Source organism: Serratia proteamaculans (genome assembly GCF_004684015.1).
GTDB classification, from domain to species: Bacteria; Pseudomonadota; Gammaproteobacteria; order Enterobacterales; family Enterobacteriaceae; genus Serratia; species Serratia proteamaculans_F.
Genome location: NZ_SRIA01000017.1, coordinates 1 through 57671, shown reverse-complemented (window position 1 = coordinate 57671; position 57671 = coordinate 1). Strand labels below are relative to the sequence as shown.

Sequence of the window (57671 nt, the reverse complement as noted above, 5' to 3'; positions counted from 1 at the left end):
CACTGCCAAATCGGCACAAAATGAACCTGGCGGCACTGGTGGTCTCCTTCCTGCTGCTGGTGGTGTTTGTTCGCGCCGACAGCGTGGGTTGGCAGGCAGTGGCGCTGGTGTTGATGACCGCTATCGCGCTGGCGTTTGGTTGGCATCTGGTGGCTTCCATCGGCGGTGCAGACATGCCGGTCGTGGTGTCGATGCTCAACTCTTACTCGGGGTGGGCAGCAGCGGCAGCGGGCTTTATGTTGAGCAACGATTTGCTGATCGTGACCGGTGCGTTGGTGGGGTCTTCGGGGGCGATTCTGTCTTACATTATGTGTAAGGCGATGAACCGTTCGTTTATCAGCGTGATCGCCGGCGGCTTCGGTACTGATGGCTCTTCGACCGGTAATGCGGAAGAAATGGGCGAGTATCGTGAAACCACCGCGGAAGAGGTTGCCGAGCAATTGAAGAACTCCACTTCGGTGATCATCACCCCAGGCTATGGCATGGCGGTAGCGCAGGCGCAGTATCCGGTGGCAGAAATCACCGAGAAATTGCGCGCGCGCGGCATCAAGGTGCGTTTTGGCATTCATCCGGTTGCCGGGCGTTTACCGGGCCACATGAACGTGTTGCTGGCCGAAGCCAAGGTGCCTTATGACGTGGTGCTGGAGATGGACGAAATCAATGACGATTTCGCGGATACCGACACCGTACTGGTGATCGGCGCCAACGATACGGTGAACCCGGCCGCACTGGAGGATCCGCGCAGCCCAATCGCCGGTATGCCAGTGCTGGAAGTGTGGAAAGCGCAGAACGTGATTGCCTTTAAACGCTCAATGAACACCGGCTATGCCGGCGTGCAGAACCCGCTGTTCTTTAAAGAGAACACCCAGATGCTGTTTGGCGATGCCAAAGAGAGTGTGGAAGCGATACTGCGTGCGCTGCAGGCGTAACGCCAACAAATAAAAACGGGCCTTTCGGCCCGTTTTTTTATGCGTCAAACATCAATCCTCGTCGTCATGCTCATCGTCTTCGTCGGTTTCGATCGGGCAATTGAAGTTTTCCGGCTTAATCACCAGCAGGTCACATTTCAGATGGTCGATCACATGTTCTGCCGTGTTGCCGATAAACGCCGCCGAAATGCCGGTACGACCGAGCGTGCCCAATACCACCACACCCGCCTGCAGGTGCTCGGCCAAATCGGGGATCACCTCTTCTGGCAGGCCTTTTTCAACGTGGGTAAATTCTTCTTTAATACAGAATTTTTGCCTTAGTGCCTTCATGGCGATCAGGTGCTGCCCGCGAATGGCGTCGTTGTAGACGCTGGGGTCAAAGTCCGGCAGTTCGATAGCAATATTGATGGGGGTAACGGGGTAAGCGCCGACCAGGTGAACTTCGGTTTGGTTGACGTTTTGCGCCAATTCAACGGTTTCCTGTACCAGCTTGATGTTCAATGGGTCATGGTAGGGTTCTTCACTGGCCAGATTGACCGCCACCACCGCTTTGCTGCCTTCCTGCCAGGGTTGGTCTTTGACCATCCACACCGGGCAAGGGCATTTTCGTAACAGATGCCAGTCGGTTGGGGTGAAAATAACGGATTCCAGCCGGTCGTGTTGATGTGCCATTTTAAGCAGCAGATCGTGCTTGCCGGCGATCACTTCCTGAATAATCGCTTCATAAGGGCGGTTATGCCAGACCACTTTGATTTCAATAGGAACGCCTTCGTCGAGGTAAAAACGGCATTGCTCGTTGATCCATGCGGCACGCTGGCTGATAACGCCTTGTCGCATCGCCGTCCTTTCGTCCGGGGAGAGCAAGGTCGTCATCTCGTAAGAGAAGTCGTAAATAGGCAGGAAGGCCTTAATGCGCCCGCCATTTCTTTTAATCAGGTACACCGCCCGGCGCAGCGCCGGCTGGTCATCCTGGTTGGGGTCAATAGCCACCAGAAGATTCTGATACTTCGCCATAGGGCCTCCTTACAGCTGAAAATCAACAGTCTGTCAATTTACAGAGTAACCCAACATTGAAAAACAGAACAGCAGCAGAGATGTGCTGGGTCAATAATTCTGTTGAATTACTAACCCAGCTTGGGATCAGGCGTTTACGGTCACGTTAATGCGTGGCGTACCGGCCAGCACCGACAGGGCGTCGACGTTTTCGATAGTGATGTATTTGCCTTTCACGCTGAGGATTTCGCTTTTCTGGAAGCGGCCCAGCAGGCGGCTGATGGTTTCTACCGTCAGGCCAAGGTAGTTACCGATGTCACCACGGGTCATGGTCAGGCGGAACTCACGTGGTGAGAAGCCTCGTTCCGCAAAGCGGCGCGACAGGTTATAGACGAAAGCGGCCAGGCGCTCCTCGGCATTTTTCTTCGACAACAGCAGGATCATGTCCTGATCGCCTTTAATCTCGCCACTCATCAGGCGCATGATTTGCTGGCGCAGGTTAGGCATTTTACCGGACAGGTCATCGAGTGTTTCGAACGGGATCTCGCATACCATGGAAGTTTCCAGCGCCTGGGCGAAGCTTGGGTGCTTCAGGCCGCCAATGGCGTCAAAACCGACCAGATCGCCCGCCAGGTGGAAACCGGTGATCTGCTCATCACCTTGCTCGGTAATGGTATAACTTTTGATGGTCCCGGAGCGGATAGCGTACAGCGATTTCAGTTCATCGCCGGCCTTGAACAGGGTCTGGCCCTTCTGAATAGGCTTTTTCCTTTCGATAATGTTGTCGAGCTGGTCCAGCTCATGAGCATTAAGAGTAAAAGGAATACACAGCTGGCTGATACTGCAATCCTGACAATGGATCGCACAACCACCAGACTGGATACGACGAATCACGCGTTTTTCCGGGATCATAGATTACGCTCATTCAATAATTGATATGCGTCAATTTTAACATCTTTTCCGGCAGCTGATAAGGGTAGCATTAATAACAACGGGGGCATTCTGTGCGAATTTCACGCAACCATACCGCCGATTGTTCTGTAGCTGATTGAAATATTTTGATTTCTTTACCACTTACGTCAATACGTAACGCTTACCGCAGCCGGGGTATCTTTGCGATGCCCCGGCTGGTAGGGGATTAAAGCAGTTCGTTCTGTAAATACCCTTCATGTTTCAATAGCCACTGTTTGCGCTGGACGCCACCGGCATAGCCGGTCAATGCGCCTTGCGAGCCAATCACCCGGTGGCAGGGCACCACGATGCTGATGGGGTTGGATCCGTTGGCCATACCCACTGCTCGTGATGCCGTTGGGCGACCGATGCGTTTCGCTAATTCGCCATAGGTAATGATCTCCCCACAGGGGATCTGGCGCAGTTGCTGCCACACGCTACGCTGGAATTCGGTACCGGCGGTCATCACCGGCAATTGATCAATAACATCCAGCTCACCTGAAAAATAGCGCTGCATGGCATCGGTCAGACCGCCAGGGTTGGATTTGTCTACCAGTTGGAATCGATCGGCACGGTAGTGGGTATTCAGCAGCTTCATCAGACGCGCTTCATGCTCAGTCCAGTCGATAGCGCGCAACCGGTCTTGTTCATCTGCAATCAGTACCAGTTCGCCTACCGGCGTTGCCATGCGATCAATAAAAAAAGTCTGCATGTGATTACTCCTCTCGTTTGATGAGCGGATTATTACATGAAATGAGGGATAGCGATGGCGGATTCCGGACATGAAGATGGGCAACCTCAGGTTGCCCATACTGTAAGCATGAATGTGGTGTGTCGCTTTATGCCTCAAATGTATAAAATAAATTTATAAATTTTCAATAAGTTTATTTAATTGAGCCAAAATTAATACTAAACAAATACCGCAGGTGATTAATAAAAGTAACCTTGGTTATTAATAAAAGTACCGCAGGTTATTTGTAGCTTATTGTGATGTTCTTTAGTTTTTCGTTATTATTAATCACTTCAGTTATCACGCTGGAAACTAATTCTGGTGGCATGTTGTTTAATGATGTCGTGACAAGGCCATTACTGTGTGCCGAATTTATGCCAAAACAATTGGAAATGATCCCTTCATTCTGGTGTTTGATACTGCAGGCCGGTGCTGTGATTTCGCCCGTAAAACGGATGGTGCCGGAAGCTACGTGGGTACTAGGGCCTTGTGCTGCCTGTAGCGTCGCGGGAAGGAGAGCCAGCAACACCAGTGCCATGATAGAGTTTTTCATTATTAATTCCTTTTTAAAATGAACTGATAAAATAAGTATTTCCAGTTAAATAAAGTTTAAACAGACATGTTTTACGTCATCCGTAAACAAAGACTTTCGGTTCTCCTTCTTGAATGTCTTATATACTATTCTTAATTTTTATTGCCGTTAGATTTGATAATAGGTGGGGGAGTGGGAAAAACTATGATTTAGATCATGCTGAAGACAGCTTAATGATTAGCAGGTGAATATGGCGGGTGTACTGTGAGATCTGTCACGATAAAAAATCGGTTCTGGCCGCAGTTGAATCTGAAACGGCGGCCAGGTCTGGTGTTTTATCCTGAATTACAGCATGCCACTGCTGCCACAGATACGGATTTTCTCGGCTACTACCTCTTTCATCGCCAGTTTTCCGGGCACGATATACTTGCGTGGGTCGTTAGCATCCGGGTGCTGGGAGAAATAGCTTTTTACCGCATCGGCAAAGGCTATTTTCAGCTCGGTAGCCACGTTGACCTTGCAGACGCCCAATGAGATGGCGCGTTTGACCATGGCTTCAGGAATGCCCGAGGCGCCGTGCAGTACCAGCGGGATATCGACCTGCTCGCGGATCAGCGCCAGGCGATCAAAATCCAGTTTGGGTTCGCCGTGGTACAGCCCGTGGGCGGAACCAATCGCCACCGCCAGTGAATCGATGCCGGTTGCGGTAACAAATTCACGTGCGGCGGCCGGGTCGGTAAAGAAGCTGTCGGTAGAATCGACAATCAGGTCGTCTTCCTGGCCGCCGAGACGGCCCAGCTCTGCCTCCACGCTGGCACCATAGCGGTGACACAGCGCTACGGCCTCGGCCACCTTGGCAATATTTTGCGTGAAGGGCAGGTGTGAGCCGTCGATCATTACCGAGCGAATACCGCTTTTGACTTTATATTCGATGTCATCCATTTCTTCGTGGTGATCCAGATGCAACGCCAATGGCAGATCGTAACGATGGGCGGCGGCCTGGCAGATACCGATCAAATAGTCGGTGCCGGCATAGCTAAAGGTGCCGGGCGTGCCGGCCATAATCACCGGTGAGCCCAGTTCGGCGGCGGTTTCTGCCACCACCTGAACGGTTTCCAGATTATGGACATTGAATGCCGGCACGGCATAACCCTGGCGCTGCGCTTTTAGCAGCATTTCGCGATTGGATATCAGGTACATAGAGATTCCTTACGCCACAGAAGACGGGTAACGGTAAATGGTGACGCCTTTCACCACCCGGTTGACTTCACCGGTCGGGCACGGATTATCCGGCGTCAGGCCAAGTGCCAGCGAACTTTCAAATGCCAGCATCTGGGTGAATAACAGGTAAGGGAACAGCAGCCAGATATCATCTTCGGCGTGGTGCAGATTCAGCATTTGTTCACATAGCGCCTGAGGATTGCCGGTCAGGCCGACCATCTGCATTGCCAGACCGTCGCGTTGCAACTCGTTCCACAGATCGCGATCGTATTGGCGGGCATAGTCGCCACTGGAGAACATCAGCAGGACCAGCGTCTGGTTGTCGACCATAAATTTTGGCCCATGACGCAGGCCCAGTGGCGAGTCGTAGCGGGTGACAATCTGCCCGGCCGTCAGTTCCAGCATTTTCAGCGAAGCCTCTTCCGCCAGCCCGGTAAAACAGCTGCCGCCCAGCGTGATATAACGCCGGAAACCGCTGGCCGCCAACGCCTTCACCTGAGCTTGTAGGCTGTCACGCAGCTCAAGGCAGCGAGCAACCATCGCCGTCAGTGGCTGTTGGGCCTCGGCAAGAGAATAGGGGCCGAGCAACAACGCGGCGGACAGCATCATGCAACTGAAGCTGGAGGTCATGGCGAAGCTTTGATCGTTAGACCCCTGCGGCATCACCAGCGAACAGACGTTATCGCGCTGATGGGCGTATTGCGCCAACTGGCTGTCCGGGTTGCAGACCAGCATCAGGTGATAGCTTTCCGGCAGCAATTGATCGGCCAGCTCCACCGTCGCCACGCTTTCCGGGCTGTTGCCGGAGCGCGCGAAAGACACCAACAGCGTAGGGCGTGTCAGGTCAAGATATTGGTGCGGGTTGGCGACAATATCGGTGGTGCCGTAGGCCACTAAGTCACGGCCGGTTTTCTCGCGCAGCCAGGGTGCCAATGCACGGCCGGCGAAGGCCGAGCTGCCTGCGCCGCACAGCACAATCTGCAGGCGAGGGTTAGCCAGCAGCGGGGCCAGAAAAGGCTGCCACAGCGTTTGTTGCTCCTGCAATTGCCGGTGCAGGGCGGCCCATAAGTCTGGCTGCTGCCAGATCTCACGTGCGGTATGCAGCGCATGTCGTTGTTCCAGCCAGCCCGCATCGTAAGCAAAATAACCGTTCATGTTGAAACTCCTTAAAAACCGCGGTTAACGGTCGGCGATAATCACGTCGACCCCTAAATGGTTCAGCGCATGCAGGTAGCTTTCCGGGATGCGGCTGTCGGTGACCAAACGCTGGATTTGGCCGATTTCACGGATCATGCAAAAGCTGGTGCGCCCGAACTTGCTGGCGTCCGCCACCGCGATCACTTCACGCGCGACGTCGCACATGGCACGGTTGAGTTGCGCTTCACCGGGATCCGGCGTGGTGATGCCGCTTTGCAGATCAAAACCGTCGACGCCAAGAAACAGCTTGTCGAAACGGAACTGACGCATGTGTTGCTCGGCGGCCGGGCCGTACAGTGACCAGGATTTACGTCGCACGCTGCCGCCGACCACCATCAGATCAACCTGTTCGTTATTGGCCAGTTCGAAAGCGATATTCAACGCATTGGTCATCACCACCAGATCTTTTTTACCGACCAGTTGTTGCGCCATTTGACTGGTGGTCGAACCGGAGTCGAGAATGATGGCATCGCCGTCGTTGACCAGTCCCGCCGCCGCGCAGGCAATGGCGTATTTCACGTCGCGATTGATGCGCCCCTTGTCCTGGAGCGGACGATCGAAGGCGAACTGCTTATTGAGCATCGCGCCGCCATAGGCACGGACCGCACAGCCGCTTTTCTCCAGTTGGCGCAGGTCGCTGCGGATAGTGACGCTGGAAACCGAAAACTGGGCGCTGAGTTGCTCGACGCGCACTGAGCCTTCGCGACAAAGCTGGTCGATAATTAATTCCCGTCGTTTTAGGGTATTGATCATTAACGCGTGACTCCTGATTTAGCTGTAGCCATACCCGGCCGCGGCGCAATGCGTCGCAGTTAATCTGGCAGGAGTGCTTTCAGTTGTTCGTGGCGAATTACAGCAAACGAAACAGTGAAATGCAATCGGTTATTTTATAAAAATCTATATGTATCAGTTGTTTATATTTAAAAAGCCTTTCGATTGGCTCTCAATCGAAAGCTGTCGGGAAATAAAGTGAAAAGCCGTAATCCGTTATTTATCAGGCGGCAACTTGCCACCTGGGTTAATTTGCCAAAAGCAGGATGAAAGCTGTGCCACTGATTTTTTCCCGGCGGTCTTTTCACTATTTTTTATTGCCAACTTTGGCGTAATAATGCAGCTCCTCGTACACCGCTGCTGTCGCCGTGCACCGGTGGGTAAATTGCCGCCGGTTCGGTACCGGGCAACAGCCAATGGCTCATGGCCGGGGGCAGCAGTGAATACAATTCGCCAACGTTGGACAGTCCGCCCCCCAGCACAAAGGCATCTACATCCAACAACAGTTGCAGGCTGGCCAGTGCGCTGGCCAGAATATCGACGTACATGGCTATCAGTCGCCGCGCCAACGGATCTCCCTGCCGGTAACTGGCGATTAACGCCGGTACGTGGTCGGCGGGGTGGCCGAAATGGCGGCTTAATGCCAGCAGACCGTTGCCGGAAACGTAGCGTTCAAAGCAGCCCGTCAGCCCGCAATTACAGGTGAATAGCGGCAAGTCGTAACGCTGTGCCAACTGGGCGGAGATCGGCGTGTGGCCCCATTCTCCGGCCAGGCCATTACGGCCCTTATGCAACTGCTTGTTCATCACCAGACCACCGCCGGCGCCGGTACCGATAATGGCGCCGAACACCAGCGCCAGATGCTCGGTTTGCGGCGTGCTGGCCTCGGAAAGGGCAAAACAGCGGCAGTCGTTTTCAATTTCAACCGGTCGCGCCAAGGTTTGCGCCAGATCGTCTGCCAGGCAATGTCCGGTCAGACAGGGGACGTTAACCGCCAGTTGCTTTCGGCTGCGTGGGTCGGTCACGCCCGGTAAGCCGATGCCGATACTGCCCTGGGTGTGCAGTTGGCTGTCGGCACTGTTGACCAATTGATGGATGCAGGACAAGAACTCGCGATAATCACCGGTGGGGGTCGTGACCCGCTGGCACAATACCTGCCTGAGCTGTCCGTCGTAGGCCGCCATCTCGATCTTGGTGCCCCCGATATCGAAACCGTAGCGCATCTGTGATATTTCCACGTTTTCAGGCTCCGCTCAGGGTGATCACCGCAGATTCGCGGCGTGCACGTTCCGCCGCAAACACCATCAGGTGGCTTTCCAGCGTTTCTGCCGGGCCGGACAGCACCTGTGAAGGATCGTTGGTGCGAATGGCGTCGATAAAATGCTGCATCAGGTAGTAATCGCCACCGCCGTGGCCGGACATGGCGTGCAGATCTTCAGCCTCATCGACGTCGTAGACCTTTTCACTGTCGTCGACGAATGAAGTAATGCGGATGTAACGTCCATCACCTTCAAGACAGCCATGGCTGCCGAAAATGCGGGTCTGGCGATCTTCCAGCCGGGTAAAGGCGGTCATGGTAAAAGAGGCGGTGCGGCCGCCGGTAAATTGCATGTTGACCACCTGATGATCGACCACGTTGTTGTCGCAACGGTAGACGCAGCGGCCATACTGACCGTCGCGCAGCGCCGCCTGCAAATGCGACTGACTGACTTCTGGGGTCAACACCCGCAGGAAGCCCGGCGTCGCCTTGTGGTTGTCGCCCAGATAGATACGTTTGGCGGAGTAAGGGCAACTGGCTTCCACCGCGCAGTCCAGGCAGTTGTCCGCCGCCCCGGCCGGTTGGTTTTCCTGGCGAAAATGGCGCAGGCCGCCGAATGAACTGATCTGCTCGCAGGGCAGTTCCATGATGTAGCGGATCCAGTCGATGTCGTGGCAGGACTTTTGCAGCAGCATAAAGGCGGCTTCGCCGTCGTTGCGCCAGTTGCCGCGCACGAAGGAGTGAGCCTGATGCCAGTAACCCACCGGTTCCAGATGTTGCAGGCTGACGATGTCGCCAATCACGTTATCGCGCAGCAGTTGTTTCAGCTTTTGGGTGTAACGCGTGTAGCGCAATACGTGGCCGACCGAGAAAATCAGCTTCTGGCGCACCACTTCCTCGACGATGGTGCGGCATTCACTGGCGTTCGGCGACAGCGGTTTTTCCAGCAGCATGGCGTAACCCTGTTTGGCGAAGGCCAGTGCCGGTTCGAGGTGCAGAGTATCCTGGGTGCAGATCAGCACGGCATCGGCCAATTTGCCTGCGTTGGCGGCCTGCCGCCAGTCGGTGAACACCTTGTCCGCCGCGATGGCATGTTGTTCGACAAATTGCTGACGGTAGACATCACGCGGTTCAGCCACGGCCACCACCTGCATTAAATCCGGGTGTGCCAAAGCGTAGCGCGAATAAATTTCTCCACGCGCTCCGGCACCAATCACCAGTACCCGAACCGGGCGACCGGCATAATCATTTTGTTGAGCTGACGACATTGCACGTTCTCCGATCTAATTATTTGAGGTTTTGGCCGCTGATCTGGTCGAACAGGTGAGCGCGGGACAGGTCGAAAGCCAGATGGATCTGTTCCCCCAGGCGCGGCTCCCAGTCAGGCTGCGACGCCATGCGCAAAACAAAGCGCAGTCCGGCCAGTTCGCAGTGCAGCAACTCTTCGTTGCCCATGCGTTCGATGGTGACGATCTTCGCCGGATAGCAATTACTGCTGCCGGGGGAGCACAGCCGCAGAGACTCCGGGCGGATGCCCAGACAGACACGTGGGTGCGGGTAATTTTCCAACTGCCGCTGCAGCGACGGTGGCAACTCGAGGGGATGTTCGTCGCCAATGCGTAACCCGATCCCCTGGGCATTGCGGGTAATCGCCATATCGTGCAGATTCATCGACGGGCTGCCGATAAACTCGGCGACAAAGCGGTTGGCCGGTTGGTGGTAGAGATTGATCGGTTTATCCACCTGCATGATGGCACCCCGGTTCATCACGCAGATGCGATCGCCCATGGTCATCGCCTCCACCTGGTCATGGGTGACGTAGACCATGGTGGCGGCAGCACCTTCTTGCTTGAGTTGGTTATGCAGCTCGATCAGTTGAACGCGCATCGAGACCCGCAGTTTGGCATCGAGGTTGGACAGCGGCTCATCGAACAGAAATACCTTGGGCTTGCGCACAATGGCGCGGCCGACGGCGACGCGCTGGCACTGGCCGCCGGATAACTGGCCCGGTTTGCGCTGAAGCAGATTGGTGATTTCCAGTTTTTCGGCCGCATCTCTTACTCGGCGGTCAATCTCGGCTTTGCTCTCCTTGCCGATCAGGCCAAACGCCATGTTCTTGTAGACCGTCATGTGCGGATACAGCGCATAGTTCTGGAACACCATGGCGATGCCGCGATCTTTGGGCATGGTGTCGTTGACGCAGCGATCGTGGATTAATATCTGGCCTTCGCTGACGCTCTCCAGCCCGGCGATCATCCGTAGCAGGGTGGATTTGGCGCAACCGGATGGCCCGACAAACACCATAAACTCGCCATCTTTTATATCCAGGTCGATCCCGTGCAACGCATTGAAGCCGTTGGGATAAACCTTCTTCACACTGTTTAACTGTATACCGGCCATATTATTTACCTTGTGTACGCGGTTAGCCTTTTACCCCAGCGCTGGCGATGCCCTGGATGAAGTAGCGTTGGAAAAGAATGAACAGCATCAGCATCGGGATCACCGCCATCAGTGCACCGGCCATCAGCAGCGGGTATTCCACCCCGGCACGGCTCGACAGCGACGCCAGCCCGACCGGCAGCGTCAGTTTCTCGGTGGTGGTGTTGACGATCAGCGGCCACATCAGGTTGTTCCAGCTCCACAACCCGTTAATGATGATGCAGGCGATAATGCCGGGGCGGATCAGCGGCAGCATGATGCGCCAGAAAATAGCGAAGTAGCTGTAGCCGTCGATCAACGCCGCTTCTTCCATCTCTTTCGGCACCGCAAGGAAGAACTGGCGCAGCAGGAAGGTGGCATAAATACTGAAAATGCCGGGCAGTACCAGCCCGGTGATGCTGTTGACCAGCCCCAGTTTCTGCACCACCAGAAATTGCGGGATCAAAAAGGCCTGACCAGGCACCATCAGGATCGAGATACACACCAGGAACACCGCATCCCGGCCGCGAAAGTGCAGACGAGAAAAGCCATAAGCGGCCATGGTGGCGACCACCATTTGCAACGTGACGGTGAAAAAGGTCGCCAGCAGCGAGTTCAGATAAAAGTCGGTAAACGGAATTTCATGCATGATCTTGCCGTAGGCCTGCAGGCTGGGGTGGGTCGGCAGCAGCGTCAGCGGGATCTGGATGCTTTCGGCCTGGGTTTTCAGCGAGGTCACCAGCATCCAGATAAAAGGCACTACCGAAGCCAGCGCCGCCAACACCATAAACAGATACACCAGCGTTCTTTTACTTAGGCTCATCGTCGTGGCTCCTCAGCTGACTTTCAGGCGTTTGCCAATCATCATTTGAATCAGGGTGATCAGCAGGGTGACGGCGAACAGCACCACGGTGATGGCGGAGGCGTAACCCTTCTCCTGCAGGTAAAAGGCATACTTGTAGAACAGGTTGGTGACGGTCATCACGTCGCTTTCCACCAGAGCGCGGTCGAACATCAGGAACACCACGTCGAATATTTGCAGGATCTCGATAAAGCTCATCACCGAAACGAAGAACAGCGTTGGCACCATCATCGGCAGGGTGATGCAAAAGAAGCGGCGCAGGGTGCTGATTCCGTCAATGTCGGCGGCCTCATACAGTTGACGTGGAATGCTTTGTAACCCGGCCAGCAAAATAATGATCTTCAACGCCAGCGACGACCAGATGATGATGATGGAAACGCTGATGCGCACCACGTCCGGATCGGACAGCCAGGCCACCGGCGAAATCCCCAGCAGGCCAATCGCCTGATTGATCAGACCGAAATCCTTGTTGAACAGCCACTGCCAGACCATCGCCACGGCGGCAGGCATGGTGACTGCCGGTAAGAACAGCAGGGTGCGCAGTAGCGCCTTGCCACGGATGTTCTGGTTCAGGCCAATCGCCAGCAGCAGCGACAGGCTCAGGCTGACGGGCACGCACACCACCACATAGAACAGCGTGTTTCCGGCGGCGGTGTAAAAGTCGTCATCCTCAAACAGATTGACGTAGTTATCGACGCTGAGGGTACTCCAGCGCATAAACTGGTTAAGATCGGTAAAGCTGTAAAAGATGTTCTGTAAAAAGGGGACCAGGTAAAACACCGTCAAGCCAATCAGCAACGGCAAAATCATCACCCAGCCCCAGAAACGCTCGGCGCGCTCCAGGCGGCTGAGTGCGGGTCGTGGAGTACTTTTTTGTTGTTTTAGGGCACCGTAGCTTTCTGCCAGCGACATGTTGCCATTCCTCACCAGTAACTGCTCTGCGGTATTCCGCAGCCGGTAGCGCCTTCGGGCAAGCGCTACCGGCTCGGGGTGATTACTGCTCCATCACGCGTTCGATCTTCTTGACCGATTTGTCCATCTCGGCTTTGGCGTCCGCGCCCATAAAGATTTTCTTCAGGCTGGCAATCCACATGTTTTGCCATTTTGGCGTATTGGTACCTGCGGTCGGGTAGGCCTCGGTCACGTTGAGGGTGTTAATATAAGGTGTGACATCGACTTTTTTGATCTCCGCTGCCCAGGCTTTGGCTGCCAGTTTGTTGGCCGGGATCACCGCTTTTGCCAGCTCGGTCTGCGAGGCTTCGGTGCTCATAAATTCGATGTATTTCCAGGCTTCCTGCTTGTGGGCGCTGTTGGCGGACATGGCAAAGGCCAGGCTGTGCGCCACACCGGACTGGCGCTCGATTTTCGGCATCATGACCACGCCGATATGGTCGTTGATCAGCGGATTGTTGGCGAAGGGAGCCGCCAACCATGAGCCGGCATACACCATCGCCGCACGGTTGGACTGGAAGATGTTTTCGGTTTTAACCTCGCTCATCTGTTGGGCGCTGGGCATCAAGCCATCTTTCATCATGGCTTGCAGCTGTTGATAGACCCAGATGGATTTATCGTTAGCGATGTCGGTGGGTTGACCGTCTTTCGGGACGATGTGGTTACCGTTCTGGAACAGCAGGTTCATATAGCTGTCCTGACCGTCAATGCTCAGATCCATCACCAGCGGGAAGGCACTGCCTTTCAAGCCGGTTTTCAGCGCGGTGGCTTTATTTTTCAGATCATCCCAGCTCCAGTCGTTGGTCGGGTAGCTGACGCCGGCCTGGTCGAACAGTTTTTTGTTGTACCACACGGCGATCGAGTCAACGTCGCGGGGGATAGCCATTTGTTGTCCATCATATTGATAAGCTTTAACCGAACTGGCGACGATATTATTTAATTGCACGCTGCTGCCGGTAATATACGGCGTTAAGGGTTGCATAATGCCATTTTTGGCGTATTGAACGAAATAAGGCATGTTTATCCAGAATATATCTGGCGCGACGCCACCCGCAGCAGCGGAATCCAATTTAACGAAGTATTGTGCCGATGGGGTTAATTCTATGGCGATTTTAATGTTAGGGTTTTCTTTTTCAAATCGCTTGGCAATCTCCTGCTCGGCAGGTAATTGATTTCTGTCCCATACGGCGTAACGCAAAGTTATTTGATCGGCGGCATATAACATGGTCGGCAATAATAATGCAACCGCAATGGCAGAGTGTGCCAGAAGACGGCCAGTATTTTTTATCGGTGACATTGCTTTCCCCTCGGTGAACGACGAATAAATATTTTCGTAACGTGAATTCTTTCTATCCCTTAACTTTCAATGTGTCAATACACCCCGATCTGCCCAAAAATGGGGCATGAATGTTTCGTTGTTGTTAAAATCGAAAGGGTTGAAGCCTAAACCGAAAGTGTTACTTGTTCACAATTCGTTAACCTGCCGGGCTGGTTTTGGCCCTGCCACTCAGCAATTCCGGGTTGCTGGGGGCATAGGAATAAATGATAACCCTTGCACCATAATGGGGATTAAAAACATTCTTATTGTGCATGCCGGCTTATCTTTCATTTTTGTGATGCAAATAAACAAAAAAATTGTATATGCCAGCATCCGCAACGGCATGTTGTCGATTTTTGAATGGACGCTATTGTTTACAACGATAAAAGGGTTTAGCCTGAAAATCACTCATCGGTATTTACCAATAAAAGAGAGCTCACCGTTATGCGCCTTTCATTGACCTTTACCCATTGCCTGGAAAAGATATTCCACAGCCATAATTTACCGCAGATTACGCAGATAAATAAACTCAGCGGTCTGAATAATGAAACTGTTTCCTGGCAAGGGGTTTATTGCCTGCAACGGGCCGGAAACGAAACGCGTCGTGAATTAGGCTATCGTATTGAGGGGGTATTGGCGGAGTATATCAGCGTGCGTCAGGTGCATTCGGTGCCCAGCCACTTCCCCTGTTATGCCGAGACCGACGAGAACTATCTGCGCACCGAACCGGGGTTATTTCCCGATCCGCTGATGCCTTTGGTCGATGAGCGTTTCTTTGCCGTCTGCAATTATTACGGCAGCCTGTGGTTGACCTTAACCCCACCGGCAAAGCCAGTGGCGGGCGGGGATTATCCGCTTGAGCTGACGTTGTTTGATGTGACCAGTGAGGAAGTGCTGGCCAGCGCTGCGTTGACGCTGCATATCGTCCCGGCCGCGCTGCCACCGCAAACCCTGCTGCACACCGAATGGCTGCATTCCGACTGTCTGGCGGATTATTACCAACTGGCAGTGTTCAGCCCGGAGTACTGGTTGGCGGTACGTAACTTTGTCCGTACCGCGGTTAACGGTGGGGTAAACATGCTGTTGACGCCGATCTTCACACCGCCGCTGGATACGGCCATCGGTGGTGAGCGCACTACCGTGCAACTGGTGGGCGTGCAGCGGTCTGCGCAGGGCTACCGGTTTGATTTCCAACGTTTGGCGCAATGGGTGGCAATGGCGCAGGAAGAGGGCATTGAACACTTTGAGATTGCGCCGCTGTTTACCCAGTGGGGGGCGGCACACGCGCCAAAAATCATGGTGGAAATAGACGGCACGCTGAGTCCGCTGTTCGGCTGGCATACCGACGCCCACGGCGAAGAGTATCAACAGTTTCTACAGGCACTGTTGCCTGCATTGACCGACTGGTTTCGCGAGCGACAGCTGCAACAGCGGGTGTGGTTCCATATCTCTGACGAGCCGACGTTGGAAAATATCGACGTTTACCAGCGAGCCAGCGCTACCTTGCGCCCGCTGTTGGCCGGGTTTCATACTTTTGATGCGCTATCTGATTATGCATTTTACCAACAGGGGTTGGTGGAAACACCGGTGGCCGCTACCGATCATATAGAACCCTTTATTGATAACCGGGTGCCCGGTCTGTGGGCCTATTACTGCTGCGTACAAAAAACCGAGGTGGCCAACCGCTTCTTTGCCCAGCCTTCGGCGCGCAACCGCATTTTGGGGATCCAACTTTACCGCTACAACATTACCGGCTTTTTGCATTGGGGCTTCAACTTCTATAACAGCGGCCATTCGCGGGAGCGACTCAATCCCTACGCGGTGACGGATTGCCGCAATGCCTTTCCCTCCGGTGATGCCTTCGTGGTCTATCCCGGTGAGAACCTGACACCGGTGGAGTCGCTGCGCTTACGGGTACTGCACCAGGGCTTGCAGGACATGCGTGCCCTACAGCTGCTGGAAAGCCTGACTGACCGCGCGACGGTAGAGACTTTGATTGAACAACAGTTGGGGATGAACCTCACTTTTAAACGCTATCCGCATCAGGCGGAGCCGCTGTTGCGGTTGCGGGAAGCAGTGAATCAGCGCATCGAAGCCTTAACTTCGGTGGCATAAAATGCGGCTTTGGTGGCGACTGGCATCTCATCGCCACCAAGTTTTCAATAATTTGCTATACCTGATAGGTGAGGGATTTCATTTTTTTGTCATGTTTCTGACATGTTAGGGTCATAGCGCTGGCTTAAGTTTGCAGCGACTAAGCCAGGAGATAACGCGATGTTTAGCTTGGACTCTCTGTTGCATGATGCATTTCCACACCGCAAGACCCCTGCCTGGCAGCGTAGCCTGCTGAGAACTTTACTCTTCGAAAAAGAATTCAAACAGTTTGCCGCCGACTATCCGCACCTGAAGGGGCTGGATTTGATCGAGCAGGTGGTGGACTACTTCAACCTCAGCTGTGAGTTGGTCGATGGTGACCTGGAAAATATTCCGAGCCAGGGGCCGGTGGTGCTGGTCGCCAACCACCCGATTGGCTCGCTGGACGGTTTGGTGCTGTTGCGTGCAGTGGCGGCCGTGCGTCCGGATGTCAAAGTGGTTGCCAGCCAACTGCTGACCTACATAGAACCGCTGCGCAACCTGTTTGTGCCGGTGGACAACGTAGGCAACAAGACCAACCGCAAGCAAATTGAAGGCATGCAGGCGCAGCTGGATAAGCAGGGCGCCCTGATTTTGTTCCCCGCCGGAGAAGTGTCGCGCATGAGCCCGAAAGGCATTCGCGACGGCCACTGGCATACCGGCTTCTTGCGTCTGGCGGCCAAGGCCCGAGCGCCCATTGTGCCGATCCACATCAGCGCGCGTAACAGCAACCTGTTCTACTTCACCTCGCTGGTTTACCGACCGCTGTCTACCCTGTTACTGGTACGTGAAATGTTCCAGCAGCAGGGCGGACGCATCAAAATCCGCGTGGGTGGCCGTATTCCCTTTACCAATTGGCATGATGGCCACACCAGCGCCAAAGATTTGGCCGAACGTTTCCGTCGTCATGTCTACCGACTGGGCCAGGGTAAAGAAGGATTGTTTGCCAGCGAATCGCCGATCGCTCTGCCGGAGGATCGGTTGGAGCTGAAAAAGGCGCTGGCAAATTGCGAACGTCTTGGGGTGACGCCGGACGGGAAAATTATCTTCCTGTATCGTCGCCAGGGTGAGGCACGTACGCCTATCCTGCGTGAACTCGGTCGTCTGCGTGAGATAGCTTTCCGGGCCGTGGGTGAGGGTTCCGGCCGTCGCCGCGATTTGGACAGCTATGACGACGACTATTACCACCTGGTACTGTGGGATGCGGACGAACTGGAGATTGTTGGGGCTTACCGCTTTATTCCCACCGCCGAACAGCTCGAGAGCAAAGGGCTGGAAAGCATTTACAGCAACAGCCTGTTCCACTATGACCGCGATATGGCGCCGATTTTGGCTCAGGGGATTGAGCTGGGGCGCAGCTTCATCCAACCGGCCTACTGGGGCAAGCGTGGGCTGGATTACCTGTGGTTGGGGATTGGCGCTTACCTGGCAAAATATCCGCAATATCGCTATCTGTTTGGCCCGGTTTCCATTTCCGGCGGCATGCCGGTGACGGCACGCGACCTGCTGATTGCCTTTTACCGACTGTACTTCTCGCCTAATCATGCGTTGGCGCAGTCGCGTCAGCCTTATCCTGCTTCGTTACCGCAGGTATTGGCGCAGTTTGCCGGCGATAACTATCAGGAAGATCTGGTCAGGCTGAAAAGCCTGCTGAGCAACATCGGCTGTTCGATACCTACGTTGTATAAACAATATACCGAGTTGTGTGAACCCGGCGGGGTGCAGTTTATTGATTTCGGTACCGATCCGGCCTTCAATAACTGTATTGACGGCCTGGTGCTGGTCGATCTTACCCGGCTAAAACCGGCGCGATTCCAGCGTTATATTGCGGTGCATCAGCCACAGGATGCCGCTATAGAGTGATTGGCTGGGTTCTCATGCATTTTTGATCTAAGCGCCGGTGGCGGGATATGGCCTAAGATAAGGCTTTGTTCCGCCACCGGAGTTTTTCATGCCTCAGTCGTTTTCCTCGTCTTTGTTATCCGCTGAAGATCCCGCCGCCGTGGCGATTGAAACGCCCAGGGGGGCTGCGCCCTTTTTATTGCTCTGCGATCACGCCGGCCAGGCGATACCCCAACAGTTGGGCGATCTCGGCCTGCCGCCTGGAGAAATCGACCGTCACATTGGTTGGGATATCGGTGCATTAAAGGTTTCACGTCATCTTGGCCGCCAGTTGGACAGCACCTTGATTCATCAGCGTTACTCACGTTTGGTGATTGACTGTAACCGCACGCCCGGCATCGCCAGCTCTATCCCCCAACTGTCGGAATTGACAACTATCCCCGGCAATATAGGAATTGATGGCAATCATGCGCAGGCGCGCGAGCATGAAATTTTTAGGCCCTATCATCAGGCGATAACCGACCATCTGGATGAACGGCAGCGCAGCGGGTTGCCTACGGCGATTATCGCCATGCACAGCTTCACGCCGGTGTTTAAAGGTAACGAACGGCCGTGGCAGGTGGGGTTGTTGTTTAACCGCCAGCCGGAGTTTGCTCTGCTGCTGGCCGAGCTGCTGCGAGAGGAAGGGGACTTGCAGGTCGGCGTCAATGAACCTTATGCCATGACCGACGCCACCGATTACACGCTGCCGGTGCATGCGGAACGCCGCCAACTGCCTTATGTTGGCATTGAGATCCGCCAGGATTTAATCGCCGACCAACAGGGTCAACAAGCCTGGGCAAAACGCTTCGCCAGACTGTTGCCACAGGCCTGGCATCGCTGGCAAATTTGACTTTAGGAATATTCCCAGTGATGATAACTGTAAGGAACGTGTAAAGCGTCATTGGGAAGAGTCAGGAGCGACGAGTGGAGCAGAATGATAACGGATTGTTTATCAAGCAGGAGCGTTTCGAAGTACTGGCGATACTGCGTGAAATTTGTAAACAGCGCACGCCACTGAAGGTCGTCAATGATCAGCAGCAGTTTCAAAGTCTGCTGTTGAGCGTCGGACCGGATAATATTGTGTTCAGCGGCGATGAGGCGGACACAACGGTCGACGGCGAATGTACCATTGTGATTGAAAGTCATGACGCGAAGATCGAGTTCTGTGTAGGTCAGGCCGAGTTTACCGACCATCAAGGGGTTAATGCCTGTTCAACCCGATTGCCGAAAGAACTGGTTTACATCCAGCGCCGTCGTCAATTTCGTGTCACCACTCCCCACTGGCGTGAGTTTCTTTGCAGCGGCGAATATGCTGATGGCAGCGAGTACCAGCTGAGGATCCACGATCTTTCCGCTGGTGGCGTTGGTTTGCGAGTCGATGGGCCACTGCCGGAAAACCTCCAGCCCGGTTTCCAGTTCAAAAAAGCTTTGTTGGATCTTGGCAGCTACGGCAGTTTCAAGGTCAATATGGAACTGGTGGTCATTAACGAAGATCATGAGCTGGATGACGACGACAATAAAGTGAACTTCTCGCGCCTGTCGTGCCGTTTTATGAAGCTGGGCCTGGCAATGGAAAGAAAAATTCAGAGCGCGGTGTTTGCGTTCGAATTGGATTTCAATAAAAAGAAAAAACGCTGATAAGCGGCGTCGCGTTCGCCATCTCTTTTCATTAAACGCAGTATCCAGAGGGTTCCGATACCCAGACGCGGCCTGGCAGGGTGCGGAACCTCATCCTATCCCCCTCTCTTAATGTTAATCATACCGATTAATATTGAATTTTCATTTGTCCTTTTGTTATGCGATGCTTAAGACTTCGTTAAGCAAAAGGACTCTGCGTGATGCCTGATTATTCCCGTTGTACCTTTACCGAAGGCAGTGTTGCTCTGCCGGAAGGCTACAGCGATCGCACCGTCAACGTGCTGTTGGCCGGTGATGATATCTCCCCCTCTCTGAATATTTCCCGTGATGCATTGCAACCTGATGAAACCCTGAACGGTTACATTACGCGTCAGTTGGAAACCCTGTCTGTCAGTCTCAAAGGCTGGGTACTGAAGGGGCGCGAGCCGGTGACCTTGGGTAGAGGCGGCTTACCAGGGGAGTCTGTGCATGCCAGCTACCTGCGCGACGGCAAACGCATCTGGCAACGTCAGGCGGTGTTCGCGCTGACGGATGGACGTGTACTGGTATTTACCCTCGCGCAACCCCGTAAACTGGCACCTCAAGATGAAGCCTTGTTGCTCCAGGTTTTGGACAGCTATCAGCAGACACCGGACGTAAGCGGTCAGCCATAAGGAACATTTATGAGTGAAGCGGCACGCGTCGGCGATACCATCGGGCATTCCCATGCCCTGGCCGGTATGATTGGCGGCACAATAGTCGGTGGCCTGATCGCCGCCGCCGGTGCGGTAGCAGCCGGTGCCTTGTTCGTCGCCGGACTGGCCGCATCCTGTATCGGTGTCGGTGTGTTGTTGATTGGTGCCAGCCTGGCGGTGGGTTACCTCACCGGGGAGGCGGCCACCGCGGCCCGTGACGGCATTGCCGATGCCGGTGCCGGCAGCTTGTCGCCGACAGGCAAGATCGTTACCGGTTCCCCCAATGTATTTATCAACGGCAAACCTGCCGCGATCGCTACCCTTAGCCAGGTCGCCTGCAGCGATGACGGCCCGAGCATGCAGATGGCGCAGGGCTCCGACAAGGTCAGTATCAACGACCAGCCTGCTTCCCGCGTGGGCGATAAAACCAATTGCGACGCGCAGGTGATGGAGGGTTCGCCCAATGTGTTGATTGGTGGCGGAACCGTCACCACGCTGCCAATTAAACCCGAAGTGCCGGACTGGCTGTACAAAGCCTCTGACCTGACACTGCTATTTGCCGGACTGGTCGGTGGTGTCGGCGGTGCAGCAAGCAAATTGGGCGCACTGGGTAAAATGCTGAGCAAGCTGCCCGGCATCAACAAACTGGGGCGGATTGCCTGCCGTTTTGGCACCTTGATGACCGCCACGGCCGCCGCAGGCATCATTGCCCGCCCGGTGGATATCATCAGTGGCCAGAAGTTTTTATCCGGCGATGATGAACTGGATTTTGTGCTGCCATCACGTCTGCCGGTAGCCTGGCAGCGTTACTGGCGCAGCGGCAACCCCGGTGACAGCGTGTTGGGTCGCGGCTGGAGCCTGTTCTGGGAAAGCAGCCTGATTCCTTATCAAGATGGCCTGGTGTGGCGCGCACCGTCCGGTGATTACGTTTCCTTCCCGATGGTACCCCGTGGTCACAAAACCTATTGCGAAGCCGAAAAGTGCTGGCTGATGCACAACCCCGACGGCAGTTGGCAACTGTTCGATGTTGGCGAGCAAAGCTACCACTACCCGCGCCTGGACGGCGAACAGCCGAGCCGGTTATCTATGCTGACCGATGCCACCGGCAACACCACTTCGCTGTTTTATGATGACCACGGCCAACTGATTGAGTTGGTCGACAGTGCCGGCCAGCGTCTGAGCTGTCGTTATTTGGTCACCGTTAATGGCTTGTCCCGCCTCTGTGCCGTATTGCTGCACTGCAATGACGGAGAACGGCCGCTGGTCAGCTACGGCTACGATGATGAAGGACAACTGATCACAGTGACCAATGGTGCCGGTGAAATCACCCGGCGCTTTAGCTGGCGTGATGGGCTGATGGCCAGCCACCAGGATCAAAACGGGTTGCTCAATGAATACCTGTGGCAGGAGATTGAAGGATTACCCCGGGTCACCGCCTGGCGTCACAGTGCCGGCGAAGAACTGGCATTGCACTACGATTTTGTCGGTGGTGGGCGGCGAGCGGTGCGTGATGACGGTAAACAGGCGTTGTGGCAACTGGATGACGACGACAACGTGGCGCAGTATACGGATTTTGACGGGCGTAAATCGGCATTTATCTATGAGCGAGGTGAGTTGTGTGGCGTGGTCTTGCCGGGCGGCGCTCAGCGATACAGCGAATGGGATAACTATGGTCGCTTGCTGAGTGAAACCGACCCACTCGGCCGCAAAACGACCTACCAGTATTCCCGCAACAGCGGCCGGTTGTTCTCAGTGACCTCCCCAGACGGCAGCCAGACGTTTCAGCATTGGGATACTCAGGGCCGACTAACCAGACAGATTGATGCGCTGGAGAATACGACTTCCTACGACTACCCCGATACGGAAGAGAGTTTGCCGGTGCGCATCACCGACGCTCTGGGGGGCGTGGTGAGACTTGACTGGAACAGTCAGGGGCTGTTGACGCGTTATACCGACTGTTCCGGCAGCGTCACCACCTATGCGTATGACGTGCTCGGCCAGTTGACACAGCGTACCGATGCGGAGGGCAACCGGACTCAATACCGTTGGGATGCTGCCGGTCGCCTGCGAACGCTACAACATCCGGACGGCAGCGAAGAGCACTTCGCCTGGAATGCACAGGGCCAACTGGCCCGTCATCAGGACGCACTCGGCAGCGAAACCCACTGGGCGTATAACTTGTTGGGCCAGCCGGTCAGCATCTCTGACCGCATCAACCGGACGCGCTACTACCATTACAATAACCGGGGCTGGTTGACGAACATTGAGAACGGCAACGGTGGGAACTATCACTTCAGCCACGATGCCGTCGGCCGTATGACGGGGGAGCGCCGCCCGGACAATACTGACCACTTTTATCGTTATGGCCCCGATGGCCAACTGAGCGAACACCGGGAAACCGGGCCGCTGGATACCTCGGTATCTCCAGTTCAGCGCCTGCACCAACTCCGATATGACGAAGCGGGCCAACTGGTCTGGCGCGGTAACGACAGTGCCCAATGGCAGTATCACTATGATGCTGCGGGCAGGCTGAATACGCTGACGCGTACGCCAACAGCCGTCGGCGCGGCGTTGGGGATTGAAACTGACCGAGTGCAGTTGCAATACGATGCCGCCGGCAATCTGCTGACGGAACAGGGCGTCAACGGTGAGCTGGGTTATCAGTGGGATGCGCTGGCGAACCTGCAGACGCTGACTCTGCCACAGGGAGACCAGTTGCAGTGGCTCTACTATGGTTCCGGCCACGCCAGCGCGGTGAAATTTAACCAGCAACTGGTGAGTGAATTCACCCGTGACCGCCTGCACCGGGAAACTGGCCGCACGCAGGGCGCGTTGCAGCAGCATCGCCAGTATGATGCGTTGGGGCGCAGAACCTGGCAGAGCAGTGGGGGTCAGATAACCAAACCGGAAGACGGTGTGTTGTGGAGGGTATTCCGTTATACCGGCCGGGGTGAGATTGAGGGCGTCAGTGATGCGCTGCGCGGCGAGGTGCATTACGGTTATGACGCTGAAGGGCGCTTGTTGCAGCACCGCGAGCAGAATCTTGGCAAACCTGCCCGCAGACTGGTGTATGACGCTGCCGATAACCTGTTGGGCGAGAAAGGCCCGGACAGCGATGTCGAAAGATATTTACCGCTGGCACCCATCGTCAGTAACCGATTGTCGCACTGGCAGCAGTTATTCTACCGTTACGACGCCTGGGGCAATCTGGTCAGCCGGCGCAACGGGATGTATGAACAACATTACCGCTACGATGCCGACAACCGGCTGATACAGGCCCATGGCCGTGGCCCGCAGGGCGAGTTTGAGGCGCAGTATCATTACGATGCGCTGGGCCGACGCAGCCGAAAAACGGTGAGCTACAAGGGAAAAACACCGGAAACGACACGCTTTCTGTGGCAGGGATATCGCTTGCTGCAAGAGCAGCGTGACAACGGCACGCGCAGAACCTGGAGTTACGATCCTGCCAGCCCATGGACGCCGCTGGCGGCGCTAGAACAGGTTGGCGAGGGGCCGCAGGCGGACATCTACTGGTTGCACACCGATCTCAACAGCGCACCGTTGGAAGTAACCGACGTCGAAGGTAATCTGCGCTGGTCCGGCAACTACGACACCTTCGGTAAGCTAACAGGCCAGACGGTGGCGGGTGCCGAACGCCGCAAAGGGGCTGTCTACGACCAGCCGCTGCGCTATGCGGGGCAATATCAGGATGATGAAAGCGGATTACACTATAATCTGTTCCGTTACTACGAGCCGGAGGTCGGCAGATTCACCACACAGGATCCGATTGGCCTGAGTGGGGGGATGAACCTGTACCAGTATGCCCCTAATCCTTATGGTTGGGTGGATCCGCTGGGTTTAACAGCGTCTGAGAATGTTACAACCTTCTACCATGCTGGCGATATTCAAGGCGCCATAGACCCTTCGATGGGGCGCGGTAAATTAGACTTCGATCCGCAAGGAAGGGGAGGATTCTATGTGACTACAGATAAATCTCAAGCGATAGAATGGGCTGAGATGAGGAATCATCCTGCGGTGACTCAGTTTGATGTTCCAAATTCTGAATTGGAAAAACTTAATATAAAAACATTTAGTTCTGCCGATAGTGAGTGGGCGAAATTTGTAACGGAAGGAAGAAATGGTACCCTATCACATAATTACGATGCGGTTCATGGACCTATGTTGCGCAACCTTGCTCAGGTCCGGAAAGGAGCACCTCCAAAGCCTAAAGGTAGCCAGTTTTCTGTTTATTCAAAAAAAGCCGCCGGAGTGTTCGATAAATACAAAGTGGGAGGGTGTTCAAAGTGAGTAGTAAAGAAAATATGGTAGATGGGCTACGTTTTGAAGATGATGACGGTGAAGTTGTAATCTTTAACTTTAAAACATGGGTGAATGTGATTAAGGCAATAATTGTAAAATATACAAATAAAAGCGAGGAAGAGGCCGAAAGGCTAGTAATGTCATCTTCATTGGTTAATAATCCAATAAATAATTATATAGCGGTTACGCTACGGAGTCATGAGACAGAATATCATTGGGCGATGTTAATTGCTTACGGTGAGAGATATTGGGATAAAGGCATAAGCTCTGACGAACCTGACGGGTATTCAGAATGGGAATATAAATACAGAGAACTACATCAATTAGCCAAAGAAAGCTTTGAATTTGATGATTAATTATGTAACTTATTGTTTTTATTGTAAATCATTAAATATAACCTCAGAGGGCATCACCACCGGAGACGACTTGGCATCATGGTGATGTACCAGGTTCTTTGCAACTGGTTGATCGCCCTGACCATAGAGATTACCACAAGATATATCACCCTGATGGCTTGGGTGGTCGTAATAAGTGGGGTGGCGGCACCAGTTGTAGACGATAAGGATTAAATATGAAGGTTATTAACGGTTTTGCTGAGTTGTTAAAAGTGTACGATTCTTTGCCAAATTCTGGATGGATCTTTATAGATCATGATGTTGATACTTCTTCAAAATCTGATTTATTGAACCGAGATTACTATCTGTCCGAAAACGATGACGAAGAGTTTGAAATGGAGGAGGATAAATCTACTTTCCTTGAGTCTCCAATATTTAAAGATATAGTCATCAACAAGCTAAAACATAACCAGCAGGCATCTAAAGATGACATGCTTGATGCTGCAATTTATTACCTAGAGAACGATGATTTCTTAGACTAATCACTAAAAAATCGTCACAACTCAATAAAGACTCCTTTACTGCCTTCTGAGCTATCTGTAGCACCCTGTGTGGATCTTATCCACGCAGGGTGAATACCATCAAAATCAATATAGCTTCTGCTGATATCAGTACTGAGTTCTATCCCGACTCCCAGTCCTATTTCAAAGCACGCAAGCTGCCAATTTCCTCCAAACCGAAATGCTCCGCCTCAGTCAGTACAGCGCAGACCTCGCTGCTGGCGGTCAGGATTGCGCTATTAAGGTCCTTTCCGTGCAATAAATGGCTGACCAGCAACGCGGCGAACATGTCGCCGGTGCCTTTTACCTTCGACTGGATCTTGGGATGGGTATAGCTTTGCACCTTGTCGCGGCTGACCAACAGTAAGCCAATCTGCTCGTCATTTTCCGCCACGCCCGGCGCGCTGGTCACCAACACCCACTCGGTGGTGTCATTCAATAACGCCTGTGCGGCATGCTGCGTTTGCTCCAGGCTGGTCAGCGGATGCCCGCAAAGCTGCTCCAGTTCGAAACCGTTGGGGGTGAGGCCGTTAGCCAATTGCAGGAACGGTGAGCGATAACAACCGACGATGCGCTCATCGACATAGACACCTTCCCCGTAATCACCCATTACCGGATCGATATAGATTTTTATCTGCGGATTGATAACGCGCACACGCTGTAGCCAGGTATGCAGGAAATGGCATTGGCCGACGTCGCCCAGATAACCGATGATTACTGCCCGGGTGCGTGTCATCACACCACGCGTCAGTAAATCCTCGAGAAAACCGCTGAACCACTCGGCGGGTATTACGCCGCCGCTGGGCGCGCCGTAATAGGGTGGACAGCCAAACAATACGCTGGGCACCTGCAGTACTTCCAACCCCTTTTTCAGCAGGGTACGATAGGCAATGCCATTGCCAACGCTGCCGTACACCACCTGCGATTGAATGCTGATCACGTCAATCTGCGGCGGTTGTAATTGAGAAATCTGTTGCATCTATAACATCCTTGGTTCGATTTTATCCAGCCACCGCGTAAATACCTGACGGGCGCGCTGTTCTAATTCTGTACCGTAGCGAGCGGCCTGTTGACGCAAGCGCTGTGGCAAAATGCCGGCTAACTCAAGCTCGCAGGCATGGCCCACCAACCAGCGTTCGAGATCGTGATGATCGGCCTCTAGATGGAACTGTAGCCCAAGGGCGAAATCCTGATACTCAAATGCCTGATTAGGGCAAACTTCGGTTCCGGCCAGACAGGTCGCGCCCTCTGGGATCATAAACATATCCCCATGCCAGTGCAGCACCGGCGTTGTCCCCAGGGGGGCCAGCACCGAGTCTTCATGCTCTGTGAGCATTAATGGCTCGAAACCGATCTCTTTCTCGCCGAGTGAAATCACCTCGGCCCCCAGGGCCTGAGCTATCACCTGCGCGCCAAGACAGACGCCCAGCGTAGGCCGTTTTTGCTGTAGCCGCTGTGTTACCAGTGCTAATTCATCGTTTAGAAACGGATAGTGTTGCTGGCCGGCAAAATGTTGTGCCGCGCTGATCGGTCCACCCAGCACCACCAACAGGTCGGTTTCCTCATTATTGATGGCACGTATATCGTCACGGCCGGCATCATAATAATCAATCTGATAGCCGCGTAATGACAGCAGCGAACCCAGAATACCGAGGTTTTCAAAATTGACATGTCGGATAGCGACCACTTTCTTCATTGCTGCACCTCGATGGTGTGGGGGGAAGGTTCCAGTTCCAGCGTATCGCCGAGGATGGTAATGCCGTCGGTGCCGCTTTGGTAAATGATCCGGCGTTGTTTGACCTGACTGATTTGCAACCGGTAGCCCTGTTCGGCAGGAAACAGCGCCTGGGCTTGTTGCAGTTGGTCGCTGGCCCAGGGGGTGAACATCTGCAAGCGGGCGAAAGCTTTGCCGCCGTGTTGAATATCGAGTACGTAATGTTTTTCCATCTTTACCCCTTAACTTTTCCGTTCCAAACAGGTAATCTGTTTTGAACTAATACAAAAAGGTTTTATGTATGGGTTCATTGTATGCAAAAGGCGGCAGCGCTGTCCAGATTGCTGAACAGATCAGCACGCAGATCAAGCAGGGGGATTTACAGCCGGGTGACCTGTTGCCGCCGGTGCGTCAACTGGCCGGTGAGCTGGGCGTCAACCCCAATACCGTCGCCAGCGCCTATGCCAAGCTGCGTGATGCCGGGTTGGTCGCGACCCGCGGGCGTGCCGGTACTCAGGTACTGGAGCAACCCTTGCAGACAGTACGCAGCGTTCGGCAGGTACCCGAAGGCATGCGTGATTTGGCCAGCGGCAATCTGGATGGCACCTTGCTACCGGCGTTGTCTCTGAGTGCCGCTGACGTTTTCCCACAGCAGAATGGCTATGACATCAGCGGTGATTTACCTGCGCTATGCCAGCTTGCCGCTGACTGGTTGAGCCAACAGGGGGCGGAACTGGGTGAGACGGCGGTGTTTTCCGGGGCGCTGGATGCCATTGAAAAGGCGCTGCGCAGCCATGCTGCACCAGGGGCTTCGGTGTGGGTGGAAGATCCCTGCTGGCCACCGTTACTGACGCTGTTGCGGCATCTTCGTCTTAAACCGCTGCCGTTACTGGTGGATGAACAAGGGTGCCGCTTGCCGGAAAAGGACGCGGGTTCGCAGGGTTGCGCGGTGATCCTGACGCCACGTGCACAGAACCCAACCGGTATGTCGCTTAGTGCTACTCGTGCCAACGACTGGCGTGAGTTCCTGGCCCAAAATCCGGGTTGTCTGGCGATTGTCGATGACTTCTGGGGGCCGCTATCGCAACAGCCACTGAATTTGCCGTTTACGGCAGACAATGGTTTGTATGTACTGTCACTGAGCAAGTTTCTCAGCCCGGATCTGCGCATTGCGCTGGCCTGTGGCAAGCCGCCACTGTTGCAGGCAATGCGTGCGGACCAATACATACGCGAACGCTGGGTTAGCCATATTCTGCAGCAAATTGCCGCCAAATTATGGATACAGGCGCAGCGTGATGGCTTACTGGTGCGGGCGCAGCAGGCTTACCAGCAACGACGCGATGCGTTGACGGAGCGGTTGCAAGAATTGACCGGTTCGCGGTTACCGCCGGGTGAAGGGGTCCATATCTGGCTGCCGGTGCGTTCAGAAGCCGCCGCCAGCCAAATCATGGCACAGCGCGGCTGGTTGGTGCAGGGCGGTGAGCCGTTCCGCCTGAAAAGCGGCCCGGCGATCCGTGTCAGCCTGGCCAACCTGGGTCCGGAGCAGTTAGAGGCAGTGGCTCAGGATCTGGCCGTGGCCATCGGCGCCGGGGCCGTGGTGAACTGATTGGGCAGGCTCAGGCCTGAGCCAACAGTTGCAAAGAGGCCAAACGGGCGACGGGTTCGCTGATCGGCGTATCTATCACAAACTCTTCCACGCCATATTGCTGCTGCAATTGATCTAACTGACTCCGTACCTGCTGGGCAGTGCCGAGCAGGATATGGCTTTCGCGCGGCTCAATACGGTAATCGGTAGCTCCGGCCTGCTGAACATAATTCTCTGCCTGCTCAAGGCTGCCGACCGTCACGCTCTGTCCGCCGGTCACATGCACCCGGTATTGCTGGATCCCGGCGGCTAACGCCTGAGCTTGCTCAGTGGTGTTGGCGACGATCACCGCGACCGCCAGCAGGGCTTTGCGTCCACCGCTTTGCTCGGTGTAATGAGCCAGTGCGCGCTGAATATCGTCCGGGTTACCATTGAGCTGCGCGGCAAATACAAAGGCCCAGCCATGTTCTGCAGCCAGTTGGGCACTTTCTTTGCTGGCGCCGAGCAGGAAGCGTTGCGCGGGCTGCGACGGTTGCGGTGTGGCACTCAGGCCGGGTTGCCCGTCATCATTGAGGTAGGCGTTGAGCTGGGCAAGCTGTTGCGGAAAGTCCGGTTTATTCTGCTGATCGTGGGCAGCCTGCAGCGCCTGGGTAGAGAGTGGCAGCCCACCGGGCGCTTTGCCCACGCCCAGATCGACCCGACCCGGTGCCAGGGTCGCCAGCAGATTGAAGTTTTCCGCCACCTTATAGGCGCTGTAGTGTTGCAACATAACACCGCCGGAGCCGATGCGAATATGGGACGTTTGCCCAAGCAAATAGGCGATCAGCACTTCGGGTGAAGGGCAAGCGAGCTGCGCGGTATTGTGATGCTCGGCCAACCAGAAACGACGGTAGCCCCAAATTTCCGCCTGCTGCGCCAAATGCAGCGTGCGTGTCAGCGCCTGGGCGGCGCTTTCTCCTTCGGCAATCGGACTTTTTTCCAACACGCTCAGGGCATAAGCCATTTTCCTGCTCCTTTATCATCATTTATTGATGACAAATACCATGCCCAATGCTTCAGGCTTAATATTGATTGGAGATAGGATATTCCATTGATAAAAAACGGATTTAGTTATGCGCACAATGGCAAAAGGGCACGTAGTCAACGCGCCCGAACCCGCTCAGGACTCCAGCCAGGCCTTCAGGCGAATCGCGTCCCTATAGTGGCCATAACGCTGCGGTGAACCGAGCAGGATCATCACCACCGGTTGCCCTTTGATCAGCGTGCGTATCACCATGCAATGGCCGGCTTCGTCGGTGAAACCGGTTTTTTGCAACTGGATTTTCCAGGCGGGGTTGTTAATCAGCCCATTAGAGCTGTGGTAGACCAACTGACCCCGGCCAGGGTGCACGATTTGCTGCTTGTCGGTGCTGAAGCGGCGAATGGTCTGATAACGGTAGGCGTGATTGACCATTTTCAACAGGTCGTTGGCACTGGCGACATTGCGTGGCGTCAGCCCGGTCGGATCGTAGAAGCGGGTATGTTTCATACCGATGCTGCGTGCCTTCCGATTCATTTTCGCCACAAAGGCTTTGCGACCGCCGGGGTAGTTGCGGCTCAGTGCCGAAGCGGCGCGATTTTCCGACGACATCAAAGCGATGTGCAACATGTCACGACGGCTGAGAGTAGAACCGATAGTCAGGCGCGAGTGGGTTTTCTTCAACAGATCGCGGTCGGCGGCGGTGACCCTCATCTTGTTGCCCAGTGGCCGCTTGCTGTCCAGCGTGACCATGGCGGTCATCAATTTGGTTAGTGAGGCGATGGGCTGCACCCGATTGGCTTGCTTCTGATACAGCGTTTTACCGGTACGTTGGTTGACCACCAATACCGACTTCGAGTACAGCGCCAGCGGCGCAGCGGCTTGTGCGGCAGGCTGAATGAACAACAGCGTGAGAACCAAAAGAGTGCCAAGGCGGCGCGCGGGACAACGGATAAGGGAATTAAATAAAGACATGGCAGACGTGACTATGATCCTGAAAGGTGAATGAATATCAGCAAGAGTCTGCACAGCAAATGTGGAGAAAATAGGGTGGCGTTGTAACGGGATGAGAATCCGGCAGGGGTCAGGGAGGCGGCGTACCGCCTCCCTGGATCAATCAATACACTTCTGGTACCACCATATTGTCCGGCACCGGGTGACGGTTGTAATCCGGGCTGCGTTTACGCGGCGGCAGGGTGATGACATTGCCTTCCGCCTCTTCGTACGGCAGTTGCTCCAGCAGATGGCGGATACAGTTCAGGCGCGCCTTTTTCTTGTCGACGCCCTGAACCACCCACCATGGCGCTTCAGGAATGTTAGTGCGCGCCAACATGACCTCTTTGGCCTCGGTGTAGTCCTCCCAGCGGCGGCGACTCTCCAAATCCATCGGGCTGAGCTTCCATTGCTTTAGCGGGTCGTGGATGCGGCTGAGAAAACGCAGTTCCTGCTCATCGTCAGTGATAGAAAACCAGTATTTGACGATCTGAATGCCGCTGCGCGTCAGCATTTTTTCGAACTCCGGCACGCTACGGAAAAACTCTTCATATTCCTCGTCGTTGCAAAAGCCCATCACTTTCTCCACGCCGGCACGGTTGTACCAGCTGCGATCGAACAGCACCATTTCACCGGCGGCCGGCAGGTGGGCAATAAAGCGTTGGAAATACCATTGAGTGCGTTCACGATCGTTCGGTGCCGGTAGCGCGGCCACACGGCAGGTGCGTGGATTCAGGCGTTGGGTGATACGTTTGATCACGCCCCCCTTGCCGGCGGCGTCGCGGCCTTCAAAAATGATCACCAACCGGTGGCCGGTACGCATTACCCAGTCCTGCAGTTTGACCAATTCCCCCTGCAGGCGCAGCAACTCGCGGAAATACTGTTTGCGCCAGGCTTTCTTCTGGTCGCTATCCACTTCGGTATCGTCGAAGCGCAGATCGTCCAGCTCCATCTCCAACTCTTCATCGTAGCTGTCGTAGAACTCCTGCAGCAGGCGCTGGTTGAAGCTTTCGTCGCGGTCAAATTCATGCATAGCCATAATTAATTCTCCGTGTTAGCCCGGTTTTAGAAATGGGTGAAAATCCAGTACAGCCCGGCGGAAAGCAGTATCGAGGCCGGCAACGTCAACACCCAGGCCATCAGCAGATTGCGCAAGGTGGACATTTGCAGGCCGGAACGGTTGGCCGCCATGGTACCGGCGATGCCGGATGACAGTACGTGTGTAGTGGAGACCGGCAATCCAAAGATGTCCGCCGCACCGATAGTGGTCATCGCCACCAGTTCGGCACTGGCACCCTGGGCATAGGTCAGATGGCTTTTGCCGATCTTCTCGCCAACGGTGACCACAATGCGCCGCCAGCCGACCATGGTGCCCAGGCCGAGAGCAATCGCTACCACTACCTTGACCCAAAACGGGATAAAGCGAGTGGCACTGTCCAGATCGCTTTTCAGGGCGTCCAGGTTGCGCTGCGAGTCCGCGGATATTTGCAGCTGTTTTTCCGACTTCAGGTGTTTAATCACTTCCGATGCCAGATACATATCATTACGGGTGTTGGAAACCGCCTGCGCAGGAATTTTGTCGACCGAGCCGTACTGGCGTATTTGATCGCCAATGGCCCCGGTCAGCTGCGCCAGCGCAGGGACCACTTCTGCGGTCAGTTCACTGGTACGGACATACCCGGTCAGCACATCGCGTGCTGGGGTCTGGCTGACCTGCGGGAACTGGCTCAACAGTTGGTTTTTGGTGACCTCCGCCAGTGCCGCGACGCGTGGAATTTGCTCGGGCGGCATTGAGCGGTTCAGCGCGTAGGCGATCGGCATGGTCCCGACCAGGATCAGCATGATCAGACCCATGCCTTTTTGCCCGTCGTTGGAGCCATGGGCAAAGGAAACGCCGGTACAGGTGAGGATCAGCAAACCGCGGATCCACAGTGGCGGCGGTGAGTCATCCTTGGGGGCGGTGTACAACTGGCGGTTTTTGACGAAGACTTTCAGCGCCAGCAGCAGCAGGGCGGCAAACACAAAACCGATCACCGGGGAAAGCAACAAGGCGTAGCCCACCTTGATCGCCTGGCCCCAGTCGACGCCGCTGGTGCCGGTGCGGCCATGGATCAGCGCATTGGCTACCCCCACGCCGATAATCGAACCAATCAGGGTATGAGACGAGGAGGCAGGCAGCCCGAGCCACCAGGTGCCGAGGTTCCAGATAATCGCCGAGAACAGCAGGGCGTAAACCATGGCGAAGCCATTGCCGGTACCGGCCTGCAAGATCAACTCCACCGGCAGCAACGAAATGATGCCGAACGCCACCACACCGCTGGAGAGCAACACACCGAGAAAGTTAAAGAAGCCTGACCAAACCACAGCCACCATGGGCGACAATGAATGGGTATAAATAACGGTAGCCACCGCATTGGCGGTATCATGAAAACCATTAACAAATTCAAAGCCCAGCGCAATCAGCAACGCTAACCCCAATAAAAGGAACGGGAGGTAGCTGGTATATACCGCACCGGCATCGCTGACGTCGTTAAATAAATTCACCCCGGCAAAAGCTATCCCCAGCACTAATAAAAAAACAAAAAAAAGAACAGTGAGCCGACTGTTCTTTTGGTAGATTTTTGGCAGGCTGGACGCGGTTGGCGCACCTGCCTGAACGGCGCTGTTATCGCTCATAAAGGACCTTCCCGATAGACTTCATTAGAATACTGACGATGTTGTACAGTGCTGCCATCAAAGTATTGGGAAATAATGTGACTTTTTTATGACGCTAATATTAATCATCGAGAAAAGTGAAAATAATTAACGTTGTCATTTAAAGGTTGATATAAAGGCGAAAGCCGATTAATTAATCAGTGTGGTTATTCAGGATAAAGGTTTATGGCTCAAACGGTTGCGGAAAAATTACACAAACTTGATTTTGATGATGAGGTCACCGGGCTGATTTACGGCCACGTGTTCCGCACGGCAGAGCCGCCGCAGCGAGTGTCTTCGCAGCAGGCTTGCCAGGCCTGGCAGGCGTTGTTACCGGGGGAGGGATTTATCTGGCTACATCTCAACCTGAACCATGCGGCCGCAGAAAAATGGCTAAAAAACCACTTTGCCATTTCCGATTTTTTCTTTGATGAAATTCGTCACGGTTCCCATACCACACGCATTGAGCGCCAGGGCGATGATCTGTTTGCGGTGCTCAACGACGTCATTTTTCACCCCAAAGAGAACAATCCGGAGATTGCGACGCTGTGGTTGTACTGCCGTAGCGGGTTGGTGGTCACGGCAAGGCACAAACCGCTGCGTTTGATTGAACGGCTGCTGGGCCGTTTGGGGCCGCTGCAACTGGCATCCTCTACCGAACTGTTGGCGCATCTGTTGGAAGAACAGGAAGAGGTGCTGGAGCAAGTGGTCCGTCAGGCCAACCAGTATGTCGACACCATTGAAGATCGCCTGTTGAGCAATCATGTGAAGCGTAATCGTACCGAGCTGGGGCGGATGCGCCGCATGCTGTTGCGTTTTCAACGCCTGCTGGCACCGGAGCCGGCGGCGCTGTTTCGTTTACTGAATCGGCCGCCGACCTGGCTGAGCCGCGATGTGGTGCAGGATTTACGCCAGTTCACCGAAGAGTTCACCGTGGTATTGAACGACCTTGCCAGCCTGACCGAGCGAATTCGTCTGTTGCAAGAGGAGATTGGTGCCAAGCAGATGGAGCAGAACAACCGCACGCTGTACACCCTGACGGTGATCACCGTCCTGGCACTGCCGATCAATATTGTTGCCGGTTTCTTCGGTATGAATGTGGGCGGGATCCCGCTGGCCAGCAATCACCACGGTTTTATCCTGTTGGTGTTGCTGGTCGGCGGTTTTACGCTGGTGACCGGCTATCTGGCATTCAGACGCCGGGATGAAGGGTGATTAGAGTCTGGCCCGGTACTCCTCTTCCAGCCTGGCGTGGGTACTCCAGAAGGGTTGAGGTTGCCGGTCGTGCAGACGGTCGACCAGAATATCCAGATGGGTGTGCCAGCCGCCGGCCACGCTGAGCATTTCGTCACGGTTAGCCAGACGACGGTGGGTTACCGTCAACAGCACGGCGTTACCCTGTTCGGTCAACTCGAAGGTCACTTCAGAAGGGCGATTCTGCCCCTGTTCCGCCCAGGTAAAGCTCAACAGCCGCGGTGGGAACAGGCAGGTGATATGGCCGACGTTGCTGACGCTGCAACTGAGGTTTTTATATTTGGCCGGTGTTTGTTCATGCTCACCGGTCAAGTCGGAATTGCGGAACACCAGTTCAACCTGGGCACCGTTTTCCAGCTTCATATCGCCGGCGGCCAGCCAGGTGGCGCGTTTGTCGGATTCCGTCAGATAGGCCCAGACCCGTTCGATCGGGCCGGGCAGCAGCCGCTGAATGCGCAGCGTGCCGGTTTCAATAATCATGCCGTAGTCGTTCATAGTTCACTCCTTGGGAGGATTCGGTTCGGGCTGCAGCAGCGCTATTTCCAACGCGTCCAGCCGCTCTGTCCAGAAATGCTCGTAGGTTTTCAGCCATTGCATGGCCTGTGCCATTGGCTCGGGTTCAAGCCGGCAGATATGGTTTCTTCCCTGCACGGTACGCTGCACCAGCCCAGCAAGCTCCAGTGCCTTGATATGCTTGGATGCGCCGGCAAAGGACATCTGCAACGGCGCGGCCAGTTCACCAATGCTGTGCTCACCGCCGGCCAACGCACGCAGTATGGCGCGCCGCGTTGGGTCGGAAAGTGCACGAAAAATGGCGTCCAGCTGTGAGGAAGATAATTTAACCATATGGTTGAATATAGAACAGGTGGGCTAATATTCAACCAGTTTGTTGAATATTTTTTTACCCGCGGTTGTCCGACCAAGCGTGGCCAGAAAACTCCGCGTTCATGATGGAATACGTTAACCAACTGAATTGACTATCCTGGAATTGACTATCCTGAGTATACCGTGGTGATTTATTCAGGGGATCTCAATGACCGCAGGGAACGAACCGGAAACACCCAAAATGAGCCTGCCGCTGCTGGCCGGCGGCGCATTGGGGGTGGTGTTCGGCGATATCGGCACCAGCCCGCTGTATACCCTGAAAACCGTGCTGTTTCTCTCCGGTGATGCGCCGTCACCACCGGTGATCCTTGGCCTGCTGTCGCTGATTTTCTGGACGCTGGTGATTGTGACCTCGCTGAAATACGCCATGTTTGCCATGCGTATCGACAACCGTGGCGAAGGCGGCATCATGGCGTTGATGTCACTGTTGGTCAGCAAGAAAAAGATCCGGCCGATGGTGGTGTTTGCCGGCCTGTTTGGTGCGGCACTGATCTACGGCGATGGCGCGATTACCCCGGCGATCTCGGTATTGTCGGCGCTGGAAGGGCTGAATATTGTTCTGCCCGAGTCTCAACCCTATATCTTGCCGGCGGCAGTGGTGGTGCTGGTCAGCCTGTTCGCCATTCAGCCGTTGGGCACCGCACGTATCGGCAAGGTTTTCGGGCCGATTATGGCGCTGTGGTTCTTTTCCATTGCCGCGCTGGGCATCTGGGGAATTATCCAGCATCCGGCCGTGCTGATGGCGTTAAACCCACTGTATGGCGTTGATTTTCTGTTTTCCAATGGGATGACCAGTTTCCTGGTGCTGGGCGGTGTTTTCCTGTGTGTCACCGGGGCGGAAGCGCTGTACGCCGATATGGGGCACTTTGGCAAAAAACCGATCTGGCTTGCCTGGTTTGGCATTGTCTTCCCCAGTCTGTTACTGAACTATGCCGGGCAGGCCGCGCTGATCCTGTCAGGCGCTGATGTCACCCAGAATATCTTTTACCGCCTGTGCCCACCGATGCTGCAAATTCCGCTGGTAATTTTGGCAACCCTGGCCACGGTGATCGCCAGTCAGGCGATTATCAGCGGGGCCTTTTCCATGACCCGTCAGGCGATCCAGCTTGGCTGGTTACCTCGGCTGCGAGTCAAACAAACTACCGAAGAAAGCTATGGGCAGATTTACATCAGCGCTATTAACTGGCTGCTAATGGCGGTGACGGTATTTTTGACGGTGTTCTTCAAGTCTTCCGATAATTTGGCTGCCGCCTACGGTATCGCCGTGTCACTCACCATGATCATGACGACGGGGCTGCTGTTTGTGGCGATGCGTGAGGTGTGGCGCTGGGGCATGGTGGCCAGCCTGCTGGTGGCCGGTGGCTTCTTTATCGTCGATCTCAGCTTCCTGCTGGCCAACCTCAGCAAGGTGATGCAGGGCGGGTACGTACCGCTGCTGCTGGCCATCCTGGTGTATGGCGTAATGTTGATTTGGCATCGCGGGGTCATTGCGGCATCCCGTACGCTGGGAGAAAAGAGCCTGCCGTTGGCGGATTTTTTAGCGCATCTTGAGGTGGAAAACATCCCCAGAGTTCCGGGTACCGCAATTTTTCTGACCCGTAGCCTGAGCGGCACGCCACCGGTAATGAAATGGCACGTAAAACGTAACGGGTCGCTGCACGCCAATGTGTTGGCGCTGCATATCATGATCGTTAATGAACCCCGGGTAGCAAATGCCGAGCGGCTGGTGATGCGACAGCAGTCGCCGGGGTTTTGGTGTGGCGTGGCGAGCTATGGATTTATGGAGCGACCCAATATTCCCCGCTTGCTGCAGCATGCCGAGGCGCAAAAAACCGGATTGAACTTTAGCGACGCCACTTATTATTTAGGGCATGAAAGCGTGGTGCGCCGCGAAGCCAATGACCGCTTACCTGCCTGGCAACGCAACATTTTTGCGCTGATGGTGCGTAACGGTATGCACGTGACGGATTACTATTATTTGCCGAGCGATCAGGTCGTTGAAATCAGCCGTCGGGTGCCGGTGTGATGATTAACCGCCGTTTTCCAGCACCAGTAGCGCAACCTTGACCGCGGCCTCTAACCGGGCGCGGCTGACGCCATCGCGCGCCTGCACTGACAAACCGTGCAGGAAGGCGGCAAAATAATCGCCCAGGGCGTCAGCATCGGTTTCTGGTGGCAGTTCTCCCGTCGCAACGGCAGTGCGCAGCCGGTCAATCATGCCCTGAGTGCGCAGCAGGCGGTGTTCTGCCAGCCAGTCCTTGATACCGCTATTCTCGTCACTGACGCTGGCAGCGGAAGAAACCACCATGCAGCCTTGCGGCAGGTCAGTGCGGCTGTACAGTGCCACTGCGTCGTCCAGCAGGCGTTTTATCGCCACGCGCACGCTGCTTTCTTCACTGAAGGCGCGATCGGCAAAGCCACCTTCATGGCTTTCGTAACTGGCAATGGCTTCGCGGAACAGCAATTCTTTTGAGCCGAACGCTTTGTAAATACGCGCAGAAGCGATGCCCAGCTCGGCGACCAAGTCCGACATGGAGGTGCCTTCATACCCCTGACGCCAGAAGAGATCCCGAGCCTTCAATAACGCCTGTTCACGGTCGAATTCGCGCGGTCTGCCTGCCATTCCTCTGCTCCTGATTACCTGTTGTTCTGCGCAACAGGATCGCTTAATTCCACTGTAATACCAACGATTTTTTAAAATTCACTTGCTGAGAAATTGATTTAAGCCTATTGTTTGTCAATCGACAACCAATTGGAGTTTAGAATGAAAACCTTGAAAGGTCCAAGTCTGCATCTGGCACAGTTCAGTGACGATGCCGCCCCTTTTAACAGCCTGCCGGCGATCGCCCAATGGGCGGCGCAAACCGGCTTTAAAGCTTTGCAAATCCCGGCATGGGATAGCCGCCTGTTTGATTTGGCCACCGCCGCAGAAAGCCAAACCTATTGTGACGAGCTGGTCGGCATGTTGGCAGACCATGGCCTGGTGGTCAGTGAACTCACTACCCATATTTTTGGCCAGTTGATGGCGGTGCACCCGGCCTATGACGCGTTGTGTGACAGCTTTGCGCCAGCGGAACTGCATGGCAATCCACAGGCGCGCGGTGAGTGGGCACACCGGCAGTTGCTGTTGGCGGCCAAAGCCTCTGCGCGGTTAGGGCTGAGCGAGATGGGCACCTTCTCCGGTTCCCTGGCCTGGCCGTATTTGTTCCCGTTCCCGCAGCGTCCGGCGGGGCTGATCGAAACAGCGTTCGATGAACTGGCCAAACGCTGGTTGCCGGTGCTCAATGCCTGCGATGAGCAGGGGGTGAATCTGTGTTATGAAATCCACCCAAGCGAAGATCTGCATGACGGCGTGACCTTCGAAATGTTCCATCAGCGCGTTGGCGGGCACCCGCGTTGCCAGATCCTGTTCGACCCGAGCCACTTTGTACTGCAACAGCTCAACTATCTGGATTACATCGATATTTACAAGGACTTCATCCGCATGTTCCACGTCAAGGACGCCGAGTTCAACCCGACCGGACGGCAGGGCATTTACGGCGGCTATCAGTCATGGACCGATCGCGCCGGACGTTTTCGCTCATTGGGTGACGGCCAGGTGGATTTCAAAGGCATTTTCTCGCGGCTGACCCAGCATGGCTACGCCGGTTGGGCGACGCTGGAGTGGGAGTGCTGCCTGAAACACCCGCAGGATGGCGCCCGCGAAGGCGCGGCCTTTATTCGTGACCACATCATTAACGTTACCGACAAGGTGTTTGATGATTTTGCCGGTGCGCCGGTTGACCAACAGCAAATCAATGCCTTGCTTGGCCTGCGCTGAGCCACGCTATTCCACCACGGAGAACACCGATGACACTGCAAAATAACGGATCCATGTTGAATGGACCTGAACCCGAACACGTCTATACGCGGGTAAACGGCAACCGAATTCACTGCGTGACGCTTGGCGAAGGACAGCCGGTACTGCTGATCCCGGGCTGGCCACAAACCTGGTACACCTGGCGTCATGTGATGCAGGCGCTGGCGGCGGCAGGCTTTAAGGCGATAGCGGTGGATCCGCCGGGCATTGGTGATTCGGACAAGCCGAACGGCGGCTATGACACCGGCAGTGTGGCCGCTACCTTGCACCAGACCATGCTGCAACTGGGGCATCCGCGCTATCAGCTGGTCGGCCATGATATTGGCATGTGGGTGGGTTATGCCATGGCGAGCGATTTCCCGCAGGCGGTGACGGGGCTGGTACTGACGGAGGCGGTGATCCCCGGGTTAGCACCCGCACCACCGATTTTTGTACCGGCAGAACAAAATATTTTCCTGTGGCACTTCATGTTCAACCAACTGGCGGATTTGCCTGAAGCGCTGACGCTGGGCCGTGAGCGGGAGTATCTGAGCTATATCTTTAATCGTTGGTCCTATCGCCGCGATCGGGTGGCGGCGGAAACCTACATCGCCGCTTATTCGGCTCCTGGCAGCCTGCGGGCCGGTTTTGATTATTATCGTGCCATTCCGGAAACCATCCGGCAAAACCAGCGTCGTGCCGAAACACCGCTCAGCATGCCGGTAATGACCATTGGTGCCGAGCACGCCACCGGTGACGCGCCTTTCGTCACGCTGCGGGACAACGCCGTTAACCTGCGCGGTGAAACTGTCGCTGACTGCGGTCATTTCATCACCGAAGAGTGCCCTGAGGCGTTTATCGCTCTGGTGGTGCCATTTTTGTCAGGGAGCCTGACTGATGCCGCTTGACCCACAGATTGCCCATTTTCTGGCGAAAACGGCGGGGGCTGCCGCACCGGCCTCCTTGTTTGAGATGCGCGCAGCCGCAGAGACCGGGCTGCTGGCATTACAAGGCGAGAGCGAACCCAGTGGCGGCGTCAGGGATGGGCGGGTGACCGCCGATGACGGACATCAGATCGCCATTCGGGCTTACTGGCCAGCGGGCGTGGCAATGGGGAAACCTATACCGGCGATGCTGTACGCCCACGGCGGCGGCTGGTGCCTGGGTTCGCTGGCGCTGTATGACCTGCCGTGCCAGGCGCTGGCCAATGCCACCGGGCGGGTGATCTTATCGGTTGATTATCGCCTGGCACCGGAGCACCCGTACCCAAGGCCACTGGAAGACCTGTATCAGGCGCTGTGCGCCGTCGTTGACCGGGCAGAACAATGGGGGATTGATGCCACGCACATGGCCGTTGGCGGTGACAGTGCCGGTGGTAATCTGGCGGCAGCGGTGGCGCTATTGGCCCGCGATCGCAATGGCCCAGGGATTGAACATCAGCTGTTGCTGTATCCGGCGTTGAGTCGCGCTATGGATACGGCGAGCTACCAGGCTTATGCGCAGGGTTACTTCCTGACGAAGGAGGTCATGGAATTTTGCTGGGGGCAATATCTGGTGGAGGGAGAGGATAAACCCGATCCTTACGCACAACCCTTGCATGCCGAGACGTTACGGCAGTTGCCATCGGCGACCATTCTGAGTTGTGAGTACGATCCGTTGCGCGATGAGGCCGAGCATTATGCTCAGCGGCTACGGGAGGATGGGGTAGCGGTGCGTTGTGAGCGGTTACCGGGCATGGTACACGCCTGCATTCATATGCTGGGCTTGACCCCGGCGGCACGGTTGTTGTTCGACAAGGCTGCTGAACGAGGTCGAAGTAATGTGTTCGCTGAAACCTGAGTGCTAGTCTCCCTCTCCAGTGGGAGAGGGCCGGGGTGAGGGGGAACAGACAACTCCCTCTCCCAAAGGAGAGGGAGTTGTTAATTAACGCCCGGCAACGGTAACAAAGCGGGTTTCCAGATAGGATTCGATCGCTTCACTGCCGCCTTCGGTGCCGTGACCGGAGTCTTTCACCCCGCCAAACGGCGTTTCCGGCAGGCCAAAACCGATATGGTTAATGCTCAGCATGCCGCTTTCCACATCCCGGCCCAGCGCGGTTACCGTAGCGATACTGCGGCTGTAGGCATAGGCCGCCAGACCGTAAGGCAGGCGATTGGCTTCGGCGATGGCTTCCTCATAGCTGGCGAACGGGCGCAGCAGGGCGACCGGGCCAAAGGGTTCTTCAGACATCGCTCGCGCACTCAGCGGTACGTCGCGCAATACCGTCGGTTCGAAGAAATTACCGGGGCCGGCCACGCGTTTGCCGCCGGTGGTGGCTTTGGCCCCCTCGGCGATGGCATCCTTCACGAAAGCCTCAATGGCGTCCACGCTGCGTTGCAGCACCATTGGCCCCATGGTCACGCCGTCCTGCAACCCATTGCCCATTTTGATTTCACGCACCGCCGCGGTGAATTTCTCGACAAAGGCCTCATACACGCCTTGCTGGATCAGGAAGCGGGTTGGGGCAATGCACACCTGGCCGGCATTGCGGAATTTGGCCAGCGCCAACTCTTTGGCGGCGGCATCGAGATCGGCATCGTCAAAAATCAGCACCGGCGCATGACCGCCCAACTCCATGGTGGCTTTTTTCATGTGCTGACCGGCCAGCGCTGCCAGATGTTTACCCACGCGGGTTGAACCGGTGAACGAAATTTTGCGAATGGTCGGGTGCGGGATCAGGTATTCGGAGATTTCCGCCGGGGTACCGTACACCAGCGCGATCACGCCTGCAGGAACACCCGCGTCGGCAAAGGCTTTGATCAATTCCGCAGGAGAGGCCGGGGTTTCTTCCGGGCCTTTAATAATGATGGAGCAACCTGCGGCCAGCGCGGCGGACAACTTGCGCACGATCTGGTTAATCGGGAAGTTCCACGGGGTAAACGCGGCAACCGGCCCCACCGGCAGTTTCAGCGTTTGCTGCTGAACATCCTGACTGCGGGACGGGATGATTTGGCCGTAGGTGCGGCTGGCTTCACCGGCAAACCAGTCAATCACGTCCGCCGAGTTAAGAATTTCCACCTTGGCCTGCGCCACCGGTTTGCCCTGTTCCTGGCTCATGATCGCCGCGATTTTATCTGCGCGCTCACGAAACAGTGCAGCCGCTTTGCGCATCAGATTGGCCCGCTGGTAAGCGGAGGTTTCGCGCCAGACTTTAAACCCGCGTTCGGTCGCGGCCAGCGCCAGATCGAGATCGGCTGTGGTGGCGTGTGCCACGCTGCCAATCACTTCATCGGTAGCGGGGTTGGTGACCGGCGTGGTTTTACCGGCGACTGCGTTGCGCCATTGTCCGTCGATATAGAGTTGAGTATCTGGATACATTGTTGCCTCTTACTTTCAGGGGGTTAAAGACAGGTTTCCCACTCTGCGGCGGGATAATCAAGGTACCGACGCTGTCTGGCAGGCGTCGGGCTTCGGATAAAATACCCTACGCGGAATGAGCAGCAGCGTCCAGCGCACCGCGTGCGCCACTACTCAAACCACGCCACTTTGACTATCATACAGCCACCAACGGCATTGAAGCAGGGCGGTACGGTGCAGGGTGTTCCAGAGCAGTTTCCCTTTGAAAAAGACAGTGCGCAGTTCCGGCAGTTAGTGCAGGTGCCGGGCGTAGAGCTTTATCATGCCCATATAGAACGCTATGCCTTTGAACCCCACAGCCATAATGCTTTTGCCATCGGTACCGTCGATATGGGTGCCGAGCGTTTCCGTTACCGTGGGGCGCAGCATCGGGCAGCTCCAGGCTCATTGGTATTGATGAACCCGGACGAGCTGCACACCGGTGAGACTGAAACCCCAGGCGGCTGGAACTACCGCATGCTTTATCTGGAGCCGGACACGCTGGAGTTGCTGTCGGGTGAACAGGGATTCTGGTTCACCGATGCGGTACGCCAGGACGAGCAGGCGGCACGGCAATTGTCCGCTACGCTGGCCGCTTTGTGGCAGGCCAGCGATCCGCTGACCATTGACCACCTGCTGCTGCAGGTGGTCGCTATCTTCCGCCCACATAGTCAAGTGGCTCGCCCGTTAAAGGCCGAAGCGACGCATCGTTTTGATATCGTCAAAAGTTACCTGCAGGATAACTTCTCAGCCATAATGACTCTCGATCAGTTGGCGGCCCTGGTTTCCCTCAGCCCTTATCATTTTCTGCGTAAGTTCAAAGCCCAATACCATGTTTCCCCACAGCAAATGCTGATGGCGATCCGTCTGTCGCAAGCCAAGCAGATGTTGGGGCGCGGGATGCCTGCGGCACAGGTCGCGGCGGCGACGGGGTTAACCGATCAGGCCCATTTGACCCGTGCCTTTGCTAATCGTTACGGTGTCACGCCCGTGCGTTATCAAAAACAGGTTACGACCCGCTAAAACAGCAACCTGCTACAATATTTCCTCGCATCAGTGAGTTAGGCTGGCCCCAGGTTTTATTCCCGGGTTTGCCTTGCCGTGCCCGTTTGTTGATGGAGTCACTATGTTTGTTGGCGTGTTATTTGCCCTGGCTGCCGGGCTGATGTGGGGGCTGATTTTTGTCGGCCCGCTATTGATCCCCGACTATCCGGCGGCGTTACAGTCCACCGGGCGTTATCTGGCCTTTGGCCTGATTGCCTTGCCGCTGGCGTGGCTCGATCGTCAGCGGCTGAAAAAGTTACATCGTAACGATTGGTTGGAGGCGCTGAAACTGACGGCGATCGGCAACCTGCTGTATTACCTGTGCCTGGCCAGTGCCATTCAGCGCACCGGGGCGCCCATTTCCACCATGATTATCGGTACGTTGCCGGTGGTTATCTCGGTGACCGCCAACCTGTTTTACAGTCGGCACGACGGGCGACTTTCGTGGCGTAAACTGACACCGGCGTTGGTATTGATCGCCTGCGGGCTGGCGCTGGTTAACGTTGCCGAGTTGCGGGGTAATACGGCACTGATGGATGTCTGGCGTTATACCAGTGGGCTTGGGCTGGCGTTGCTGGCGGTGGCTTGCTGGACCTGGTTCCCGTTGCGCAATGCCCGTTGGCTGCGAAATAATCCGAGCCAAAGGCCTGCCACCTGGGCGACCGCGCAAGGGCTGGTCACCTTACCGCTGGCGTTGGTGGGCTATCTGTTGGTTTGCGGCCAATTGGCTTTAACCCAGCCGACGTTCGCGCTGCCATTTGGGCCAAGGCCGGAAGTGTTTGTCCCCTTGATGATCGCCATTGGCATGCTGTGCTCGTGGATTGGCGCCCTGTGCTGGAATGAGGCGAGCCAACGCTTGCCGACGGTATTGGTGGGGCCGCTGATCGTCTTCGAAATCCTGGCCGGATTGGCTTACACCTTTATTCTGCGTCAGACCTGGCCACCGTTGTTGACGCTGGGCGGCATTGCCTGCCTGATTATCGGCGTGGTATACGCGATGCGAATTAAGCCGCAGCCGGTGGTGGTGGCTCTGACCACCAAAGAGTGAAGCCTGCCGCTGGGGCGGCAGGCAGTCAACTCAAGATTTCCGGTGATGAATGATCTCTTCGGCCACATTGCGCGGTGCTTCTGCGTAGTGGCTAAATTCCATGGTGTAGGTGGCGCGGCCCTGCGACATGGAACGCAGTGTGGTTGAATAGCCAAACATTTCGGATAACGGCACCTTGGCGTGGATCTCCTTACCGCCGCCGCCCGGAATGTCCTCCATGCCTTGCACCAGACCGCGCCGCGATGACAGGTCGCCCATTATGCTACCGGCATAGTCCTCTGGCGTTTCCGCCTCTACCGACATAATGGGTTCGAGGATCACCGGGGCGGCCTGGCGACAGGCTTCTTTAAAGCCGAAGATCGCCGCCATGCGGAAAGCCTGTTCCGAAGAGTCGACGTCGTGGTAAGAGCCGAAAGTCAGGTGAACCTTGACATCCACCACCTGATAACCGGCCAGCACGCCGGTATTCAGCGCCTCCAGCACGCCTTTTTTCACCGCCGGGATAAACTCGCCCGGGATCACGCCGCCCTTGATCTCATCGAAAAACTCGAAGCCCTTGCCAGGCTCATTGGGTTCCACGGTAAATACCACGTGGCCGTACTGGCCTTTACCCCCGGATTGGCGCACGAACTTGCCTTCCACGTCGGTCACGCGCTTGCGGATGGTTTCGCGGTAAGACACCTGCGGTTTGCCGGTGGTGGTCGCCACGCCAAACTCACGCCGCATACGGTCGACGATGATTTCCAGGTGCAGTTCGCCCATGCCGTAAATAATGGTCTGGCCGGAGTCTTCGTCGGTGCGAACGCGGAACGACGGATCTTCCGAAGAGAGGCGCTGCAGGGCAATCCCCATTCTTTCCTGATCGGCCTTGGTTTTAGGCTCAATCGCCTGGGCGATCACCGGTTCAGGGAACACCATTTTTTCCAGCGTGATAATGGCGTTAGGATCACACAGTGTGTCGCCAGTGGTGACGTCTTTTAGCCCCACGCAAGCGGCGATATCACCCGCATGCAGTTCCTCGACATCTTTACGGTCATTGGCGTGCATTTGTACGATGCGGCCAATGCGCTCTTTTTTGTCTTTCACCGGGTTATAGACGCTGCTGCCTTTGGTCAGCACGCCGGAGTAAACCCGTACGAAGGTCAGTTGGCCGACGAAGGGGTCGGTCATCAGCTTGAAGGCCAGCGCCGAGAATTTTTCGTCATCGGCAGCCCGGCGAATGACAATGTTGTCGCGCTCGTCATGGCCTTCCATCGGTGGAACGTCGAGCGGGGAAGGCATCAGTTCAATCACCGCATCCAGCATGCGCTGCACGCCCTTGTTACGGAACGCCGAGCCGCACAGCATCGGCTGAATTTCACCGGCCACGGTGCGCAAGCGCAGACCATGGACGATCTCTTCTTCGCTCAATGGCACCTGATTAAGGTATTTGTCCATCAGCTCTTCCGAGCCTTCGGCGGCGGCTTCGATCATTTTATCCCGCCATTCCTGTGCGGAGTCGCGCAGGTCGGCCGGGATCTCTTCAAAGCTGAAGCTCATGCCTTGCGTTGCCTCGTCCCACAGGATGGCTTTCATGCGCACCAAATCCACCACGCCGATGAAATGGTCTTCGGCGCCAATCGGGATAACGATCGGTACCGGGTTGGCTTTCAGCCGTTCGATCATCATTTTGCGCACGCGGAAGAAGTCGGCACCCACGCGGTCCATCTTATTGACGAATGCCAGCCGCGGGACCTTGTATTTATTGGCCTGACGCCAGACGGTCTCCGATTGCGGCTGCACGCCACCCACCGAGTCATAGACCATTACCGCGCCATCCAGCACCCGCATGGAGCGCTCGACCTCAATGGTGAAGTCCACGTGTCCTGGTGTATCGATAATATTGATGCGGTGCTGCGGATAATTATGCTGCATGCCGTTCCAAAAGCAGGTGGTCGCCGCTGAGGTAATGGTAATCCCACGTTCCTGCTCCTGTGCCATCCAGTCCATGGTGGCGGCGCCGTCGTGGACTTCGCCCAGCTTGTGACTGACCCCGGTGTAAAACAGAATCCGCTCGGTGGTGGTGGTTTTACCGGCATCGATATGCGCCGAGATGCCGATATTGCGGTAGCGTTCAAGGGGGGTAGTACGTGCCATAATTAACCTTTCTTAGCCGCGTTAAACCGCTGCGGCTGAATCAGTATGAATAATTATGATAATCCTCTGTGGGTTATCTCCGGACGGGTGAATGTTTACACCGGTCACAGACTAATCGTAGTTGATGAAGGGGGTTTTGGTATTCGATGGCTGCGATAGGTTTTTTCGTTGGCAGTGTTGGCGAAAAACTAAGGTTCAAAGGGGCGATAAGCCCCCTTGATGGGTTATTCGGCAAAGATATGCGCCTGGCCGATGATGTTCAGATTGACGTGAGAACCGGGCCGGAGACCTTCGCGACTGATGGTTTTAATCTCGATCGCGGTATTACTGCCGGTCATGTGCAGGTTTAAGGTCGAGACAAAACCGGCAAAATCAATACCGGTCACCACCGCCTGGCTCTGTTGCTGTAGCTCGGACTGGCTAATTTGAACCTGCTCAGGGCGCAGCATGATACGAGCGGGGCCGCGGCGCTGACGGTCGTCAACGGCAATCCGTCCTAACGCGCAATCGGCCCAGCCTTGGTCAAGCTCAGCGGAAAGTACCAACGTTTCACCTAAAAAGGTGGCGGTCGGTTCGTCCACCGGCCTTAAGTAAAGATCTTGCGGCGGCCCGACCTGCGCCAATCGACCATTGCGCATTACCGCCACCTGATCGGCAAACGACAAGGCTTCGGTTTGATCGTGGGTCACCAGAATCGACGCGACGTTGGCTTCGGCCAGCAGTTCCGCCACCGCTTTGCGGGTCGCGGCGCGCAGGCCGGTATCCAGCGCGGAAAAGGGTTCGTCCAACAACATCAACTTGGGTTGCTGAGACAGCGCACGGGCCAACGCCACCCGCTGTTGCTGCCCACCGGAAAGCTCGTGTGGCCACAGTGCCGCCAGGCGACGATCCAGCGCCACCATCTCCATCAGTTCATCAATACGCCGTTGCTTGTCACGCTTGCTGCCTTTCAGGCCGAAACCGATATTGCCAGCCACGGTAAAGTGCGGGAATAACGCGCCGTCCTGGGGGACAAAACCGATACCACGCAGGTGTGCCGGTACCCAGCCGTTGCCGTTGGCCATCGCTTGCCCTTGCAGCATCACCTGGCCGCTGTCCGGTATTTCAAAACCGGCGATAATACGCAGCAGAGTGGTTTTCCCCGAGCCGGAAGGGCCGACAATCGCCGTACGGCTGCCTGGTGCCACGTTTAAATCAACATGCTCCAGCACCTTGACCGAGTTATAGGATTTACCGATGCCTTGTAGTTCAAGCGTGCTCATAATCCCGCCGTGCGTTTGGATTGAGAATAAAGAAGCCAGGTCAGTGGCAATGACAACACCACCATAATCAGGGCGTAGGGTGCGGCCGCCACGTAGTCTATTTCGCTGGTCAGCGCCCAGAAACCGGTGGCCAGCGTGCGGGTACCGTTGGGGGCCAGCAGCAGTGTGGCGGTCAGCTCATTGGTGATCGCCAAAAACACCAATGCGGCACCGGCGGCGGCACCGGGGGCTGCCAGACGCAGCGTGGTACTCCATAACGCTGCCGCTGGCGAACGCCCGAGGCTACGGGCCACGTTTTCCAACTCGACCGGTGCCTGAGCAATGCCCGCGCGCAGGTTGATCAACGCCCGTGGCATAAACATCAACAAGTAGGCCAGCAGCAGGGTGATTTCAGTCTGATAAATCGGCCGGAAACTGTGAATGGTGATGGTCACCAGCGCCAGTGCCACCACAATGCCGGGCAGTGAACTGGTGATGTAATTACAGCCTTCCAGGACCCGATATAGCCGCGCCGGGTAGCGTACCGACAGCCAGGCCATAGGGATAGCGCACACCGTGATCAGCAGCGCACCGCTGGCGGCCAGTGACAGTGTTTGCAGCAAGGCAGGCAGCAATTCGCTGTTGCGCCACACCTCAATGCCGCCCAGGGTCAGCCAGCGGGCCAGGGTGATAAAAGGCACGCCCAGCGCCAGCGCGGTGAGACTCAGGGGCAGCAACAGGCCTAACAGGGTGGTGATGGGCCCAAGGTGATAAGCCGTTTGACTGCGAGCGCTGCCGGAACCGACGCGGGCATAACGCGCCCGCCCGCGGCTGATGGCTTCCAGCATCAATAATCCCAGGCAGCACAGCACCAGCACCCCGGCCAACATATTGGCCGCCGGGCCGTTAAAGGTCGACTGGAACTGATCGAAAATAGCGGTGGTGAAGGTGTCAAAGCGGATCATCGCATACAGGCCGTATTCGGCCAGCAAGTGCAGCGCGATCAGCAGCGAACCACCCCAAACGGCCAGCTTTAGCTGTGGCAACACTACCCGGAAAAACACCGCCAGCGGACGAGTACCCAGTGAGGTGGCGACGTCTTCAATACCGGGATCCAACCGGCGTAATACCGCAGCGGTTGGCAGATAAATAAAGGGGAAGTAGGCGATGACCGAAATAAACACCCCGGCCCCCAACCCATGCATCGAAGGCACCAGGCTGATCCAGGCGTAGCTCTGTACGAAGGCTGGCACCGCCAACGGCGCGGTGGCCAATAACGACCAAATGCGCCTGCCCGGCAGCGTCGTGCGTTCGGTTAGCCAGGCCAGGGCTACCCCCAGAATGGCGCAAATCGGCAGCGTGAACACCACCAGTAACAGGGTGTTCAGCAGCAGTTCGGCCACCCGGGGGCGGAATACCAGAGCTTTTACCGTTGGCCAACCGGTTTCAAACGCCACGCTAATGACAAACCCCAGCGGCAATAGCGCCAGCAGAGAGAGTAAAATGGCGACTGCCACGATAAACAACCCGGGCCGTTGATGGCGGCGGGCCGAAGTATACCGTGGCTTTGCGCCGGCGGTGTTGAAACCTGTATTCGACATAGGGCTAAAAACTCTCTGTACTCATCAACCGGCTTACATCAGCCCGGCTTCGGTCATCAGTTCGACCACTTTTTTACCGTTCAATGCAGAAGCGTCAACTTTTGGCGCGTCCAGTTCTTTCAGCGGAACCAGTTTCGGATTAGAGGCGGCGTTGACGCCAACCGCATATTCGAAGGCGTTGTTGGTGCGCAGGATCTCCTGGCCGTTTTTACCGGTGATCCATTTAACGAATTCTTGCGCCTGCTTTTGGTGCTTGCTGGAAGCCAATACACCACCGCCGGAGATGCTGACGAACGCGCCCGGATCCTGATGTTTGAAGTAATAAAGTTTGATGTTTTTACTGTTCTCGCCGGTCTTGGCACCGTCAACGAACGGATAATAGTGATAGATGACACCGCTGTCGATCTGGCCGGCATTGACCGCTTTCATCACGGTGCTGTTGCCTTTATAAGCGGTGAAGTTGGTTTTCATCGCTTTCAGCCATTCCAGCGTGGCTTTTTCGCCTTTAAGCTCCAGCAGTGCGCTGACAATCGCCTGGAAATCTGCCCCTGAAGGTGAGGCGGCCCAGCGGCCTTTCCATTCTGGCCTGGCCAGATCCAGCAGTGACTTGGGTAACTGTGCTTCGGTCAGCTTCGCCGGGTTGTAGACGAAGACCGTTGAGCGGGCGGCAATGCCAATCCAGCGGCCGTGTTGCGGACGGTACTGAGGTTCAACCTGTGCCAGCGTCGCGGCATCCAGCGGGGCAAACAGTTTGGCGTTATCCACCAATACCATCGCCGGGGAGTTTTCCGTTAAAAAAACGTCGGCAGGGGATGCGCTGCCTTCTTGCACCAGCTGGTTGCCCAACTCGCTGTCGCCGCCGTTACGCAGGGTCACTTTAATGCCGGTATCTTTGGTAAAACCGTCGACCCAGGATTTCACCAGATTTTCGTGTTGGGCGTTATAAACAACAATCCCTTCATCCTGGGACGCCGCATTGGCTGAGAACGCCAGCATCATGGACGATGCCAACAGGGCAATCGGGCCGAGAGAAGATAAACGCAGCTTCATACAGTCATCCTTTTATTTAAAGAGTACAGCGAATAAAAGCGAAATGCCCCAAACGGGGGTTGGGCTGCCCTGATTGTATATAAGAACATTAATAATGATAGTGAAAACGATTCGTATTAATTTATTTTTAGATTTAGCTCACTAATTGTCTCGCCTTAAGGAAAAATTAAGTTTCAGCATAAATAATCGGCCCTGATGGCTGAGTTTCATTAGTATTTATTATGTTTAAACCCCTCTCTTCCCTTCATCTGCGCTGAATCAGCGGGTAAAATTTGCCACCTAAGTCAGTGCTAAGTTTTGGTTGCGATACTGATTCCTGTATTTCTCATTCACAGGAGTTGGATATGTCTTTAACCACTGAAAGACCAGCCATTAATTGGCTGAACAAAGTGCCGGAAGTCACGTTGTTTTTCTGGCTGATCAAAATGATGTCCACCACCGTGGGGGAAACCGCGGCGGATTACCTCAACATGGATCTCAACTTCGGTTTGACCAATACTTCACTGATTACCGGCGGGCTGTTATTGGTGGCGTTGTTTTTCCAAATTCGCGCCAGACGCCATGTCCCGGTGTTGTACTGGATTGCCGTGGTGCTGATCAGCGTATTTGGTACCCTGATCACCGATAATCTGACTGACCATTTCGGTATTTCGTTGGCATTCTCCACCGCCTTGTTCAGCGTGATGTTGGTCGCCACCTTTATGGTTTGGTACAACGCCGAACATACGCTGTCGATTCATGCCATTGATACGCCGAAACGGGAACTGTTTTACTGGGCGGCAATCCTGTTTACCTTTGCCCTTGGTACCGCCGCCGGCGACTGGGTTGCTGAAGGATTGCAACTGGGATACGGCTATTCGACACTGTTATTCGGTGCCCTGATTGGCATCACCGCCATTGCTTACTACCTGTTTAAAGCCAATAGCGTGCTGTGCTTTTGGATAGCTTATGTGTTGACGCGGCCCCTGGGGGCTTCCTGCGGTGACTTGCTGTCGCAACCGGCCGGTAATGGCGGTATGGGGCTGGGAGCCGCAGGAACCAGCGGTTTATTTCTGGTGGCAATCATCAGTCTGGTCACTTACCTGACACTGATGCAAAAACGATTACAGTACTGATCTCGAATGTGTGGGAGCCTGCATGAGGGTGCTACTGATTGAAGATGACGGCATGATCGGCGAAGCCATTCAGGACGCGTTGAAAGACGCCGCTTATGCCGTTGATTGGGTTTGTGATGGGCAGGCCGCGCTTACCGCTTCGGCCTGCCAACATTATGATGTGCTGCTGCTGGATCTCGGCCTGCCGGATAAAGACGGCTTTAGCGTGCTGACGGCGTTGCGCGCCAAAGATGACCGGCTGCCGGTATTGATTATCACCGCCAGGGATGCGCTGGAAGATCGATTAAAAGGCCTGGACAGTGGGGCCGATGACTATCTGCTCAAACCTTTCGATATTGCTGAATTGCTGGCGCGAATACGTGCCGTATTACGTCGCAAAGGCGGTAATGCCACGCCGATCCTCTCTAATGGGCTGCTTTCGCTGGATCCGGCCTCACATGAGGCCAGCCTGAAAAGTGACGGCTTGCGCTGCAGTTTATCCAGCCGTGAATTTGCGTTGCTGCATGCATTGATGTTACGCCCAGGCAGCATACTTTCGCGCAGTGAGCTTGAAGAGAGAATTTACGGCTGGGGAGAAGAGGTGGAAAGCAACGCCGTGGAATACCTCATCCATGCGCTGCGTAAGAAACTGGGCAGCGAAGTGATTAAAAACATCAGGGGTGTGGGATGGATGGTGGCAAAAAACGACTAATGGATTCCCTGCAATTCAAACTTTCGCTGGGTCTGGGTTGCGCGATTATGGTGGTTGCCCTGGCGGCGGGGATTTTTTCTTTTTATGCCTCTTTTGAGGAAGCCAACGAGCTGCAGGACACCACGCTGACGCAGATTGCCGGCTTGATCCGCAGTGATGCGATTTCCGGCCTGCGGCAACATGACGCGCCAGTGCACAGTGATGATGAGGCGGCGGTGATCGTGCAGTTGATCCCTGCGTCGGGGGATTTAACAGCGGCCCATTTTTTGCCGAAGGCACCGCTAAAGGAAGGCTTCCAAACCCTGTCAGTTGACGGCGTATCGTTTCGAGTGCTGATACGTACTCTCTCGCCAAAAACTCGGGTAGCGGTGGCGCAGCGCACCTCCGAGCGTGATGAGATTGCCATGGAGAGTGCCTGGCGCACGCTGATCCCGTTGCTGATATTAATTCCCATTTTGCTGTTGGTGGTGGCTGATTTGATCAAAAAAAGCATGCAGCCCATCCGTCTTTTGGCCCGCAGTCTGGAACTGCGGGGGGAGCAGGATTTGACGCCATTGCCCGTCAGTGACCTTCCCAGAGAAATCGCGCCCTTTGTGGCGGCTATCAACCGTTTGTTCGGCAAAGTCGCCGGCGGTGTCGAAACCCAGCGTCGCTTTGTCGCCGATGCGGCCCATGAACTGCGTTCCCCGCTGACGGCGCTGTCTTTACAGGCTGAACGGCTGGCCGGCACCGAGATGCCGGATGTGGCGCGGCAGCGACTGGGTCGTATGCAGCAGGGCATCAAACGCACCAGACACTTGCTGGAACAACTGCTGTCATTGGCGCGGGTACAACAGAATGCACAGCGCCCGATGACGCAGGTCTCGGTAGCCTCAGTATTTCGCACGGTAATCGAAGACTTGTTACCGCTGGCGGAGGTCAAGAATATCGATCTTGGGGTATGGCAGCCGACGGAAGTGAAGTTAACGCTTAACGAGGCCGACCTGTATACCCTGGTAAGAAATCTGGTGGAAAATGCGATACGTTACACCCCACCTGGCGGCGTCGTCGATTTACAGGTTCGCGTTGAAAACGACAAGGCTATTGTTAGCGTCGAGGACAGTGGGCCAGGCATTGCCGCCGAACATCGCCAGCGGGTACTCGATGCGTTTTACCGCATTGAGGGTACGGGCCAAAGTGGGGCAGGTCTGGGGCTATCAATAGTTAATGCCACTCTGGTTCATATGCAGGGACGCATTACGTTGGAGGACAGCCAGCGCCATGCCAGCGGGTTGAAGGTGTGCATTATTCTGCCGTATCGCTGAGCATCGTCTTGTGGCGTGATGGCTGCGGGTGAATAATGCGAGTTAAGAGGGATCTGATCGGCTATTTATTATTTTGGCTCGAAAGTTTTTTCTAAATGTTTCATAAACGGTCGGCCAGATTCTTGCCCTAAGATAAAAAACCACGCCTATACTGCCCCCCGTAGTTTATATGCAGTATCTCGTTTGGCGAGGCTCCTATACAAACACAGGTTACTGATCTGACGACATCGAGAGATGCCCAAGGTTAAGACAGGCTTTATCGGATTAAGGTTCAGCCCAAGGTAACTTCTGATGAATAATCAGATACGTTGTATAGTGCTAAAACCTGGACGCGGAGATAGGCTGTCTGCACTCCCTCTGTGGTTAACGCCCCTATGCGATTCGCTGTTGAAGTTCAAACAGAAATAGGGACTAACATAATGAAGTCACATCACAACACACCATCCCCGGCGCTGGCCATAGCGGAAACTCATGATGAGTCTTCGGTAGCGGGCTATATGAACGCCGATTTTATTACCATCCCCGGGAATATGACGGTCAATAAAGCCAAAGCATATTTTCTTTCGCAACTTAAAACCGAAGAAATTCCGACGCAACTGTTTGTCACTGCCGATGATTATCAATTGCGCGGTACGCTGTCGGTTAAAAAATTACTGCAATGCGAAGATAATGATAAAGCCGTTGGAGTAATGATCAACCACAGCTATTTTCAGGTTTCACCCGATGACGATCGTAATGATGTCGCGCACTTATTGGGGAAAGGTGGGTTGGACGTGGTACCGGTGGTGGTCAATAAAACCCTGGTGGGCGTGTTGGGTGAAAAAGAAATTGCCCGGCTGATTGAAGACGAAAACACCGAGGATGCGCAGCGCCAGGGCGCCAGTCTGCCGCTGGATAAACCTTATCTGGAGACCAGTCCCTGGGCATTATGGCGCAAGCGTTCGGTATGGTTACTGATGTTGTTTGTCGCCGAAGCCTACACCGGCAATGTGCTAAAGGCATTTGAAGAACAGCTGGAAGCAGCGATCGCGCTGGCGTTCTTTATCCCACTGTTGATCGGTACTGGTGGCAATAGTGGCACTCAGATCACCTCTACGCTGGTTCGCGCCATGGCGTTGGGTGAGGTCAGCCTGCGTAACCTGGGCGCGGTGATCCGCAAAGAGGTTTCCACCTCTTTATTGATAGCGGTCACCATCGGTGTAGCCGCCTGGGTCCGCGCCTGGATCATGGGGGTGGGCATGGACGTGACGATGGTGGTCAGCCTGTCGCTGGTGGCTATCACCGTCTGGAGCGCCATTGTCTCCTCGATTATCCCCATGCTGCTCAAGCGACTTGGGATTGATCCGGCGGTGGTGTCGGCCCCGTTTATCGCCACCTTTATTGATGGCACCGGCCTGATTATTTACTTCAAAATCGCCCAGTATATTCTGGGGATTTAAACCGCTGTCCGCTTCGTGTCGTAGCCGGGGCGGGTATTTTATCTCACAGAGAAGGAGGCACGTAAATAATCATGAGTAATGACAATCCCCGCTTTTTAATTAAAGGGGCTTCTATCGATAATAGTTAACCGAGGACAATATAATGGGAAATATGACAATTTTTGTAGGATTCCTGAGCATTATCAGCTCACTGGGCCTGTTAGCCGCCTATATGAGCACCAAATGGGATGATTAATGAACGCTAAAGGTCCGCCTGGATGCATCCTCCCCGAGGGTTTTATTTACTACGGGGAGGATGCGATTAAACTCTGACCGCCCAATGGGGGCTTTGGGAGTATAACCACCATGACCCTTCTTATTCTTGGCTTGCTTTATGCCATTTTAATGATCTCTGTCGGTGTGAATGAGATTTATTTTTATTCAACCGGAAAATCAGAATTCCTGTCTAGTTTAATACTGACATTCTCGGGTACTATGCTGCTGGTTGCCTTTGTCTGGCGCTGGTCGACTAAAATAAAAAAATGAATTACCCATTTGAATGTGAGCCGTAATATGCAAAATGAAAAACAATCCGTTGCCAGAAATTCCATGATAGCCAGTGGGCTATTGGCAACCGGTAAATTTATTACCGGTATTTTTACCGGCAGTATTGGTCTTATTTCAGAGGGGATCCATTCTTTCACCGATTTTATCGCCACCAGCATTACCTGGCTGGCGGTGCGTATCAGCGACAAACCGGCTGATGATGATCACCATTTTGGCCACGGCAAGGTTGAAAACCTGGCTGCGCTGTTTGAAGTGCTGCTGCTGTTGGGCGCGGCGGGCTGGATTGTTTATGAGGCCGGCAAAAGCCTGTTGGGGGAAGCCCATGAAATTGTCGCGGCTCCGGTGGTGATTGCGGTGCTGTTGATCTCGATTGTGGTCGACTTTTTCCGCGTCAGGGCGCTCAATCGTGTGGCGAAGGCCACCGATAGCGCGGCGCTGGAAGCCGATGCACTGCATTTCTTCTCCGATATGCTTGCCTCTGCCGTGGTGCTGTTAGGCATGGTGTTTGTGATGCTGGGTTTCACCCGCGCAGATGCCATCGCTGCGCTGATCGTCGCCTGTTTTATCGTGGTGGCGGCGGTGAAACTGGGGAAGCGCTCGTTTGATTCGCTGATGGATACGGCGCCGGCTGGTACCAAGGAAGAAATCAGCGCCTTGCTCGAGAGCTTCCCGGCGATACTGGCCACGGAAAATATCCGCATTCGTAACGCCGGTGCCATCTTGTTTATTGAGGTCACCGTCGCAGTTTGTCGCACTTTACCGCTGGAACGCATCAACGCGTTGAAGCAGTCAATCGCCGAACGTCTGGAACAGCAATATGCCCATGCCGAAGCCACGGTAATAGCTAATCCACAAACCCGCAGTGATGAAGACATGGCGACGCGCATCCGGGTGATCGCCGCCAACCACGGCGCGGTAGTGCAAAATGTGGCGTTGCAGCAACTGCCGGAACGCATGTCGATAAGTATGGATCTGGCCGTGCCGGCCAGTGCCAGCGTGGCGCAGGCGCACGATATTGCCAGTGAGATTGAAACACTATTGCGCCAGGCGATTGGTGAGGATACGGAGATCGAAACCCACCTGGAACCCCAGACGAATCATTGGATCGCCAGCGAGGATGTCGCGCCTGAGCAACTGGCGAGCATTCGCCAGATATTGGAAATGGTAGTGGAAAAGGGCGAGATGGTGCAGGACGTTCATAACATCCGTGCACGTAAAACCGCTGGCGGCATTATCGTCAACTTCCACTGTCGGGTATCCCCGGCAGCCTCCATTGCGGCGGCGCATGCGGCGGTAGACAGCATAGAGCGCCAGTTACGTGCGCTTTACCCGAACATCTCGCGTGCGGTAGGGCATGTGGAACCGATTAAGCCCAAATCGGTCGTTTGAATCCGGTACCGGAGCCTCCTGGAAAGGCCGCCCGCA

General features: G+C 55.2%; 53 protein-coding genes, 1 pseudogene and 1 riboswitch (1 of these 55 running past the window's edge). Of the genes and pseudogenes, 26 read left to right on the top strand and 28 right to left on the bottom strand.

What is annotated here, in order from left to right; translation table 11 throughout:
• Positions 1 to 929, top strand: the 3' portion of a protein-coding gene (gene pntB / locus E5C26_RS13165) for a Re/Si-specific NAD(P)(+) transhydrogenase subunit beta (RefSeq protein ID WP_135316727.1). It extends 466 nt beyond the left edge of the window; 929 of the gene's 1395 nt are visible here — the last part of the coding sequence; its start codon lies off the left edge, out of view; the stop codon is at positions 927 to 929.
• Positions 930 to 980: 51 nt separating this feature from the next.
• Here the strand turns inward: pntB and uspE are convergent, their stop codons facing one another.
• The 13 genes from uspE to E5C26_RS13100 form a co-directional block, all read right to left on the bottom strand.
• Positions 981 to 1943: a universal stress protein UspE gene (gene uspE / locus E5C26_RS13160; protein WP_135316726.1), complete on the bottom strand. Its 963-nt coding sequence runs from the start codon at positions 1941 to 1943 to the stop codon at positions 981 to 983.
• Positions 1944 to 2069: 126 nt separating this feature from the next.
• Positions 2070 to 2834, bottom strand: a complete 765-nt coding sequence (locus E5C26_RS13155) for an FNR family transcription factor (protein WP_012145310.1) — start codon at positions 2832 to 2834, stop codon at positions 2070 to 2072.
• A gap of 226 nt (positions 2835 to 3060) precedes the next feature.
• Positions 3061 to 3585, bottom strand: a complete 525-nt coding sequence (gene ogt / locus E5C26_RS13150) for a methylated-DNA--[protein]-cysteine S-methyltransferase (protein WP_085116971.1) — start codon at positions 3583 to 3585, stop codon at positions 3061 to 3063.
• A gap of 259 nt (positions 3586 to 3844) precedes the next feature.
• Entirely contained in the window at positions 3845 to 4156 is a 312-nt protein-coding gene (locus E5C26_RS13145; protein ID WP_135316725.1) for a hypothetical protein, read from the bottom strand.
• Positions 4157 to 4480: 324 nt separating this feature from the next.
• Positions 4481 to 5335, bottom strand: coding sequence for a tagatose bisphosphate family class II aldolase (locus E5C26_RS13140; protein ID WP_135316724.1), 855 nt, complete (start codon positions 5333 to 5335; stop codon positions 4481 to 4483).
• 9 nt (positions 5336 to 5344) lie between these two features.
• Positions 5345 to 6511, bottom strand: a complete 1167-nt coding sequence (locus E5C26_RS13135; protein ID WP_135316723.1) for an SIS domain-containing protein — start codon at positions 6509 to 6511, stop codon at positions 5345 to 5347.
• Between the two features lie 24 nt (positions 6512 to 6535).
• Complete coding sequence (gene agaR / locus E5C26_RS13130) at positions 6536 to 7306, bottom strand: transcriptional repressor AgaR (protein WP_135316722.1); 771 nt, start codon at positions 7304 to 7306, stop codon at positions 6536 to 6538.
• A 332-nt stretch (positions 7307 to 7638) separates the two neighbouring features.
• Positions 7639 to 8547, bottom strand: coding sequence for an ROK family protein (locus E5C26_RS13125; protein WP_135316822.1), 909 nt, complete (start codon positions 8545 to 8547; stop codon positions 7639 to 7641).
• A 19-nt stretch (positions 8548 to 8566) separates the two neighbouring features.
• The gene (locus E5C26_RS13120) at positions 8567 to 9850 is read right to left on the bottom strand and encodes a Gfo/Idh/MocA family protein (protein WP_135316721.1); all 1284 of its coding nucleotides are present in this window, start codon (positions 9848 to 9850) and stop codon (positions 8567 to 8569) included.
• A gap of 19 nt (positions 9851 to 9869) precedes the next feature.
• Positions 9870 to 10982, bottom strand: a complete 1113-nt coding sequence (locus E5C26_RS13115; protein WP_135316720.1) for an ABC transporter ATP-binding protein — start codon at positions 10980 to 10982, stop codon at positions 9870 to 9872.
• 22 nt (positions 10983 to 11004) lie between these two features.
• The gene (locus E5C26_RS13110; protein WP_135316719.1) at positions 11005 to 11823 is read right to left on the bottom strand and encodes a carbohydrate ABC transporter permease; all 819 of its coding nucleotides are present in this window, start codon (positions 11821 to 11823) and stop codon (positions 11005 to 11007) included.
• Between the two features lie 12 nt (positions 11824 to 11835).
• A complete protein-coding gene (locus tag E5C26_RS13105) occupies positions 11836 to 12774 on the bottom strand; it encodes a carbohydrate ABC transporter permease (protein WP_012145300.1) in 939 nt (312 codons plus the stop codon).
• An 82-nt stretch (positions 12775 to 12856) separates the two neighbouring features.
• On the bottom strand, positions 12857 to 14110 hold the full coding sequence (locus tag E5C26_RS13100; RefSeq protein WP_135316718.1) for an ABC transporter substrate-binding protein: 1254 nt from the start codon (positions 14108 to 14110) through the stop codon (positions 12857 to 12859).
• A 106-nt stretch (positions 14111 to 14216) separates the two neighbouring features.
• Between E5C26_RS13100 and E5C26_RS13095 the strand changes: the two genes are divergently transcribed.
• The 10 genes and pseudogenes from E5C26_RS13095 (at position 14217) to E5C26_RS13050 (ending at position 25657) form a co-directional block, all read left to right on the top strand.
• The gene (locus E5C26_RS13095; protein WP_135316717.1) at positions 14217 to 14591 is read left to right on the top strand and encodes a hypothetical protein; all 375 of its coding nucleotides are present in this window, start codon (positions 14217 to 14219) and stop codon (positions 14589 to 14591) included.
• Positions 14576 to 16246 (top strand): DUF4091 domain-containing protein, encoded by a 1671-nt coding sequence (locus tag E5C26_RS13090; RefSeq protein ID WP_135316716.1) that lies wholly within the window; start codon positions 14576 to 14578, stop codon positions 16244 to 16246. Before E5C26_RS13095 ends, E5C26_RS13090 begins: the two co-directional genes overlap by 16 nt.
• Before the next feature lie 159 nt (positions 16247 to 16405).
• Positions 16406 to 18127: an ornithine lipid synthase OlsF gene (olsF, locus tag E5C26_RS13085; RefSeq protein WP_135316715.1), complete on the top strand. Its 1722-nt coding sequence runs from the start codon at positions 16406 to 16408 to the stop codon at positions 18125 to 18127.
• Between the two features lie 88 nt (positions 18128 to 18215).
• Complete coding sequence (locus E5C26_RS13080) at positions 18216 to 18998, top strand: N-formylglutamate amidohydrolase (RefSeq protein ID WP_135316714.1); 783 nt, start codon at positions 18216 to 18218, stop codon at positions 18996 to 18998.
• A gap of 74 nt (positions 18999 to 19072) precedes the next feature.
• Positions 19073 to 19786: a flagellar brake protein gene (locus E5C26_RS13075; RefSeq protein ID WP_135316713.1), complete on the top strand. Its 714-nt coding sequence runs from the start codon at positions 19073 to 19075 to the stop codon at positions 19784 to 19786.
• A 200-nt stretch (positions 19787 to 19986) separates the two neighbouring features.
• Positions 19987 to 20439 (top strand): DcrB-related protein, encoded by a 453-nt coding sequence (locus tag E5C26_RS13070; RefSeq protein WP_135316712.1) that lies wholly within the window; start codon positions 19987 to 19989, stop codon positions 20437 to 20439.
• Positions 20440 to 20448: 9 nt separating this feature from the next.
• Positions 20449 to 24768 (top strand): RHS repeat-associated core domain-containing protein, encoded by a 4320-nt coding sequence (locus E5C26_RS13065; RefSeq protein WP_135316711.1) that lies wholly within the window; start codon positions 20449 to 20451, stop codon positions 24766 to 24768.
• On the top strand, positions 24765 to 25136 hold the full coding sequence (locus tag E5C26_RS13060; protein ID WP_135316710.1) for a hypothetical protein: 372 nt from the start codon (positions 24765 to 24767) through the stop codon (positions 25134 to 25136). Before E5C26_RS13065 ends, E5C26_RS13060 begins: the two co-directional genes overlap by 4 nt.
• 59 nt (positions 25137 to 25195) lie before the next feature.
• Positions 25196 to 25342: pseudogene (locus E5C26_RS13055) on the top strand (HNH endonuclease); the annotation flags it as partial.
• A gap of 9 nt (positions 25343 to 25351) precedes the next feature.
• Entirely contained in the window at positions 25352 to 25657 is a 306-nt protein-coding gene (locus E5C26_RS13050) for a DUF7716 domain-containing protein (RefSeq protein WP_135316709.1), read from the top strand.
• Between the two features lie 157 nt (positions 25658 to 25814).
• On the opposite strand, the gene pdxY is transcribed toward E5C26_RS13050, so the two are convergent.
• Genes pdxY through E5C26_RS13035 form a run of 3 tightly spaced genes read right to left on the bottom strand, consistent with a single transcriptional unit; the run spans position 25815 to position 27622 of the window.
• Positions 25815 to 26654: a pyridoxal kinase gene (pdxY, locus tag E5C26_RS13045; RefSeq protein ID WP_135316708.1), complete on the bottom strand. Its 840-nt coding sequence runs from the start codon at positions 26652 to 26654 to the stop codon at positions 25815 to 25817.
• A complete protein-coding gene (locus E5C26_RS13040; RefSeq protein ID WP_135316707.1) occupies positions 26655 to 27371 on the bottom strand; it encodes a glutamine amidotransferase in 717 nt (238 codons plus the stop codon).
• A complete protein-coding gene (locus E5C26_RS13035; RefSeq protein ID WP_135316706.1) occupies positions 27368 to 27622 on the bottom strand; it encodes a hypothetical protein in 255 nt (84 codons plus the stop codon). The genes E5C26_RS13040 and E5C26_RS13035 overlap by 4 nt, the downstream gene beginning before the upstream one ends.
• A 68-nt stretch (positions 27623 to 27690) precedes the next feature.
• Between E5C26_RS13035 and E5C26_RS13030 the strand changes: the two genes are divergently transcribed.
• Positions 27691 to 28995, top strand: coding sequence for an aminotransferase class I/II-fold pyridoxal phosphate-dependent enzyme (locus E5C26_RS13030; RefSeq protein ID WP_135316705.1), 1305 nt, complete (start codon positions 27691 to 27693; stop codon positions 28993 to 28995).
• Positions 28996 to 29005: 10 nt separating this feature from the next.
• On the opposite strand, the gene E5C26_RS13025 is transcribed toward E5C26_RS13030, so the two are convergent.
• The 4 genes from E5C26_RS13025 to E5C26_RS13010 form a co-directional block, all read right to left on the bottom strand.
• Complete coding sequence (locus E5C26_RS13025) at positions 29006 to 29977, bottom strand: LLM class flavin-dependent oxidoreductase (RefSeq protein WP_135316704.1); 972 nt, start codon at positions 29975 to 29977, stop codon at positions 29006 to 29008.
• 156 nt (positions 29978 to 30133) lie between these two features.
• Positions 30134 to 30967, bottom strand: a complete 834-nt coding sequence (locus E5C26_RS13020) for a serine hydrolase (protein ID WP_135316703.1) — start codon at positions 30965 to 30967, stop codon at positions 30134 to 30136.
• A 142-nt stretch (positions 30968 to 31109) separates the two neighbouring features.
• The gene (ppk2, locus tag E5C26_RS13015; protein WP_135316702.1) at positions 31110 to 32024 is read right to left on the bottom strand and encodes a polyphosphate kinase 2; all 915 of its coding nucleotides are present in this window, start codon (positions 32022 to 32024) and stop codon (positions 31110 to 31112) included.
• 26 nt (positions 32025 to 32050) lie between these two features.
• Positions 32051 to 33661 (bottom strand): inorganic phosphate transporter, encoded by a 1611-nt coding sequence (locus E5C26_RS13010; RefSeq protein WP_135316701.1) that lies wholly within the window; start codon positions 33659 to 33661, stop codon positions 32051 to 32053.
• A 204-nt stretch (positions 33662 to 33865) separates the two neighbouring features.
• On the opposite strand from E5C26_RS13010, the gene E5C26_RS13005 reads away from it, so the two are divergent.
• On the top strand, positions 33866 to 34894 hold the full coding sequence (locus E5C26_RS13005) for a transporter (RefSeq protein ID WP_135316700.1): 1029 nt from the start codon (positions 33866 to 33868) through the stop codon (positions 34892 to 34894).
• Here the strand turns inward: E5C26_RS13005 and E5C26_RS13000 are convergent, their stop codons facing one another.
• On the bottom strand, positions 34895 to 35428 hold the full coding sequence (locus tag E5C26_RS13000) for an SRPBCC family protein (RefSeq protein WP_135316699.1): 534 nt from the start codon (positions 35426 to 35428) through the stop codon (positions 34895 to 34897).
• Positions 35429 to 35431: 3 nt separating this feature from the next.
• Positions 35432 to 35779, bottom strand: coding sequence for an ArsR/SmtB family transcription factor (locus E5C26_RS12995; protein WP_012145284.1), 348 nt, complete (start codon positions 35777 to 35779; stop codon positions 35432 to 35434).
• Between the two features lie 187 nt (positions 35780 to 35966).
• On the opposite strand from E5C26_RS12995, the gene E5C26_RS12990 reads away from it, so the two are divergent.
• Positions 35967 to 37844, top strand: a complete 1878-nt coding sequence (locus E5C26_RS12990; protein WP_135316698.1) for a potassium transporter Kup — start codon at positions 35967 to 35969, stop codon at positions 37842 to 37844.
• A 3-nt stretch (positions 37845 to 37847) separates the two neighbouring features.
• Here E5C26_RS12990 and E5C26_RS12985 read toward each other — a convergent pair whose 3' ends face one another.
• The gene (locus E5C26_RS12985) at positions 37848 to 38441 is read right to left on the bottom strand and encodes a TetR/AcrR family transcriptional regulator (RefSeq protein ID WP_135316697.1); all 594 of its coding nucleotides are present in this window, start codon (positions 38439 to 38441) and stop codon (positions 37848 to 37850) included.
• Positions 38442 to 38582: 141 nt separating this feature from the next.
• On the opposite strand from E5C26_RS12985, the gene E5C26_RS12980 reads away from it, so the two are divergent.
• From E5C26_RS12980 to E5C26_RS12970, 3 genes are read left to right on the top strand one after another with little or no spacing between them, the layout of a single operon-like run.
• The gene (locus E5C26_RS12980) at positions 38583 to 39638 is read left to right on the top strand and encodes a sugar phosphate isomerase/epimerase family protein (RefSeq protein ID WP_135316696.1); all 1056 of its coding nucleotides are present in this window, start codon (positions 38583 to 38585) and stop codon (positions 39636 to 39638) included.
• Between the two features lie 29 nt (positions 39639 to 39667).
• Entirely contained in the window at positions 39668 to 40564 is an 897-nt protein-coding gene (locus E5C26_RS12975; protein ID WP_135316695.1) for an alpha/beta fold hydrolase, read from the top strand.
• Positions 40554 to 41495 carry an alpha/beta hydrolase gene (locus E5C26_RS12970; protein ID WP_135316694.1) on the top strand — a complete coding sequence of 314 codons (942 nt, stop codon included), beginning with the start codon at positions 40554 to 40556 and terminating at the stop codon, positions 41493 to 41495. The genes E5C26_RS12975 and E5C26_RS12970 overlap by 11 nt, the downstream gene beginning before the upstream one ends.
• 84 nt (positions 41496 to 41579) lie before the next feature.
• On the opposite strand, the gene E5C26_RS12965 is transcribed toward E5C26_RS12970, so the two are convergent.
• Entirely contained in the window at positions 41580 to 43013 is a 1434-nt protein-coding gene (locus tag E5C26_RS12965) for an NAD-dependent succinate-semialdehyde dehydrogenase (RefSeq protein WP_135316693.1), read from the bottom strand.
• Between the two features lie 213 nt (positions 43014 to 43226).
• Here E5C26_RS12965 and E5C26_RS12960 point away from each other — a divergent pair, with 213 nt between their 5' ends.
• Both E5C26_RS12960 and E5C26_RS12955 read left to right on the top strand, forming a co-directional pair.
• Positions 43227 to 44054, top strand: a complete 828-nt coding sequence (locus E5C26_RS12960; protein ID WP_135316821.1) for an AraC family transcriptional regulator — start codon at positions 43227 to 43229, stop codon at positions 44052 to 44054.
• Positions 44055 to 44157: 103 nt separating this feature from the next.
• Positions 44158 to 45123: a DMT family transporter gene (locus E5C26_RS12955; RefSeq protein WP_135316692.1), complete on the top strand. Its 966-nt coding sequence runs from the start codon at positions 44158 to 44160 to the stop codon at positions 45121 to 45123.
• 30 nt (positions 45124 to 45153) lie between these two features.
• On the opposite strand, the gene fusA is transcribed toward E5C26_RS12955, so the two are convergent.
• From fusA to E5C26_RS12935, 4 genes are all read right to left on the bottom strand, one after another.
• Positions 45154 to 47259 carry an elongation factor G gene (fusA, locus tag E5C26_RS12950; RefSeq protein WP_135316691.1) on the bottom strand — a complete coding sequence of 702 codons (2106 nt, stop codon included), beginning with the start codon at positions 47257 to 47259 and terminating at the stop codon, positions 45154 to 45156.
• Between the two features lie 224 nt (positions 47260 to 47483).
• Complete coding sequence (locus E5C26_RS12945) at positions 47484 to 48521, bottom strand: ABC transporter ATP-binding protein (RefSeq protein ID WP_135316690.1); 1038 nt, start codon at positions 48519 to 48521, stop codon at positions 47484 to 47486.
• Positions 48518 to 50101, bottom strand: coding sequence for an ABC transporter permease (locus E5C26_RS12940; RefSeq protein ID WP_135316689.1), 1584 nt, complete (start codon positions 50099 to 50101; stop codon positions 48518 to 48520). The genes E5C26_RS12945 and E5C26_RS12940 overlap by 4 nt, the downstream gene beginning before the upstream one ends.
• 33 nt (positions 50102 to 50134) lie before the next feature.
• A complete protein-coding gene (locus tag E5C26_RS12935; protein WP_135316688.1) occupies positions 50135 to 51151 on the bottom strand; it encodes an iron ABC transporter substrate-binding protein in 1017 nt (338 codons plus the stop codon).
• 344 nt (positions 51152 to 51495) lie between these two features.
• Between E5C26_RS12935 and E5C26_RS12930 the strand changes: the two genes are divergently transcribed.
• From E5C26_RS12930 to E5C26_RS12905, 7 genes are all read left to right on the top strand, one after another.
• Positions 51496 to 52266, top strand: a complete 771-nt coding sequence (locus tag E5C26_RS12930; protein ID WP_135316687.1) for a COG4705 family protein — start codon at positions 51496 to 51498, stop codon at positions 52264 to 52266.
• 22 nt (positions 52267 to 52288) lie between these two features.
• A complete protein-coding gene (locus tag E5C26_RS12925; protein WP_135316686.1) occupies positions 52289 to 52957 on the top strand; it encodes a response regulator in 669 nt (222 codons plus the stop codon).
• Entirely contained in the window at positions 52933 to 54261 is a 1329-nt protein-coding gene (locus E5C26_RS12920) for an ATP-binding protein (RefSeq protein WP_135316685.1), read from the top strand. The genes E5C26_RS12925 and E5C26_RS12920 overlap by 25 nt, the downstream gene beginning before the upstream one ends.
• Positions 54262 to 54432: 171 nt before the next feature.
• Positions 54433 to 54605: riboswitch (M-box (ykoK) riboswitch) on the top strand.
• Between the two features lie 30 nt (positions 54606 to 54635).
• A complete protein-coding gene (mgtE, locus tag E5C26_RS12915; protein WP_135316684.1) occupies positions 54636 to 55700 on the top strand; it encodes a magnesium transporter in 1065 nt (354 codons plus the stop codon).
• Between the two features lie 142 nt (positions 55701 to 55842).
• On the top strand, positions 55843 to 55935 hold the full coding sequence (mgtS, locus tag E5C26_RS24630; protein ID WP_013813036.1) for a protein MgtS: 93 nt from the start codon (positions 55843 to 55845) through the stop codon (positions 55933 to 55935).
• A gap of 110 nt (positions 55936 to 56045) precedes the next feature.
• Complete coding sequence (locus E5C26_RS24980; RefSeq protein WP_135316683.1) at positions 56046 to 56225, top strand: hypothetical protein; 180 nt, start codon at positions 56046 to 56048, stop codon at positions 56223 to 56225.
• 27 nt (positions 56226 to 56252) lie between these two features.
• Complete coding sequence (locus tag E5C26_RS12905) at positions 56253 to 57635, top strand: cation diffusion facilitator family transporter (protein WP_135316682.1); 1383 nt, start codon at positions 56253 to 56255, stop codon at positions 57633 to 57635.
• Positions 57636 to 57671: the final 36 nt, after the last annotated feature.

Coding starts and splice junctions, on each gene's coding strand:
- uspE (WP_135316726.1), bottom strand. CDS start 1,943: ATGGCGAAGTATCAGAATCTTCTGGTGGCTATTGACCCCAACCAGGAT.
- E5C26_RS13155 (WP_012145310.1), bottom strand. CDS start 2,834: ATGATCCCGGAAAAACGCGTGATTCGTCGTATCCAGTCTGGTGGTTGT.
- ogt (WP_085116971.1), bottom strand. CDS start 3,585: ATGCAGACTTTTTTTATTGATCGCATGGCAACGCCGGTAGGCGAACTG.
- E5C26_RS13145 (WP_135316725.1), bottom strand. CDS start 4,156: ATGAAAAACTCTATCATGGCACTGGTGTTGCTGGCTCTCCTTCCCGCG.
- E5C26_RS13140 (WP_135316724.1), bottom strand. CDS start 5,335: ATGTACCTGATATCCAATCGCGAAATGCTGCTAAAAGCGCAGCGCCAG.
- E5C26_RS13135 (WP_135316723.1), bottom strand. CDS start 6,511: ATGAACGGTTATTTTGCTTACGATGCGGGCTGGCTGGAACAACGACAT.
- agaR (WP_135316722.1), bottom strand. CDS start 7,306: ATGATCAATACCCTAAAACGACGGGAATTAATTATCGACCAGCTTTGT.
- E5C26_RS13125 (WP_135316822.1), bottom strand. CDS start 8,547: ATGCGCTACGGTTTCGATATCGGGGGCACCAAGATCGAGATGGCGGCC.
- E5C26_RS13120 (WP_135316721.1), bottom strand. CDS start 9,850: ATGTCGTCAGCTCAACAAAATGATTATGCCGGTCGCCCGGTTCGGGTA.
- E5C26_RS13115 (WP_135316720.1), bottom strand. CDS start 10,982: ATGGCCGGTATACAGTTAAACAGTGTGAAGAAGGTTTATCCCAACGGC.
- E5C26_RS13110 (WP_135316719.1), bottom strand. CDS start 11,823: ATGAGCCTAAGTAAAAGAACGCTGGTGTATCTGTTTATGGTGTTGGCG.
- E5C26_RS13105 (WP_012145300.1), bottom strand. CDS start 12,774: ATGTCGCTGGCAGAAAGCTACGGTGCCCTAAAACAACAAAAAAGTACT.
- E5C26_RS13100 (WP_135316718.1), bottom strand. CDS start 14,110: ATGTCACCGATAAAAAATACTGGCCGTCTTCTGGCACACTCTGCCATT.
- E5C26_RS13095 (WP_135316717.1), top strand. CDS start 14,217: ATGAATGTTTCGTTGTTGTTAAAATCGAAAGGGTTGAAGCCTAAACCG.
- E5C26_RS13090 (WP_135316716.1), top strand. CDS start 14,576: ATGCGCCTTTCATTGACCTTTACCCATTGCCTGGAAAAGATATTCCAC.
- olsF (WP_135316715.1), top strand. CDS start 16,406: ATGTTTAGCTTGGACTCTCTGTTGCATGATGCATTTCCACACCGCAAG.
- E5C26_RS13080 (WP_135316714.1), top strand. CDS start 18,216: ATGCCTCAGTCGTTTTCCTCGTCTTTGTTATCCGCTGAAGATCCCGCC.
- E5C26_RS13070 (WP_135316712.1), top strand. CDS start 19,987: ATGCCTGATTATTCCCGTTGTACCTTTACCGAAGGCAGTGTTGCTCTG.
- E5C26_RS13065 (WP_135316711.1), top strand. CDS start 20,449: ATGAGTGAAGCGGCACGCGTCGGCGATACCATCGGGCATTCCCATGCC.
- E5C26_RS13050 (WP_135316709.1), top strand. CDS start 25,352: ATGAAGGTTATTAACGGTTTTGCTGAGTTGTTAAAAGTGTACGATTCT.
- pdxY (WP_135316708.1), bottom strand. CDS start 26,654: ATGCAACAGATTTCTCAATTACAACCGCCGCAGATTGACGTGATCAGC.
- E5C26_RS13040 (WP_135316707.1), bottom strand. CDS start 27,371: ATGAAGAAAGTGGTCGCTATCCGACATGTCAATTTTGAAAACCTCGGT.
- E5C26_RS13035 (WP_135316706.1), bottom strand. CDS start 27,622: ATGGAAAAACATTACGTACTCGATATTCAACACGGCGGCAAAGCTTTC.
- E5C26_RS13030 (WP_135316705.1), top strand. CDS start 27,691: ATGGGTTCATTGTATGCAAAAGGCGGCAGCGCTGTCCAGATTGCTGAA.
- E5C26_RS13025 (WP_135316704.1), bottom strand. CDS start 29,977: ATGGCTTATGCCCTGAGCGTGTTGGAAAAAAGTCCGATTGCCGAAGGA.
- E5C26_RS13020 (WP_135316703.1), bottom strand. CDS start 30,967: ATGTCTTTATTTAATTCCCTTATCCGTTGTCCCGCGCGCCGCCTTGGC.
- ppk2 (WP_135316702.1), bottom strand. CDS start 32,024: ATGGCTATGCATGAATTTGACCGCGACGAAAGCTTCAACCAGCGCCTG.
- E5C26_RS13010 (WP_135316701.1), bottom strand. CDS start 33,661: ATGAGCGATAACAGCGCCGTTCAGGCAGGTGCGCCAACCGCGTCCAGC.
- E5C26_RS13005 (WP_135316700.1), top strand. CDS start 33,866: ATGGCTCAAACGGTTGCGGAAAAATTACACAAACTTGATTTTGATGAT.
- E5C26_RS13000 (WP_135316699.1), bottom strand. CDS start 35,428: ATGAACGACTACGGCATGATTATTGAAACCGGCACGCTGCGCATTCAG.
- E5C26_RS12995 (WP_012145284.1), bottom strand. CDS start 35,779: ATGGTTAAATTATCTTCCTCACAGCTGGACGCCATTTTTCGTGCACTT.
- E5C26_RS12990 (WP_135316698.1), top strand. CDS start 35,967: ATGACCGCAGGGAACGAACCGGAAACACCCAAAATGAGCCTGCCGCTG.
- E5C26_RS12985 (WP_135316697.1), bottom strand. CDS start 38,441: ATGGCAGGCAGACCGCGCGAATTCGACCGTGAACAGGCGTTATTGAAG.
- E5C26_RS12980 (WP_135316696.1), top strand. CDS start 38,583: ATGAAAACCTTGAAAGGTCCAAGTCTGCATCTGGCACAGTTCAGTGAC.
- E5C26_RS12975 (WP_135316695.1), top strand. CDS start 39,668: ATGACACTGCAAAATAACGGATCCATGTTGAATGGACCTGAACCCGAA.
- E5C26_RS12970 (WP_135316694.1), top strand. CDS start 40,554: ATGCCGCTTGACCCACAGATTGCCCATTTTCTGGCGAAAACGGCGGGG.
- E5C26_RS12965 (WP_135316693.1), bottom strand. CDS start 43,013: ATGTATCCAGATACTCAACTCTATATCGACGGACAATGGCGCAACGCA.
- E5C26_RS12955 (WP_135316692.1), top strand. CDS start 44,158: ATGTTTGTTGGCGTGTTATTTGCCCTGGCTGCCGGGCTGATGTGGGGG.
- fusA (WP_135316691.1), bottom strand. CDS start 47,259: ATGGCACGTACTACCCCCCTTGAACGCTACCGCAATATCGGCATCTCG.
- E5C26_RS12945 (WP_135316690.1), bottom strand. CDS start 48,521: ATGAGCACGCTTGAACTACAAGGCATCGGTAAATCCTATAACTCGGTC.
- E5C26_RS12940 (WP_135316689.1), bottom strand. CDS start 50,101: ATGTCGAATACAGGTTTCAACACCGCCGGCGCAAAGCCACGGTATACT.
- E5C26_RS12935 (WP_135316688.1), bottom strand. CDS start 51,151: ATGAAGCTGCGTTTATCTTCTCTCGGCCCGATTGCCCTGTTGGCATCG.
- E5C26_RS12930 (WP_135316687.1), top strand. CDS start 51,496: ATGTCTTTAACCACTGAAAGACCAGCCATTAATTGGCTGAACAAAGTG.
- E5C26_RS12925 (WP_135316686.1), top strand. CDS start 52,289: ATGAGGGTGCTACTGATTGAAGATGACGGCATGATCGGCGAAGCCATT.
- E5C26_RS12920 (WP_135316685.1), top strand. CDS start 52,933: ATGGATGGTGGCAAAAAACGACTAATGGATTCCCTGCAATTCAAACTT.
- mgtE (WP_135316684.1), top strand. CDS start 54,636: ATGCGATTCGCTGTTGAAGTTCAAACAGAAATAGGGACTAACATAATG.
- mgtS (WP_013813036.1), top strand. CDS start 55,843: ATGGGAAATATGACAATTTTTGTAGGATTCCTGAGCATTATCAGCTCA.
- E5C26_RS24980 (WP_135316683.1), top strand. CDS start 56,046: ATGACCCTTCTTATTCTTGGCTTGCTTTATGCCATTTTAATGATCTCT.
- E5C26_RS12905 (WP_135316682.1), top strand. CDS start 56,253: ATGCAAAATGAAAAACAATCCGTTGCCAGAAATTCCATGATAGCCAGT.